Origin of the sequence: Actinokineospora auranticolor (assembly GCF_002934265.1) — a bacterium.
GTDB classification, from domain to species: domain Bacteria; phylum Actinomycetota; class Actinomycetes; order Mycobacteriales; family Pseudonocardiaceae; genus Actinokineospora; species Actinokineospora auranticolor.
The window spans coordinates 1-57,671 of record NZ_PTIX01000025.1 but is presented as its reverse complement, the minus strand read 5'-3'; the positions used below and the strand labels follow the sequence as shown (position 1 = coordinate 57,671).

The following is a 57,671-nucleotide window of genomic DNA, read 5'->3' as shown; positions in this document are numbered from 1 at the left end:
TTCCGAGCGCACGTCGAGGGCCGCTCGCGGCACGTCATGGTCGAGTACAAGCATGTGACCGGTAAGCTCAGCGACGACGTCAGGGACAAGCGAGTGGCGGGCTTGAGAGAGCAACTGTTCGGGCAAATCGATGGCAGTCAAGGGAAGTACGTCGAGCACATCATCGACTGGCCCGAGTTCGATAGCCTTGACCCGCGTTCGAAGGCGGCGTTCCAGGAGGTCATCGAAGATGCCATCGAACACGGCGGGAAAAAACACATCACCGTGATCTGGAGGAGGTGAGGGACGTGGGCGACTCGTACATGGCGGGAAGCGTGCTGGTACTGGCGGCGGGCGCGGTCAACATGCCGGAGAGCGCTGTTCTGCGCGGAGCCGTCGCCGCGCTGGGCACCTTCGGTGGCGCGGGGTTCCAGCCGAGCGGTGCCCGCAGCGCCCGCTTCCTCGGTGGCGAAGGGGAGGCGGTGACGGTTGCCCTCAAGCACCCCGCCTACCCGGCCGCCAATTCCTGGGTCCAGCTGATGCTCGGCGACGCCGACCCGGGGGCGTCCGTTGAGCTGTTCCTGACGGTCCACCTGGACGAGCCGGACCCGCTCGGGCCGGAGTGGGAGATGGCGCTCTCCCTCGCGACACAGCTCGTGACCGGTCTCGGGCCGAGCCTGGCGCACCTGACCGCGTGGCACGTCGACAGCCACGAGCCGAGCTACGCGTCCAGGCGGCTCCTCCCCGGCTCCGTCCTGCCGGAGGAGTTCGGACCCTGGACCTACGTCTCCGGTGCCGGGCTCACCGACCAGCTGCGCGAGCGACTCGCGGCCCTGCCCGCGCACGCTTCCCGGCCGCTCGGGGACGGGTGGCTGGTGCGGGCCGTCGAGCACCCCGGCGACGAGCCCGCGGACTCCCTCCACGACGCGCTGGACACCCTGGGGCCTGATCCGATCGCCTACCGCCCCGCTCGACTCACCGCGGGCTGATTCCGACGGAGCGCGGCCATCCCGGTACCGCCCGACACGATTGTCCATCCCACGTGGACTATTTCGGCGACGCCCGTTTTCGTCCACAGGAGATAGTCGCGGCCGTCGTGGAGTCGGTTTCCCGCGCCTGACGCGAAAGATATTCGGTTGCGTCCGCAACGAGGTGTCCGGTCGTGGCGGGTATGCGGCTCGATGAGCCAAACGCGTGGTCATGGAACCTTTGGTCTGGTATAGCGAAGTTAATGTGTAACCGGCAAAAATGTGGATGAGAGTGCGGGCGCAGCTGTCGCGTAACCGGACTGTGAATGGCTAACTTAGGGGAGGCTTGGCTATTTCACCGTGAAGGGAGACGCCAGTGGTCGGGGTGACCGGGTTGTCCGGCCGTACCGCGTTGGTCACCGGTGCCGCGCGGGGGATCGGTGCCGCCGTCGCCGATGCGCTGGCCCGTGAGGGTGTTTCCGTTGCGGGGGTGGACATCGACGTCGACGGGCTCAAGGAGACGGCGGACCGCACCGGCGGGTCGGTGGTGCCGTTCCCGGTGGACGTGACCGACCAGGACGCGTTCGCCCGGGTCGTGGCCGAGGTCGAGCGCGACCTCGGCCCGCTCGACATCGGAGTGTCCGCGGCGGGGGTGCTGCACCCGGCTTCCGTCGGCGCGACCAGCACTGAGGACTGGGCGCGCACGTTCGCGGTCAACTCGACCGGTGTGTTCTTCGTGCTGCGGGAAATTTCCCACCGCATGGTTTCACGCGGGCGCGGGGCGCTGGTCACCGTCGGCTCGAACGCGGCGGGCGTGCCGCGCACGGGCATGGCCGCCTACGCGGCGTCCAAGGCGGCGGCCACCATGCTCACCCGGTGCCTCGGCCTCGAACTCGCCGGGTCGGGGGTGCGCTGCAACATCGTCTCGCCGGGCTCGACCGACACCGCGATGCAGCGCGCGCTCTGGACCGACGGCAACGGGCCGGAGCGGGTCATCGCGGGCGACCCCGCGCAGTTCCGCGTCGGTATCCCGCTCAAGCGCATCGCCGACCCCGCCGACGTGGCCGACGCCGTGGTCTTCCTGGTCTCCGACCGCGCGCGGCACATCACCATGCAGAACCTCTACGTGGACGGTGGCGCCACGTTGTGCGCCTAGTCGCCCGCCCGCGCGGCCACCGCTGAGAAGCACGAGCGGAATCGGCGGGACGACGTCCAGCCCGTGTCCCGAACCGCTGTCACGAAAGGGAATCCTGGCGTGTCTCCTGCTGTCCTGGTGCGTCCCCGCCCTGTCCACCGGGCGGCAGACCTGTTATCCGCCTACCTGCCCGGCTCGTTCTACTACTCCTCCGCGCACGGCTCGATCCTCGCCGACGGCGTGCACGCCACGGTCGAGACCCGCGACGGCGACCGCGCCCGCGCCGTGTCCGCGGCGCTGGCCGCCGCGGCCCGGGCGGGTGTCGACCACCCCATGGTGGTGGGCGCCATCGGTTTCCGCCCGGACGGCCCGGCGAGCCTGGTCGTGCCCGCGCTCGTCCGCCGGGCCTGCGCGCCCACCGGCGACGGTCCCACCGGGGCGGCGGTCGCACCCGCGTGGACGATCGCCCCTCGACCGCAACCGTCCCACTACGCCGACGCCGTGCGCCGCGCGCTGGAGCGGATCGCCGGTGGCGAACTGGCCAAGGTCGTGCTGGGACGGTGCCTCGATCTGCTGGCCGACGCCCCGGTCGCGGTGCCCGCGCTGCTCGCCCGGCTGGTGCGCGCCGATCCCACCGCGCACGCCTTCGCCGTCGACGTCAGCGCGCCCGGCGACCCCGCCCCGCGCACGCTGGTCGGCGCCAGCCCGGAACTGCTGGTGTCGCGGCGCGGCACCGAGGTGGTGGCCAACCCGCTCGCCGGGTCGGCGCCGCGGGTGGCCGACGAGGCGGAGAACCGCAGGCGCCGGGCCGCGCTGCTGGCCTCGGCCAAGGACCGCGCCGAGCACGCGCACGTGGCGGCCGAGGTCGCGCGGGTGCTCGGTCGGTTCTGCCGCGACCTCGTCGTGCCCGCCGAGCCCACCGTGGTCGGCACGCCGACCATGTGGCACCTCTCCACCAGGATCACCGGCCGGATCGCCGACCCCACCGACCCCGGTGCCTCGTCGCTGGCCATCGCCGAGGCGCTGCACCCCACGCCCGCAGTGTGCGGGGTGCCCGTCGACGGCGCGCGCGACGCGATCGCCGCCCTGGAACCCTTCGACCGCGGCTACTTCACCGGCTTGGTCGGCTGGACCGACGCGCGCGGCGACGGCGAGTGGGTGGTCACCATCCGCTGCGCCGAGGTGTGCGACGCGGCGGTGCGCCTGTTCGCGGGCGCGGGCGTCGTCGCCGGGTCGGACCCGGACGCGGAGCTGGCCGAGACCGGCGCGAAGTTCCGCACCCTGCTGCGGGCGCTCGGCGCGTGGGAGCGGTGATGGACCACACCCCGTGGCCGCCGGAGGTCGCCGCCCGGTACCGCGCGGCGGGCCACTGGCGCGGGCAGACCTTCGGCGCGCTGCTCACCGCGCTGGCCGACGCGCACGCCACCCGCACCGCCGTGGTGGGGGAGCGGGACGGCGCCACCAGCCGCTGGGACTACGCCGAACTCGACCGCCGCGCCCACTCGATCGCGGCGGGCCTCGCCGACGCCGGGATCCGCGCGGGCGACCGGGTGGTCGTCCAGCTGCCCAACGTGCCCGAGTTCGTGCCGGTGCTGTTCGGGTTGTGGCGGGTCGGCGCCTGGCCGGTGTTCGCGCTGCCCGCCCACCGGCACACCGAGCTGCGCCACTTCGCCGAGCAGAGCGAGGCCGCCGCGATCCTCACCGTCGGCACGCACGAAAGGCACGATCACGAAGCCCTCGCGCACGCCGTGGCGGCTGAAGTGCCTTCGGTGCGCCAAGTCCACGTGGTGGGGTCGGCCGCGTTCGACGACCTGTCCGCGACCGCCGCGCGCGAGCTGCCCGACCCGGACCCCGCGAGCGTGGCGTTCCTCCAGCTTTCCGGTGGCAGCACGGGATTGCCGAAGCTGATCCCACGCACCCACGACGACTACCTCTACAGCGTCAGGGAAAGCGCCCGCATCTGCGCGCTGCGACCGGACAGCGTGTACCTCGCCACCCTGCCCGCCGCGCACAACTACCCGCTCAGCTCACCGGGAATCCTGGGCGCGCTGCACGTCGGGGCGAAGGTCGTGCTGTCGCCGCGCCCGGACCCCGACACCGCGTTCCGGCTCATCGACCGCGAGGGCGTGACGATCACCGGCGTGGTACCGCCGCTGGCCGCCACCTGGGCCCAGGCCGCCGCGCGCACCGAGCACGACCTGTCCACTTTGGAGGTTCTGCTCGTCGGCGGTGCCAAGTGCGGACGCGAGTTGGCCGAGCGCGTCGGACCCGCGCTGGGTGCGCGGTTGCAGCAGGTGTTCGGCATGGCCGAGGGACTGGTCTGCTACACCCGCCTCGACGACCCCGACGACCTCGTGCTGAATACCCAGGGACGACCCATCTCGCTAGACGACGAGGTCCGCCTGGTCGACCCGGAGAACCCGTCGGCGAGCTCCGACGACCTGGTGCCGGAGGGGGAGACCGGGGCGCTGCTGACCCGCGGCCCGTACACGATCCGCGGCTACTACCGCGCGCCCGAGCACAACACCCAGGCGTTCACCCCGGACGGCTTCTACCGCACCGGCGACCTGGTGCGGCGCGGCCCCACCGGGCACCTGGAGGTCGTCGGCCGCGCCAAGGAGCAGATCAACCGGGGCGGGGAGAAGGTCGCCGCCGAGGAGGTCGAGGACCACCTGATGGCCCACCCCGACGTGCTCGACGCCGCCGTGGTCGCGGTGCCCGACGAGTACCTCGGCGAGCGCACCTGCGCCTACGTCGTGCCCGTTCCCGGCGCCGCGCCCACCGGGCCCGTGCTGCGCCGGTTCATCCGCGAGCGCGGGGTCGCCGCGTTCAAGGTGCCGGACCTGGTGCAGGTCGTCGCGGCGTTCCCGGTGACCGGTGTCGGCAAGACCAGCAAACGTGAACTGAGGGCGGCGCTGGCCGCACTCGTGAGGGAGGCGTGACCGGTGTCCTTACCCAAGATCGCGGGCTACCCGCTGCCCACGGCGTCCGAGCTGCCCGTGGGCCGGGTCGACTGGCGGCCCGACCCGGCCCGGGCGGCGCTGCTCGTGCACGACGCGCAGCGCTACTTCCTCGCCCCCTTCGCGGGCGCGCCGATCCCGCAGGTGCTCGCCAACACCGCCGCCCTGCTCGACGCGGCGCGCGCCGCGGGCGTCCCGGTGTTCTACACCGCCCAGCCGGGTCGCCAGAGCGCCGCGGACCGGGGCCTGCTCACCGAGTTCTGGGGCCCGGGCATCGGCGGGGTCATCGACCGCGACCCGCGCGCGGCGGACGTCGTCGCCGAACTCGCCCCGAGGCCGGGTGACACGGTGCTCACCAAGTGGCGCTACAGCGCGTTCCAGCGCACCCCGCTGCGCGCGCGGCTCGCCGCGGCGGGCCGCGACCAGCTGCTGATCACCGGGGTCTACGCGCACATCGGCCTCCAGGCCACCGCCGTGGAGGCGTTCATGTCCGACATCCGGCCGATCCTGGTCGCCGACGCCGTGGCCGACTTCTCCCGCGCGCACCACGACCGGGCCTGCGAGTACGTCGCGCAGTGCTGCGGCACCGTGATCACCACCGCCGACGCGCTGACCGAGCTGTCGGCGCCGGTCTCGGCGGGAGCCGGGCGATGAGCGCCCCCGAGGCGGGCGCGCTGACCGGCGACCGCGTGCGGGCGGACATCGCCGAGGTGCTCGGCTGCGCACCGGCGGAGGTGACCCCGGAGGCCGACCTGCTCGACCTGGGCCTGGACTCCATGCGCACCATGGCCCTGCTGGAGCGCTGGCGGGCGGCGGGCGCGCCCGAGGTGGAGTTCGCCGACCTGGCCGAGGAACCCCGGTTGGACCGCTGGACCCGACTGGTGACCGGGGCGGGCGCGTGAACCGGGTCGACCACCGGCACCGCCACCGGGAGCGGATCGCCGAGGTCCGCGCGGGCACCGCGGCGGAGAAGGTGGGCTACCCGATCCGCGTGCGCGCCGCGGTGGTGGTGCGCACGGCCATGGTCGGGTCCGGTCTGCTGCGGGTCACCCTCGGCGGCCCGGGGACCGCCGGGTTCGAGGCGCACGCGCCCGACGAGCACGTCAAGGTGCTGTTCCCGGACCCGGACGGCACCCTGCGCCTGCCGGAGCCCAACGGCGACATGCTGCGCTGGCCCAAGCCGTCGCCCACCTCCCGCGAGTACACGGTGCGCCGCTACGACCCGGTCACCGGCGAACTCGACCTCGACATCGCCCTGCACCCGGACGGACTGGGCAGCGACTGGGCGCGCGCCGTCGAACCCGGCGCGGTCGCGCACATCGCGGGCCCTCCCGGCGGCCTGATCGTCCCGCACAACTACGACCGCTACCTCCTCGCGGGCGACCTCACCGCGCTACCCGCCATCGCCCGCTGGCTCGAGGAACTGCCCCGCACCGCGCGCGGTTGGGCGTTCATCGAGGTGGCGGACGCGAGCGAGCACATCGAGCTGAGCGCCCCCGAGGGCGTCGAAGTCCAGTGGCTGCACGGTGCCGAGCCCGGTCTGCTCGACCGTGCCGTGCGGGCAGTGCGCGTCCCCGAAGGTGAGCGGGTCTACGTGTGGATCGCGGGCGAGGCGGGCTCGATCAAGCCGCTGCGCCGCTGGGTCCGCGACGAACTGGGCCTGGACAAGACCGACCACGACATCACCGGCTACTGGAAGCGCGGTGTCGTCGACTTCGACGACGAGCACGACGACTGAGCCCCCCGGTCGCGATCAACCAACCTGCTGAAGGAATCTCCCATGCGCGTCCCCAGATCCGCCCGCATCGCCGGTGCGCTCGTGCTCGCCGCTTTGGCCGCCGGGTGCGGCTCCGGCCCCGGCGAGCCCGCCGCACCCGCGGGCGCCACCCGGGTCTTCACCGCGGACAACGGCGACATCACCATCCCGGTCTCGCCGAAGCGCGTCGTGGCCACCGGCTACGCCGTCCCGGCCCTGATGGAGGCCAACGCGCCGCTCGTCGGGATCTCCACCTGGCGGCGCGGGCTGCCGATGATGACCCCGGAGATCCGCGCCACCTACGACCGGCTGGCCAAGGTGGCAGGCGAGTCCGCCGCCGAGACCAACTACGAGGCGATCGCCCAGCTCGAGCCCGATCTGATCGTGATCGGCGTGCCCAAGCCGGTGCTCGCCGACATCGACATCGCGCGGCTGCGGGCCATCGCGCCGGTCGTGGCGATCGGTCCCTCGCTGCCCTCCGCGTGGCGGGACCTCTCGCGCAGGCAGGCCGACGCGGCGGGCGCGCTGGCCACCTTCGACACCATCCGCGACGCCTACCAGACCAAGACGAAGGCGCTGGCCGCGAAGTACGCGGGTGTCCTACCCGGACTGAAGTTCGCGCACCTGGGTGCCTACGGCGAGATCGCCAACGGCAACTTCCAGCGCGAGTTCAACGGTTCCTGGGGCACCAACGTCGCCCAAGACCTCGGTGCGAACTACTACGGCCAGGTCAAGGTGCGGGGTGGCGGTTCCAAGGACGTCAGCGAGTACCCGTCGATCGAGGAGTTGCCCACCGCCTTCGCCGAGGCCGAGGTGATCACCTACACGGTCAACGCGGACGGCTCCAACCCCAAGGGCGTGCAGTACGTGCTGGACTCGCCGCTCTGGAAGGGGCTGCCCGCGGTCAAGGCGGGCAAGGCGTTCCCGTTGCGCTACACGGAGGCCACGACGTACGGCTCGGCGATGGCCACCGCCGACGCGGTCGACAAAGCGCTCGCACCGCTGCTGACGTCGTGACCACCGTCCAGGTCCCACCCGCGCGACTACGGTCGGGAGCGCGCGTCGCGTGGCTCGTCGTGGCGCTCGTCGCGTTGCTGGCGGTCGCGGTGGTCAGCCTCGGCATCGGCGCGCACCCCATCGCGCCGGAGGACGTGCTGCGGGCGCTGTTCGCCCCGTCGGACACCGCGAACGACTCAGTGGTGCGGCACATCCGCGCGCCCCGCGCGCTGCTGGCCATCGGCGTGGGCGCGGCCTTGGGCGTCGCGGGCGTGCTGGTGCAGGTGATCTCACGGAACCCGTTGGCCGAGCCGGGGGTGCTCGGGGTCACCACCGGCGCCGGGTTCGCCATCACCGTCGGGTCCGCGATGGGTGCCGCCGCCTCTGCCGTGGGGGAGTTGGCGCTGGCGGTGGTCGGCGGTGTGTTGGCGACGGTCGTGGTCTTCGCGGTGGGCTGGGGTTCGCCGCTGCGGCTGGTGCTCACCGGGGTGGCGCTGAGTTCGGTGCTGTCCGGGCTGTCGCTGGGACTGCGGCTGTTGCTGCCGGATGTCTTCGACGCGTACCGGTTCTGGGCGGTGGGGTCGCTGGCCGGTCGGGAGCAGGCGCCGATGCTGGTGCCGCTGCTGGCCATCGCGGCGGCGCTGGTGGGGTCCGCGCTGCTGAGCAGGCAGCTCAACGCGTTGGCGCTCGGCGAGACCGTCGCGCGCAGCCTCGGCGCGAACGTGTCGCGGGTCCGGGCGGGCGCGCTGGTGCTGATCACGGTGCTGGCGGGCGCGGCGACCGCGGTCGCCGGGCCGATCCTGTTCGTGGGGCTGATCGTGCCGCACCTGGCCCGGCGCGCGGCGGGCGGCTCGGTGCCGTGGCTGGTCGCCTACGCCGCGGTGATCGGACCGGTCCTGCTGCTGGTGTCCGACGTGGGGTCGCGGGTGCTGCTGCCGACCGGTGAGGTGCCGGTGGCGTTCGTGACCGCGTTCCTCGGCGGGCCGGTGCTCATCTGGGCCGTCCGCCGCTACGGGGCGGCGCCGCTGTGACCGCCGTCGTCCTGCGCCGCGGGCGCTTCTCGATCCGCGTCGAACGCCGAACCCTGGTCGTCAGCGTCGTCGCGCTGGTCGTCATCGCCGGTCTGGCGCTGCTCGGTCTGTGCCACGGCGCGGTCTGGGCGAGTCCGGCCAAGGTGTTCGCCGCGCTGACGGGGGCAGGCGGCGACTCCGGTGTGGTGATCCGCCAGTGGCGCCTGCCGCGGGTGCTGGCGGCCGTGGTCTTCGGCGCCGCGCTCGGCGTGGCGGGGGCGATCTTCCAGGGCGTCACCCGCAACCCGTTGGGCAGCCCGGAGGTCATCGGCCTCGACGCGGGCGCCTACACCGGGGCACTCGTGGTGCTCACCGTGCTCTCCGGGTCCTCGGCGCAGCTCATCACGGGGTCCGTGCTGGGCGGGTTGGTGGCCGCGACCCTGGTCTACCTGCTCTCCCGGTCCGGTGGGCTCTCCGGGCTGCGGCTGGTGGTGATCGGCATCGCGGTCAACGCCATGTTGACCGCGGTCAACTCGTGGATCGTGCTGCGCGCGGAGCTGGAGGTGGCGATCGCCGCCGTCGGCTGGAGCGCGGGCTCGCTCAACGGGCTCGGTTGGGACGACGTCGGCGTCCCGTTCGTCGTCCTCGGTGTCCTGCTGGTGTTCCTGGCGGCGCGCTCGCGGGACGCGCAGCAGGCGGGGCTGGGTCGGGAGGTCGCGGTCGCCACGGGGGTCGGGCTGGAGCGGCTGCGGCTGGAGCTGGTGCTCATCGGCGTGGGTTGCACGGCGACGGTGACCGCCGTGGCCGGGCCGATCGCGTTCATCGCGCTGGCCGCCCCGCAGATCGGCAGGCGGGTGGCCGCCGCGCCCGGTGTCCCGATGCTCCCGGCCGCGCTGACCGGCGCGGTGCTGCTGCTGGGCACGGACCTGCTGGCCCAGGTGCTGCTCGCGCCGGTGCCCCTGCCCGCCGGGGTGGTCAGCACCGCGGTCGGCGGCTCGTACCTGATCTGGCTGCTCGCCAGGAAGGTCGGGCGCGCATGACCCGCCTGACCGCACGGGACCTGACCCTGCGCTACGACGACCGGGTGGTCTCCACCCGGCTGTCCCTGGACGTGCCCGACGGCGCCTTCACCGCCATCGTCGGCCCGAACGCCTGCGGCAAGTCGACGCTGCTGCGCGCGTTCGTACGGCTGCTGCGCCCTTCGGCGGGCGCCGTCCAGCTCGACGGGCGGGCGGTGAGCACGTACCCGAACAAGGAACTCGCGCGCGCCTTGGGTTTCCTGCCGCAGGAACCGGTCGCGCCCGAGGACGTACGAGTACGCGCACTCGTCGCGCGCGGCCGTTTCCCCCATCAGTCGTTGCTGTCGACCTGGTCCGAAGAGGACGAGCGCAGCGTCGCTGAGGCGATGGAAGCAGCGGGTGTGGCCGACCTCGCCGACCGTCCGGTGCACGAACTCTCCGGCGGTCAACGGCAACGGGTGTGGGTCGCGCTGGTCTTGGCGCAACGCACGACGCACCTGCTGCTCGACGAGCCGACGTCGTTCCTCGACATCGCCCACCAGTACCAGCTGCTGGAACTGCTGGCCCGGCTGCGCGACCAGGGCCGCACCGTGATCGCGGTGCTGCACGACATCAACCAGGCCTGCCGCTACGCCGACCACGTCGTCGCCATGCGCGACGGCCAGATCGTGGCCGAGGGCGCGCCCGCGCGGGTCGTCGACGCCGCGCTGATCACCAAGGTCTTCGAGCTGCCCTGCGTGGTGGTGCCCGACCCGGTGACCGGCACGCCGATGGTCGTCCCCGCCCTCTGACCACCCCCGACACCAGGAGATCGCGTTGAGCACAGCCCACGCCCACCCCGGCACCCGGTCCGAGTCGGCCTGCTCACCCGAGACGTCCTGGGAACTGACCCGCGCCCAGCGCGGCATCTGGGACGCGCAGCGCCTGGAGCCGGACTCGCCGTACTACGTCGTCGGTGACGTGCTGGAGATCGGCGGCGGTGGCCCGGTGGACGTCGAGGCGCTGCGCGCGGCGATCCGCGCGACCACCGAGGAGGCGGACAGCCTGCGGTTGCGGGTGTTCACCACCCCGGACGGACCGCGCCAGGAGATCTCCGCCGAGCCGGTGCCGCTGCCGGAGGTGGTCGACCTGCGCGGCGCGCCGGACCCGGTGGCCGCCGCGCACGCGCTGGTCGACTCGGAGCGCCGCCGGGTGGCCGAGGCGTGCCGGGAGATGGTGGAACGCCCGCTGTTCTCGCACACGGTGCTGCGCCTGACCGACCGGGAGGTGTGGTTCACGCAGCTGGGCCACCACTTGGTGTTCGACGGCTACACCGCGGCCATGCTGGCCCGTCGCACCGCGGCCCACTACACAGCTCTGGTGAGCGGGAGCCTGCCTGCGCCGTCTCCGTTCGGCCGGTTCGCCGACGTAGTGGCCGCCGACCGCGCCTACCTCGCGAGCGAGCGGGCCGCACAGGACCGGGCGTACTGGCGCGCGCGGTTCACCCCGTTGCCCGACCTCGACGACATCGCGGGGGGAACCGGGCTTCCCGAGCGCACGGTCACCGCTCGGACCGTGTTGCCCACCGCCGACCTCAACCGGCTGCGCGAGGTCGCGGAGAGCGTTGGCGCGACGTGGGGTGAGGCGCTCATCGCCTGCTACGCCGCGTTCCTGCACCGGGTGCTGGGCCGTGACGACGTGGTGTTCGCGCTGCCGTTGATGTGCCGGTTCGGGTCCGCGCTGCGCACACCGGCCATGGCGGTCAACGTGCTTCCCCTGCGGGTCAAGGTGTTCGGCGGCGACGGGCTGGCTGAGCTGACCGCGCGGGTGGCCACGGCGATGCGGGAAATGCGCGCGCACCAGCGCTACCGCGGCGAGGACCTGCCCCGCGACCTGGCCGTGCCCGGCGCGGGAGCGTTGCTGCACGGGCGCGGGGTGAACCTCAAGGCGTTCGACCTCGCGATCGATTTCGCCGGGTCCACCGGGACCATGCGCAACGTCGCGGGCGGACCGCCGGAGGACATGGGGCTGAGCGTGCTGCCCACTGGTGATGGTGGGGTGCTGCTGGGCTTCGAGGTCGACGCCCGCACCCACGACCAGGCGGGTGTCGACCGCAGGCTGGACGCGTTGTGCGCGCTGATCCGGGGCCTGACGGACTCGGACGCGCCCGTGGTCGGGCGGGTCGAGCTGGTCGGGCCCGAGGACTTGGTGGCGCTGCTCGACGCGTGGCGAGTCGAGGCCGTGCCGGGGGTGCCGCGCGATGTGCCCGGTCTGTTGGCCGATCTGCTCGTCGACCACTGTGGACAGACGGTATTGGTGTGCGGGGCGCGGCGGCTGAGCGTCGAGGAGTTGGTCGTCGAGGTGCGCAGGCTGGCGCGGGCGCTGCGGGCGCGCGGTGTCGGTGCCGACGACGTGGTCGCGCTGCCGCTGGACCGGTCTGCTGACCTCGTCGTCGCCTTGCTGGCGGTGCTGGAGGCGGGCGCCGCGTTCCTCCCGCTCGACATCGAGCACCCGGCGCCGCGGCTGCGCGCGACGGTCACCGAGGCGGGTGCGGTGCTCGCGCTCGCCTCGGCGGCCACCGTCGACGTGGTGCCGCCGGAGGTGCCGCGCCTGGTGCTCGACGCGCCGGAGGTTCGCGCCGAACTGGCCGCGTTGTCGGGCGCTCCGTTGTCCACTGAGGAGCTGTCGGCGCCTCGGCATCCCGACCACCTCGCCTATGTCATCTTCACCTCCGGTTCCACCGGCACCCCCAAGGGCGTGCTGGGGCGGGTCGGCGGTCTGGCCTCGCTCGTGCACCACCACCGGTCCACCACGGTGACCCGCGCCACGCGGGCGGCGGGACGGCGGCTGCGGGCAGCGCACACGTACTCGTTCGCCTTCGACTCCGCGCTCGACCAGCTGCTGTGGTTGCTGTGCGGGCACGAACTGCACGTCTACGACGCCGACACGGCACGCGACGCGACCGCGTTGGTCTCCGCGCTGACGCGTGATGGCATCGACGTCGTCGACACCACGCCGTCGATGGCCGCTCCCTTGGTGGACGCGGGACTGCTCGACGGCCCCCATCGACCGGTGTTGCTCATCCTCGGTGGGGAGGCCGCGCCGCCCGCGCTGTGGCGTCGGGTGGCCGCGTCCGGCATAGCCGCACGCAACCTCTACGGGCCGACAGAGGCCACTGTGGACAGTGTGGGCGCCTGGCTCGACGGCGGCGACCCGGTGATCGGGTTCCCGGTCCCCGGAACCCGCGTCTACCTGCTGGACAACGCGCTGCGCGTGGTGCCGCCGGGCAGTGCGGGGGAGTTGTACCTGGCGGGCCCGCACCTGGCGCGCGGCTACCTCGACCGGCCCGGCGCCACCGCCGAGCGGTTCCTCGCCGACCCGTTCGGCGCCCCCGGCGACCGGATGTACCGCACCGGCGACCTGGCCCGCTGGGTACCGGGCCGGGGTCTGGCGTACCTGGGCCGCCGCGACGGGCAGGTCAAGGTTCGGGGCCACCGGGTCGAACTCGGCGAGGTCGAGGCCGCGTTGGGCGCACTCCCCGGGGTGGGGGCCGCAGCGGCGGCCGTGCGCACCGACACCGGTGCGCCCCGGCTCGTGGGCTACGTCGTCCCCGCCGCGCTGACCACGCTCGACCCGGACCGGGTCCGCGCGGAATTGGCGGAGCGGGTGCCCGATCACCTGGTGCCCACGGCCGTGGTCGTGCTGGACGCGCTTCCCGTGACCACCAACGGAAAGCTCGATCGCACGGCGCTGCCCGCTCCCCGCTCGGCGAGCGGTGGACGTGCTCCGCGCACGGAGCGGGAACGGCTGCTGTGCGCCGCCGTCGCTGAAGTCGTCGGGGCGGAACAGGTCAGCCCGGACGACGACTTCTTCGCTGTCGGCGGCGACAGCATCACCGCGATCGGCGTCAGCAGCAGGCTGCGCGCACACGGCGTCGACCTGCGTCCCCGCGACCTCCTCGGCCGCGGCAGCTTCGCCGCGCTGGCCGCCGCCGGGCGCGACCTCGACGAGGCGCGAGTGGTCGAGGTCGACGAGCCGACCGGGCCGGTGCCCGCGCCACCCATCGTGCGCGCGCTGCTCGACCCGCACCCCGACCACACGTCGATCGCGGGGTATGCGCAGTGGACGGCGTTGCGCGTCAACGAGTTCCTGACCCTCGCGGACCTCGCCCGGGGCGTCCGCGCGCTGGTCGACCACCACGACGCCTTGCGCTTGCGGGTCTCGTCATCCGGTGAACTGCTCGTGCCTCCGCCGGGGCTCTCGGGGCCCGAGGTCGTCGAGTCCGAAGGGGACGACGCGGCAGCTTCGGCGGCCGCGTTGGCCGCCGAACTCGACCCGGCCGCGGGCGAGGTCGTGCGGGTGGCGCTGCTGCGCACGCCGCCGGGCGCGCCGGACGAGGTCGTGGTCGTGATCCACCACCTCTCCGTCGACGGCGTGTCGTGGCGGGTGCTGCTCGCGGACTTGCGCGCCGCTTGCGCGGGTGAACAACTCTCGCCCGTAGGCACCTCGTGGCGCGGACACGCGCTCCGGCTCGCCGCGCAGGGCGCCACCGGTGCCCGCCGGGCGGAGATCGACCACTGGCGTGCCGCCCGCGACGACTTCCGCGTCGGCACCCGTCCGCTGGACCAGGCTCTCGACACCACGGCCACCGCGTACCGCACCACCACCGTCGCCTCGCCGGAAGCGAGCGCGGCCGTCCTCAGTGGACTGCCCAACGCCTACCGCGCGGGCTCCGACGAGGTGCTGCTCGCCGCGCTCGTCCTCGCCCTGCGGCTGTGGCGCGGCGACGAACGCGACGCGGTGACCGTCACCGTCGAGGGGCACGGTCGGGACCACTCCGGGCTCGACCTCGCCCGCACGGTCGGCTGGTTCACCGCCGAACACCCCTTGCGCCTCCCCGCCGACGCCGTGCGCTCGTCCGAGGACTTGGCCGACGCGCTCGCCGGCGGTCAGGCCGCCGGGCGGTTGGTGCGCGCGGTCAAGGAGGCCAAGCGCGCGGTTCCCGACCACGGCATCGGCCACGGCGTGCTGCGCCACCTCGATCCCGAGACCCGCGCGGAGTTCGCCGCGGTCCCGCCGCCGGACGTGCTGCTCAACTACCTCGGCCGCTTCGCCCCGGTGCCCGACGGCGGGTGGCGGCTGCCCGACGACGACCCGTTCGCCGTCATCGAACCCGCGACCAAGTCGCTGGAACAGGTACTCGCCCTCAACTGCTTCGTCCGCGAGGGCACCCGGCCGCGCATCGCCGTCGAGTGGACCGCCGCCGGGCTCGTCGTCACCCCGGAGGCGCTCGCCGACCTGCGGCACGCGTGGGAGCGGGCGCTCGGCGCCCTCGCCGCGCACGCCGAGCACGGCGGCGGGCTCACCCCGTCCGACCTGCCGCTGGTCGCTCTCGACCAGGACGCCATCGACGAACTCGAGCGGCACGGCCGGGTGCTCGACGTCCTGCCCGCCACGCCCCTCCAGGTCGGATTGGCCTTCCACACCCAGGTCCGCGGCGACCAGGACACCGACGTCTACGTCGTGCAGGCACTGACCCTGCTGCGCGGCGCCCTCGACCCCGACCGGATGCGCGCGGCCACCCACGAGCTGCTGCGCAGGCACCCCGCGCTGCGCGTCCACCTGCACACCACCACCGGAGGGGAGGTCGTCCAGGTCATCCCCGCCGAGGTCACCCTCGACTGGCGGCGCGTCGACCTGACCGGGCACACCCCGGACGAGCGCGCCCGACTCCTCGCCGAGCACTGCCGCGCCGACCTGGAACGCCCCTTCGACCCCGCCGCCCCGCCGCTGGTGCGCTTCCTGCTGTGCACCCTCGGCCCCGACGAGCACCGCCTGGTCATCACCAACCACCACGCCCTGCTCGACGGCTGGTCCATGCCACTGGTCGGCCGGACCCTCCTGGCGACCTACGCCGAACTCGGCGGCGGCCCCGCCGCCCCGACCGGGCCTTCCCTGACCGACTACCACCGCCTGCTGGCCGGTCGCGACCACACCGCGGGCTTGGCGGCGTGGCGTACCGCTTTGACCGGCCTCGAGGCAGGCACCCGACTGGCGCCTCCCGCCGCGGTGTCCGAAGTGGCCCGTCCGGAGCGCGTGATCGTCAACCTGGGCGCGGAGTTCAGCGGACAGCTGCGCGCGTTCGCCCGGGAGCAAGGCGTGACCACCACGACCGTGTTCCAGACCGCGTGGGGCGTGCTGCTCGGCAGGCTCACCGGGCGCGACGACGTGGTGTTCGGTTGCCCGGTCTCCGGCAGGCCCGCCGAACTCGACGGCGTCGAACGCGTCATCGGCCAACTCGGCAACACCATCGCGGTGCGCGTGCGCGCCGCGGCGGCCGAGACCGCCACCTCCGTGCTCGCGCGGGTGCAGGCCGAGAGCGCCGCCCTGGTCGAGCACCACCACGTCGGGCTGCCCGACGTACAGCGCGCGGCGGGGCTGGGTGAGCTGTTCGACACCATGCTGGTGATGGAGAACTTCCCGCTCTCCAGCAGGAACCGCACCACCCTCGCCCCCGGCCTGGACCTGGTGGGCGTGGACATCACCGACGCGACGCACTACCCGCTGACCGTGATCGTGATTCCGGGGGACGAGATCGTCGTCGGCCTCGGCTACCAGCCGGGCGTCTTCGACGAGGACACCGTGCGCGGCTACGGCCGTTGGCTGCGCACTCTCCTCGCGGAGATCGTCACCGACCCGAACCGACCCGTCGCCAGGCTGCGCGCCCTCGACGCCGCCGAACACCGGGCGATGCTCGCCATGGGGGAGGGGCCCGAGCCGAGCAGGCCGGTGGCGGGCTGCCTGGCGGAGTTCGACCGGTGGGTGCGCCGCAGCCCCGACGCGGAGGCCGTCGTGTGCCGCGACCGCACCCTCACCTACGCCGAACTCGACCGCCGCGCCAACCGCCTCGCCCACGCCCTGATCGCGGGGGGCGTGCGCCCGCAGGACCCCGTCGCGGTGCTGCTCACCCGCGACATCGAGATGGTCGTCGCCCTGTTCGGCGTGTTCAAGGCCGGTGCCGTGCACGTCCCGATGGACCCGACCTACCCCGTCGACCGACTGCGGTACATGGTCGAGGACATCGCTCCCGCCGCCGTGATCGCCACCCCCGACTCGCGGGCAATCCCGGTCGACGCGCCGGTCATCGACCCCACCACCATCGCCGGTACGTCCACTTGGGACTCGGACCCGGTCGCCGCCCGGCGCCGCATCACCGACGACTCCATCGCCTACGTCATCTACACCTCCGGTACCACCGGCAAGCCCAAGGGCGTCGCCATCCCGCACCGCGGCCTGCCCAGCCTGGTCACCCTGCAAGAGGACGTCGTCGGCATCCGCGCCCGCGAACGCTACCTGCACTTCGCCTCGACCAGCTTCGACGTGGCCTTCTGGCAGTTCATGCTGCCCCTGCTCTCCGGCGGCACCTCCGTCATCGCCCCCGAGGAAGCCCGCGTCCCCGGCGACGAACTGCTCGACTACATCGTCGAGCACCGGGTCACCGGGGTGAACCTGCTGCCGTCCTTCGTCGCCGCGATCCCCGACGACACCCCGGTCGACCGCGACGTCCTCGTCATGATCGGCGCCGAGCGCTTGGACCCCGAACTGGCCCACCGCTGGGGAAACCGCCGCGCGCTGTTCAACGCCTACGGCCCCACCGAGGTCACCATCAACTCCGTCACGTGGCGCTACCGCCCCGACGACCCGGGCCCCCTCCCGATCGGCCGCCCCGACCCCCAGGTCCGCGCCTACGTCCTCGACGCGGGCCTGCAACCGGTTGGCGTCGGCGTCGCGGGCGAGCTGTACCTGGGCGGCCCCAAACTGGCCCGAGGCTACGTCAACCGCCCCACCCTCACCGCCGAACGCTTCGTCGCCGACCCCTTCGGCCCGCCCGGTTCCCGCTGCTACCGCACCGGCGACCTCGTCCGCTGGCGCCCCGACGGCCAACTGGTGTTCCTGGGCCGCACCGACCACCAGGTCAAGGTACGCGGCTTCCGCATCGAGCTGTCCGAGATCGAGACCGTCCTCAGCAGACACCCCAATGTCCGCGCGTGCGCCGTAATCGTCCGCGAGGGCAGGTTGGTCGGCTACATCCTGCCCACCGACGACACCGCCCCCGACTCGGCATCACTACGCGAACACCTGAGCACCGACCTCCCCGACCACATGGTCCCCACAGCCTTCGTCCTGGTCGACCACCTACCCCTGGGCCCCACCGGCAAACTCAACCGCGACGCCCTCCCCGACCCGGCCCCACGCACCTCCACCGAGTCCAGGGAACCAGCCACTCCCGCCGAAACCGCGCTGCTGGCCGTCTTCCGCGAAGTACTGGGCAACGTCCACCTGGACGACTCCTTCCTGGACATCGGCGGCGACAGCATCGTCTCCCTACGAGTAGTCTCCAGAGCCCGCCGAGCAGGCCTGACCCTCACCGCCCGCGACGTATTCGAAGGCGGCACAATCGCCGGAATAGCCGCCCGCTGCCACACCGCAGAGTCCACACAAGACAGCCCAGCAGTAGGCGACGCCCCCCTGACCCCACTAATGCGATCCCTACTCCAACGCGGCCCCGCGGACACCTTCTGCCAATGGGTCCAAATCTGCGTACCCCCCAGCACCACCACCGAATGGCACCAAACTCTAAACGCCCTCCTAACCCGCCACGACGCCCTACGCGCCCACTTGGCCGACACCAAGGCGGGCCTAGTACTACGCATCCCCGCGGCGGGAGCCGTTACCAGCACAGACATCCTCACCGTGGTATCCGCCCCGGACGCACAGACCACCCCCGCCGCCACCACCGTGTTCGCCACGGCGTCCCCCGCTGATGCCTCCAGTGCTGCGGCTCAGGAGCACATCGCCCACGGAGCGGTCGACCCGTCCACGGGACCGGTAGTGGACGCTCCTGAGGCGAGTGTGGCGACTGGCGCGGATGCGTCCACCTCGGCGCCCCCTGTCGATGCCTCTGCTGCTCCGGCTTGGGAGCACATCGCCGGCGCCGCAGCGAATCAGCCACCGCACTCTCCCGAGTCCGGGCAGGCGAGCACTGCCGACCTGTTCTCCGCCGCCGTCGACCTCGGCGCACTCGCCCGTGCGCACATCACCCGCGCCCGCGCCGAGATGAACCCCCGCACCGGCCCACTCCTGCGCGCGATCTGGATCGACGCCGGACCAAACCGCCTCGGCAGGCTCATCCTCGTCGCCCACCACCTCGTCGTCGACGCCGTGTCCTGGCGAATCCTGATCGACGACCTAGCCCAAGCCCACGCAGGCGCCCCCCTACCCCGCCACGGCCTATCCCTGCTCGGCTGGGCCACAGCCCTGCGCGAAGCCGCCCCCGCCCGCCAAAGCGAACGCGCCCACTGGCACCGCGTCGCCGCCACCCCCGTGTGCCCGCTCCCCGCACTCGACTCGACCCGCGACACCGCGGCAACCGCCCGCCACCACCACGTCCGGATCGACCCGGCCACCACCCGCGCCGCGGTCACCACCCTCCCCGCCGCCTACCGCACCACCCCCGACACCGTCCTGCTCACCGCCCTCGCCCGCGCGATCGCCGCCTGGCGCGGCACCGCCCCCGACCTGCTCGTCGCCCTCGAGGGCCACGGCCGCCCAGCTCACCGGCCCGACTTCTCCGGTCCGGCCGACCTGTCGCAGACCGTCGGCTGGTTCACCGCCGTGCACCCGGCCCGCATCCACCCGCCCGCGGGCACCGCCCCCGCCCTGCGCGCCGTTCGCGAACACCTGCGCGCCGCGGGCGACGGCCTCGGCCACGGCATCCTGGGCGACGACCTCGTGCGCCACCCCGACGTCAGCTGGAACTACCTCGGCCGCTTCCCCGCCGCGCCCACCGAGGAAACCGCCTGGCAGCCCCCGCCGGACGCCGACCCCCTCGGCTCCGGCGGCGTTGACCTACCGCTACCGCACGCGCTCATGGTGAACGCCATCCTCCGCGACAACGAGCTGGGCGTCCGCTTCACCTGGCCCGCGGCCCTGTTCACCCCCGCCCGGATCGGCGAACTGGGGGAGCGCTTCGCCCACGAACTCCACGCGCTCACCACCGACACCCCCGACGGCGAAATCCTCCCCCTGACCCCGCTGCAAGAACTCATGCTCGACCAAGCACGCACAGGCACCGACCCCTACACCGTCCAAGGCGTCTTCACCCTCAACGGCCCCCTCAACCTGCCTGCCCTCCGCGCGGCGGGCACACACCTCCTTACCCGCCACCCCAACCTGGGCGCGGTGTTCCCACCCGGCCACGCCGTCCAAGTCATCCCCACCCAGCCCGAGCCCGACTTCACCACCCGCGACGTCGACGACATCGAACGAGACCGGGTCCTGGCCGAACTCCTGGCTGAACCGTTCAACCTCGCCACCGGCCCCCTCTTCCGAATCACCGTCCTCCACCGAGGCCCCAACCACCACGACCTGGTACTGACCACCCACCACCTCCTCTCCGACGGCTGGTCAGCCCCGCGCATCCTCACCGAACTGTTCGCCCACTACACCGAAACCGACCTACCCGTCCCCACCCCCTTCTCCCACTACACCCGATGGCTGGCCGCCCACGACCACACCACCGACCTGCGCGCCTGGCGCACCGAACTCCTGGACCTCCCCGAAGGCGACCACCTCCTGCACGGCAGGCGCTCCACCGTCGCCGCCGCCGACCCGGTCCTGTTCACCGTCCCCACCCACACCGTCGCCGCCCTCACCACCGCGGCCACGGCCCGGGGACTGACCCCCAACACCATGCTCCAGGGAGCGTGGGCAGCGATCCTCGCCACCCGCTCAGGCCGTCGCGACGTCACCTTCGGCACCATGGTCGCCTGCCGCACACCCGAGGTGGCGGGCGTGGAGGACATCCTCGGCTTGCTGGCCAACACCGTCCCGGTCCGCGTCCACCTCCAAGGAACCGTCGCGGAAGCACTGGCCGACGCCCAGTCACGCCAACAGGCGATGGTCGAACACCAGCACATCGGGATACCCGAACTCACCACACTCACCGCCCGAGAGCGCCTCTTCGACACCCTCCTCGTCTTCGAGAACTACCCGGTAGACCCAACCCGCCTACGTGAACCAGCCCCCGGTCTAACCGTCACCGACACCCGCTTCCGCGAACGCACCCACCACCCACTCACCCTCACCGTCGTCCCCACCGACGCGGGCTGGACGGCCGTGCTCTCCCCCCAAGCCGGACTCTTCGACCCAGGCGAGCTCAACGCCATCGCCACCGACCTCCAACACACCCTGCGCGCCCTACCCACCCTCCTCGACGAGCCCACCGACCGACTGCTGGGGGAGACCACATGAGCCCCGACACGGGGCGGGTGCTCTTGCCCCAGGAAGACCCCATCGCCACCGGTCTCCCGCGCGCCCAGCCTGACCCGGCCCGCGACAACGCGAGCACCGGTGCGGGCCACACCGCTCCGGCCGTAGGCCTGTATCCCCGCCCCGTCGTCATAGCCGGCCTCCAGCGCACAGCTCCACACCCGTCGCCCACCCAGCTCAACAAAGACATCGAGCAGCCGCAGGGTGAAGACCACACGAGCACCCGCCGCGAATCGGACCAGCGTGTTCCAACTCCAGGTCAGACCCCGCACCCCGCCGACGCCAACGCAATCAACCCCCAGCACGCCGCCCCTCGCGCGTCCCAGGCCGGGCCTTCCACCTCCGCCAACAACCTCCGGCACACCGCCCCACGAGCCCAATCCACCCAGCCCAACAAGCACTTCGACCGCCTGCCGCGCGGAGACCACGCGAGCCGCACCGGTAGGCCTGGTCTCCAGACCAGGGGTCCCGCCCCGGCCATCAACCTCCGGCACACCGCCCCTCTCACCCAGTCCAACAAGCACATCGCCCGCTCGCCGGGCAGGGACCACACGAGCGCCACCGCGAGTTGCGCTGGCGCGCCCCGTCCCAGGCCCCTCACCACCAACCCGCACCGCCCCGCTCCACCAGCGCGACCCGCCCCGCTCACCAACCGCCTGCCACGGGAGTCCACATGAGCACCGACGCGGCGCGCCCCACCGTCGACCGGGCGTTGTGGCGGACCGCGTTCGTCCTGGTGCTCGGCACCTTCATGGCGACACTCGACACCACCATCGTCTCCGTGGCCATGGACGTCCTGGTCGACCGGTTCGCCGTCTCCGTCACCGACATCCAATGGGTCAGCACCGCCTACCTGCTCGCCGTAGTCGCCGCCGTCCCAGCCTCCGGCTGGCTAGCCGACCGCACAGGCGGCAGGCGCGCCTGGACCGCCGCCATCGCGGTCTTCCTGCTCGCCTCCCTGCTCTGCGCACTGGCCTGGTCCCTCCCCAGCCTCATCGCCTTCCGCGTCCTGCAGGGTGCCGCGGGCGGACTGCTACCACCCCTCGGCCAAGCCCTCCTCGCCCGAACCGCGGGCCCGGACCGCATCGGCCGTGTGATCAGCGTCGTCGCCGTGATCCCCCTCCTGTCCCCGGTCCTCGGCCCACTCGCGGGCGGCGCCATCCTCGCCGTCGCCCCCTGGCCCTGGCTGTTCTGCGTCAACCTCCCCATCGGCGCGGTCGCCCTCCTCCTCGTCCGCCGGTGCGTCCCCACCGGCCCGCCCGCCGACCACCGCACCCCCTTCGACCTACGCGGCGCCGCCCTCCTCTCACCCGGACTCGCCGTCCTCGTCTACGGTCTGACCGGCCTGGGCCACGGCCCGGTCCCGCCCATCGCGATCGCCGTGGGCGCGGGCATGCTCGCGGCCTTCGTCGTGCACGGCCTCCGCACCAAGGGCGTCCCCCTGATCGACCCGCGCCTGTTCACCCGCCCACCGCTCGGCGTCGCGGCGATGGCGCTGCTGGTCCTGGGCGCCTCCGTGTTCGGCACCATGTTCCTGCTCCCCCTGTACCTGCAACGCGCCGACGGCCAAACCGCGTGGCAGACCGGGCTCCTGCTCGCCCCCCAGGGCATCGGCGCCGCCGTCGGTTCGCTGTGGGTCAGCCGGGTCGTGCACCGCATCGCGCCCCGCACGCTCGTGCTGAGCGGCATCGTCCTGGTCGCCCTCGGCACGGCCGTGTTCACCCAACTGGCCAACGACATCCCCGACGCCGCCATCGCCGCCTCCCTGCTGCTCCGCGGCCTGGGCGCGGCGATGATCGGCGCCCCGGTCATGACCATGGCCTACCGCGCCGTCGCCCCCGCCCAGATCCCGCGTGCCGCGGGGGCACTGAGCCTGCTCAACACCCTCGGCGGCTCCGTCGGCACCGCCGCCCTGGCCTTGGTCCTGCAGACCCGCTTCACCGCCCGCGGCCCCGACACCGCCGCCGCGTTCGCCGACACCTTCTGGTGGGTGCTCGCCGCGACCGTCCTCGCGGCCCTGGCCGCCACCCGCCTACCCCGGCCACGACAAAACCCGCCTGCTGCCCAAGCCACGGAAGGAGCACAACGATGATCCACCACGACAGCCCCGCGCGTGGCGGCGCGGCCGTCCGCGAAAGTCTCTGCTGCTGCGAACCGCCGGACGCCGCCTTCCCAGTACGCCGGGACACCGCGGTCACGGCCTTGCTGACCGCAGTCTCCGCCCGCCCAGCCGCGCAGCAACCGCCGTGGCCGCACCAGTTCGAAGTCGACGACGTGGAAGCCGAACTGGCCGAACTACCCGGCCTGACCACCGAAGCGGAAGTCGACGACCTGGCCGGCGCCATGACCCTGGTCGCCCGCGGCGACGCGCTGGTGCTGCAAGGCGGCGACTGCGCCGAGCGGTTGCACGAAGCCGTACCCGACCTCGTCCGCCGCAAGGTGGACTACCTGCAGGGCTTGGCCGCCATGATGCGCGCCGCCAGCGGCCTGCCCAGCGTGGCCGTCGGCCGACTCGCGGGCCAATACGGCAAACCGCGTTCCTCCCCCTACGAACCGTCCCCGACCGACCCCGGCCTGCGCATGGTCGCCTACTGCGGCGACGCGGTCAACGCCCCCGAACCCGAACCACCCCAACGCGTACCGAACCCGCGCCGCCTCCGCGCCGCCTACGACAGCGCCCAAGCCGTCCTGCGCGAGGTCCGCCGGGCGTCAAGGGGCAAACCCCCGGCGGAGCGCGTCCACGTAGCCCACGAACTCCTCCTCCTGCCCTACGAACGGCCACTGGTACGCGCGGGCGCCCAAGGCCCCTTCACCACCTCAACCCACTTCGGCTGGATCGGCGAGCGAACCCGCGCCCTGCCCGGCGCGCACGTGGCGCTGGCGGCCGGACTGCGCAACCCGATCGGAGTCAAGATCGGCCCCACCGCCACCCCCGACGACGTCGTGGCGCTGACCCGGGCGCTCAACCCCGAAGGCCTACCCGGCAAGCTCTGCCTCATCACCCGCTACGGCGCGGGCGAAGTCGACCGACTGCTTCCCGGAGTGGCCAAAGCCGTTGCCAGGCACGGCACCCCCGTCGTATGGCTATGCGACCCCATGCACGGCAACGGCCTCAAGATCGCGGGTACCAAAACGCGCCTCGTCGAGGACATCCTGACCGAGGTCGCCACGTTCGTGAAAGTCCTCAGTGGACTGCGACTGCGCCCCTCGGGCCTGCACCTGGAACTCACCCCGGACCCCGTCACCGAGTGCGTCTCACCCCAAGACGCCGAACCATCCTTCCCGGACTACCGCTCCACTTGCGACCCAAGACTCAACCCGGAACAATCCGTGGCGGTGATCGCCCATTTCCTCGACCGCCTGTCCTGAGCGCCTATGAAGAAAACCGAAACGAGGGTGCCCGACGCCGACGGGCACCCTCGAGCACCTGCGCGGACTCGACCTAGTCTGGACCAACGACGCTCGCACCACAGTCCAACACGGTGGTGTCGGCCCGCACACGCACACCGTCGCGGATATCCAGCAAGCATTCGCCCCCTGGCAAACGGCATGCGCCAACTACGACAACGACCCGTCGGAGTATCTCCGCCAGGCAAAGGCAGCAGCGCTGGTCGTCTGCACTGACCAGGCCGACTCGTAGGCACCCGCCACACCAACTTGACCCGCTTCTCGCCCGGCGTCACACAGCCTGCCCGGGGAGCGCGCCGCGTGGCCGGGTCAGCGTGTCCGTCGGCTGACGCGTGAGCACGTCATCAACACCCGCGGCCACCAGGGCTTCCCGAAGCCTCGGCACCACAGTGCGGTCATCCACCGCCAGACGAACCAATTCGGTGATCTCGTCGGCGTCAACCAGAGCACGAGTGCCGTTCCACGGCACACTCCACCTAGCCGTGCCCGCCGCGACCAGCGCTTGACCGACAGCGGCATACACCGCGTCGAACGACACGCGCGAACCGCCTGCCACCAGCTCGAGCACCGAAGCCAGGGTGACCGGCTCGACCGGCGCCATCGCCGCGGCGGCGCGCGCGTGGTGCTCCGCGATGTCGTCAAGCCACTCCCGCCACTCCAGCCGCCTCGCCGGTCGAGTGGCCCTGGGCGTCACCGACGGCAGAAGGGCGGCCGGATCGGCCAGCAGCTCCCCAGGATCCTCCGGCGGTCGGACCGGCGAGCCGGGCAGGCGGGCAAGCCGGTCCAGCCTGCGGCGCAGCGGCGGGTGGGAGTCGCGCCACCCGCCGCCCTCCGGCGGGTTCGCGCGGCGGCGGGCGACCCGCTCGCGGTACCCGGGGTCGGCGAGCATCGCGCCGAACGGGCTGAACTCCTCGACCGGGAGCACGGCCCGCCGGGCGGCGGGGGCGACGAACCGGGCCCGGAAGTCCGCCCAGGCGACCGCGGTGGCGTCGGCCGACCGCAGCGCGTCGGCGAGCACGGTCGCGCCGGTGACCGCGGCCGCGGCCCGGTCCGCGTCGACTTCCTGCCGCCTGCGCACGGCGAGCGAGACCAGGTCGTAGCCGAGGGCGTAGAGCGCGAGCAGGCCGCGCACCAGGAGGAAGGCGAACCCGTAGAGCCACGGCGCGACCTTGGTCCGGTCGATCAAGTCCCGCCGGACGGCGCCGATCGCCGCGTGGCCCCGGTAGGTGACGGCGCTGAGCCGGGTGTGCCCTCGAGCGCAGTGGCCGAACTCGTGGCACAGCACCGCGCGCAACTCGTCGGTGGTCAGCCCGACCAGCAACGGCACGCCCAGGTACAGCGTCCGCGGCCCGCGCAGGAGGCCCAGCAGCCGGGCCCGCTCGCTCACCGCCGCGTTGGGCTCCCCGGTGAGCCGGATCTCGGCCGGTGCCGCGATGCCGAACCGCGCGGTCACCCCACGAACCAGTACCCACAGCCCCGGCGCCTGCTCCTCCGACACCGCGACGGAGTCCGGCCGGGCCGCGGGTGGGCCGCTGGCAGTGATCACGCTGCGCACCATGACGGCCAAGGCGAATCCGAGGATGCCCAGTTGCAGGTAGCCGCTCCAGTCCAGGGTTTCCATGACGCGCGGTGAGGACACGAGAATGTGCAGCATCCTGAGGTAGAACCACACGATCCCGGCGACCAGCAGGTAGAAGCCGGTCAGCAGCGCCAAGGCCAGGACGGCGGCGACGAGGATCACCGCACCCCCACGTTGCGCCGGATCCGCGCCACGCCCGTGCCGTGCGCGGCGACGCAGCGGGCGAGCCACTCGGCGGTGGCCTCCAGCACGGCCTCGACGGGCTCCCGGTCGACGGCGTGCGCGAGCACCTGCGCCGGCGCCAGGCGGTCGAGCAGCTCCTGCTCCCGCACGGTTCCGAGTGACTCGCGCAGCGACTTGCGCGCGTTGAACACCGCCGCCGCGACGGTGCCGGGCCGGATCCCCAACTCCTCGGCGATCTCGCGCTGGGACATGCCGTGCAGGCACTGCATCACCACCAGCTGCCGCTGCCGCGCGGGCAACGCGGCGACCGCCGCCAACACGGCCTCGACCAGCACGGCCTGCTCGGGGTCGCCGCTGGTCGCCCGCCACGCCCGCAGTTCGACCGTGTCGAGCGAGAGCCGCCGCCACCGGGCCGAGGTCTTCCACAACCGCTGGCGCACCACGCGGTGCAGCCAGGCCTCCGGCTCGTCGTAGCCGCTGAGCCGGCCCCACCGGAGCAGCGCCTGGGCGTAGGCGTCCTGCACGGCGTCCTCGGCGTCGTGCCGGTTCACCGAGATCACCAGCGCCCGGGCCAGCACCCGGGGCAGCGACTCGACGAAGAACTCCTCGAACGACCGCTCCCGCGGTGAGGTCACCGGTCACCACCCGCCCGCACGACCAACACGCTGCCGCGCCGCCGGTCCAGCACCACCACCGGCCGCGCGGCGCGGGCCGCGGCGACCACGACGGCGGCCCGCGTCCGCTCCCGCTCCCGAGCGGCCCGCGACCACGCCGCCACCACCTGGGCCACAACCGCCAGCACCACCGTCACCGCGTATGGATCTAGCACGGGGCACCCCCTGTCCGATAGCGTCGGCGCGGTTCGCCGATACTCGCACAGGGAACAGCTGCCACACGGCGGAATCTTTAGTCCAGGAACCGACTTCCCCGGGGAGGCGCCGGATGCTCTCCCGCACCGACCTGGGCACCCTGGTGACCACCCACTACAACGACAACCCGGGCCGACGCCGCCTCGGGGTGACGCTCACCGTCCTGAGCAGCCTCGGTTTCGGAATCGGCTTCACGTTGTCGATCAACGGGGTGTACGGCTCCGTCACCGAACTGGTGATGCTGTTCGGCTGCGCCGGACTGGCCACCGGCGTCCGCTCACTGGTGCGCGCGGTGCGCGGCGGGAACGACGAGCGGTTCGCGGTGCACGCCAGGGGAATCGCCTACACCGGCCGGCGCGGAACATGCCATTGGCGGTGGGAGGACATCGCGTTCGTCCGCGTCCGCCGCAACCGGGTACCGGACCCGTTCGCCAGGTACACCGGCTCCCCGCTGGAGGCGGAAATCCACCTCCGCACCGGCCGCAGGGTCATCTTCGACGCGACGACCGACGCCGCCGAGTCGTTGGTGGCGGTGATCCAAGCCCACTGCGACCCGGCCCCGCGCCGATCGTGGCGAGAACGCGCGAGGTGGCTGTACCTCATCTTGGGCGCACTGGCGGTTATGGCCGCGCTCGTCGCGTTCGTCGTACCGGTGGTCGACGGCAGAGCGGGAGTGGTCACCATGGTGTGGGCCATCGGTGCGTGCGCGGGCGTGGTCGTGTACGGCTTGCTGATGTCCCTGCGCCGCGGCTGAGGTTGTCCATTGAGGACCCCGATGCTCAGCGTTTCCGGCGCAGCCTCCGCAAGGGCCGCAAACGAAGCCTCTCCGGGCGGCGGGGAGGCAACAGCTTCGACAGCAGGCTCCCCAACACGATGCCGAGCGCCAAGCCGCCGCCGCAGATGCCCGTCATCACGACGAAGTACAGCGCCCCGTCCTGGTGGTGCGGGTAGTCCGCCGCCACGACCGTGCGGCCGCTCCTGCCGCCGTTCCGACTGTGCCCCTCGTTGCGCAACTGGACCTCGACCGTCCCGCTCAACGGATGAGTCGAGTGGACCCGCCTGGCCACGGTGGTGCTCTCGCCCGCCCAGCGCACCTGCGCGTCACAGACCGAAGTCAGCCAGAGGCGGAGCGGATCGGCCGAGCACGACCGCACCTCGGCGGAACCGGTTCGGGCAACGGACAAGGCGTTGGTGGTGAGGCCGGTTCGACTTTCGACCGCCGTGAACACCCAGATCCCGGCGAAGAAGAAGAGGACACCGACGGCGCTGGCCACTCCCCAACGGATGTCGCGCAACCGAATCGGGGTTGAGGGTGTCATTGACGGGCTTCGTTCCCTCCTTGACCACCTTGGTGCCCATGTGGTCCAGTGCGCGACCGAGCCCGGAGTCGCCTCATTGTACGCCTTGAGCCCGCCCCACTGCGAAGCCAGTGAGTCGGCGGCTCTGGTGAATGTCCTGTTTGTCCGGTTCTCCCGCTTCCGAAACGCCGTGCTCGTCCCCTTCGGCGCGGTCATCAACGTTGCCCTGTCGGGTCGCTGGCGCGGCGAACATCTTCATCGACTCGATGCGGGACAGAACTCCTGGCGAGACCCGAATCGCCCACGAGAGGGCGAATGGGAAACCGTCGTCGTTCTCGGCGCGGCCGAGCGGCCCCGCCCCCCACGTGGAGGGCGGGGCCTGTGCCAACCACCAGCCTTTCGGCTCATTCCCCCTTGACGCGACGCCTCCGGCTCGCGAAGGCGAGTGCCGAGCCCGCGCCGAGTGCGAGGACACCGAGTCCGACCAGCCACGGCAGGCCCGAGACGCCCGTGGTGGCCAGGGATCCGGACTGCTTGTCGCCAGGCACCGGGCTGCTCGACGTCGGCAGCGACACGCTCGTCGTCGTCGGCGAGGGCGTGGTCGATGACGTCGTCGGCGAAGGCTGCGGTACGTAGACCCCGGCGTCAATGGTGTGGTCGACCTCGCCGGGTTCGCCCGGCGCCGTGACGGGCCCGGACCCGCTGCACAGCTGTCCGGTGGTGGGCGGGGTCACGTTGGAGTCGTGCACGCGGTCGTCCCCGACCAGTGGAAGGGTGAACCGCAGGTCGGCAGCGGCCGGTCGCCCGGCGACCTTGTCCGTGTTCGCCGTGCAGACAGTGAACTGCACCGTGTACTTCGCCCCCCGCGTCAGCTCGTAGGCCGCGCCCACGCCACCGAAGTAGTACTCGCCCGCCGCGTCGGTCTTGGTCGTGGCGACCTGTTTGCCGTCGGCGTCCAGCAGGTTGATCGTCGCGCCCGGCAGCCGCACGTCCCCGGGGTCCTGGACACCGTTGTGGTCGCCGTCGAACCACACCAGGTTGCCGATCTGGATGGGGGCGTTCGCGGTCTGGTAGGCGATGGCGCCGAGCCCGCCCGACTTGCCGAAGCCGCTCTGGTTCAAGGTGACGAACTCGTAGGCGTTGGCGGGGCCGTTGTTGCCGGGCCCCTGCCCGGTCTTGACGTCGTAATAGCCGGTTCCGCCGGTGCTGACGTGGATCGTCGGGTCCATCTGCGTGCTGACGACCCACTGCTGCCGCGGGATGTACGCGACCGAACCCTGCGCGGTCTCCTGGTGCGGCCCGCGGGTCGTGGGACCCTGCGGGGCGAAGTAGTCGCCCGCGAAGTACTCGACGACGCCGGGGCCTTCTTGTCCGTTGTCGGTGTTGCTCGCGTGGTTCGGGCAATCCCCGGTGCCCTCCCAGGCGTACCCGCCAGCGGGCTTGGCGCAGGCCATGGTGATGTCACCACCGGAGAACCCGTTCTCCACGCTGTTGTTGCCCGGCCGCGGGTCCAGCGCGCCCCAGGCCACCACGTCCATGAACCGGTCGCGGAAGCCGAGGATCATCGACCCGTCCCGCGCGAACGCCAGGCTCGCCAGTTGCGGCTGCGGATCGATCATCGCGCCGCCGCCGTTCGCGTCGTGCTTGTCCCAGGTGGACAGATCGGTGTTCCACGGGTTCCAGTGCCTGCCCTGCGCGCCCGGGGGAGTCCCGACGAGGACCTCGCCGCGCTCGAAGTCGAGCGGCTGGGTCAGCACCGTGGTGAACTGCGAGCCGTTGTAGGCGTAGACCACGGCTTTCAGGTCCGCGCGGTCCTGCGTGCTTTCCGCGCTGCACACCCCGCCGACGTACAGGGTGCGGTCGTGCGCGGTGACGGAGAACGGCCGCCAGTCGGTGAGCGCCGCGCAGCCCGGGTCCGGGATCGGCGCCACGGCCCGCGGCGCCGCGACCGCATTGCTCCTTGCGTCGAAGGTGACCAGCGTCCGCGTCAGCAGGTTCACGGCGTACAGCGCGGAACCGTCCTCGGACAAGGCCAGGCCGCCGATGCTCTCCTTGCCGGGCGCGCCGGTGAACCCACCGTCCTTGTTCAGGTCGGCGGTGTCGTGCGGCGTCACCGCGGCCCCCGGCACCTTGGCGAAGAGGCTCGGCGCGCCGCCGTCGAGCGGCACGGAGTGGATCGCGTCGCCGCCGTCGGGCCCGTAGAGGGTGTGCCGCCGGGCGAACGCGCTCTGGAACAGCCGGTGCCGGTCCTTGTCGTAGGCCACCCCGAACGTCGTCCCGACCTGGGCCTGGGTGGCGAGGTTGGTCGGGCACGCGACGTCGGCGGGACACGTGCCCCGCGTGTCCACCCCGAACGCCACCAGCGCCCGGGTGTTCGTCCCGCTCGGCCCGTTCTGGACCGGGATGAAGTACCGGGAGTCCGGCAGGGTGTAGTCGGCGGCGTTCCAGACCCCGGTGATCACCGAGTCGTCCTTGCCGTCGGACACGTCCACGAAGGTGGTGAAGCTGTCGAAGTGGTTGGTCGCCGTCGAAGCGGGCGCGGCGCGCAGGTAGTCGCGGTACGGCGCCGGAATGGTGACGTCGACGCGGTAGTGGCCGCCGACGAGAACGGTGGACGGCGGCACCACGACCTTTCCGGTCGCGTCGGTGCTGCCGTTGACGCGATGGCCCGCTGGGTCGGTGACATCGACCTTTATGCCCCGCTGCGGCACATCCATGGTCGCGTTGATGACACCGGTCCCGAAAAAGTCTCGTAATACCTGGACGGTCAAGGTGCCGTCCGCCGCCGCGGCTGCTGTTCCGGTGGTGATACCGACCATCGCACTACAGGCGAGTAACAGAACCGCTGATCCTGCCCGCGCCGGTCTGCCCACAAACGCCGAGGTTGCCCGGGTCATCGCTCTCCCCCTTGTGGAAGTCGTCGCGAACCGACACAGACAACCAGAATGGCGTCTCTTCGTGTGCTGGCGATCGGGTGAATCGTGCGGGTGAATTCCACAGCCTGTTAACGTCATGCGGTGTGCGGAGCATCCGAGTTCGGCAGCGGCTCTCGCGACACCGGTGGTCGACGCTGGTCACCATCGGTGTCGCGGTCATTGCGATGGTTGGTACGGTCGTATTCTTGACCGTTGGTTCACGTTCTACGCCGAGTGGTTCACGACCGTTGACGGCCGGTGAGGCAAATCGGCTTGCGATCACTCGGTTTCTCAACTACCAAATGGGAGGTCGCGCGGTGACAATCGCCGTGCCGACCACGGCAGGCGGATTGGTCATCACCGGATCCGTCGACTACCGCGCCGGACTCGGCTACGGGGTCGTGCGCGGCACCGGACGCGACACCTCGAGCGACGGATTGATCCAGTGGAGCACCACCGCCGTCTTCATCCACCCGATGGCGGACGCCCCGGCGGAGGCGCCCGCCGCACCGCCGGGATCGGGCTGGCACAACCGCCCACTGAGTACTTCCGGCAGTGCGCTGGACAGCGCGCTGCGCATCGCGCTCAGCCTCGGCAGCGACCGGCCGGACAACGCGGAACTGCTGCCGCAGAACGGTGCCAGCTGGATCGGCCACGACCAGGTGGGTGACCGACAGGTGGACGTCATGGCCGGACCGGGCGCGCGCGGCAAACCCGGCACCGCGGGCAACGTGCGCTACTGGGTGGACTCGGACGGCACCACGCACCGGGTGCGGGCGGACGTGGAGTCCGAGACGCAGCCGGTGGTCATCGACTTCGACAACCGGGCGTACGTCCCGGTTCGGCCTGCCCCCGGAGTCACCCCGACGCCGTAGTTCAGGACATCCGCACCAACGCGCGATCGGAGAGCAGGGACGCCGACGGCAGCGGGACACTCGCGACGTCCGGCAGCGCGGGGGTCGGCGGGACGACGGTCGGACCGGTGGTGGTGGCGTTCGGGAACTGCGGCTGCGAGGCGGGCGCGGCGACGTCGGTGAAGGGGATGCCCGGAGGCGGCTTCGGCGTCACCCAGGTGGCGGAAGGTGATTGCTCGGCGGCCGGACAGGCCGCGGTCTCGACCAGCCGAGCGGGCGCCGTCGTCGCGAGGTCGTTGCCGCGCAGGCAGTTGCCCCGTCCACGAGTGGCGGTGGGGAAGGTCCAGCCGACGTCGACGCCGTTGTCCGTGAACGCGTTGTCCGTGACCTGGTTGTCGTTGGGCGGTATGTCGGCCGTCGCGGTGATCACCAGCCCGGCGTTGGTGTTGCCCGCGACCCGGTTGCGGACGAACGTGTTCTCGCTGCCGCCATCCACCCCGATGCCGACACCCCAACCGCCGTCGGCCTGTTCCGGCGTCGCGGCCTGCTGGTTCGCCGAGACCAGGTTGCCCGCGATGAGCGCGCCCCGCTGCGGGAGCAGCTTCTCCTGGTGGTCGGAGTTCGTGGTGAGCCCCACCCGGTTGCCGACGAAGCGGTTGCCGACGACGTACATGTCGCCGCTGGCGTTGGTGCCCTCGTACCCGACCGCGTTCAGCTCGGCGACGTTGTCCCGAACCACGATGCGGCAGGGCTTGCACTGCCCCACGTAGATCCCCGAGTCGGGGGAGCCCGACGCGTACGAGTGCTCGATGACTCCATCCTGGGCGGAGAACGCGTATATGCCGTACAACCCGTTGCGCGTCGCGGTCACGTGGGAGACCAGGAACGACTTCAAGAGAGCGACCGGTTCGTCTCCGGTGTCGTAGCCGCCGTCCCCGGGCGACTCGGCCGCGGCCTTCGCCGATCCGGTGACCAGGACCCCGTTCTGCGTGTTGTTCCGCACGGTCAGGTTCTCCACGGCCACCCCGGGCGCGGTCACGACAATCCCGTTCGCCTGCCGCAACTGCCCGTCGACGACAACCCCGTCCCGGGACTCCCCGCGAACGGTGACGCGTTCCGTACCGACCTTGACCGACTCGCGATACACACCCGGCGCGACCAACACGAGATCCCCGGGCCGGGCCAGCGCCACCGCCGCGGAAACCGTCGGCGCGTCGGCGGGAACCCGGATGGTCGCGTTCGCCCCGTCCGGCCGCTTGTCAATGCCTGATCCTTGGTCCCCACCGCAACCCGTCAATGCGAGAACCGGAACCGCCAACACCACGGCAAGACCGAAACGAGGCATACCCCCAGTGTGGCACGACCAACGGATTCGCCCGCGACGGGTCGAATGTGGCACTCTCCACCGGTGGGCCGCGCCGCACAACCATCACGTCGCGCCTTTCTCGGCGCCACCGCGTTGTCCGCCGGGTTTGTCGCCGCATGCGATCCGAATAGCGACCGGTCGGACTCTCCTATCACGATCGCGCCGACGGGCCCTTTCCAAGCGGGCATCACAATCCCTCGCGAAGCTCAGCCCAACCTGCTGGCCGTGGTGCTCGATGTCGGCGACGACGTACCCGTCGGCCCGCTCCTGGCCGAATGGGGAGAGGCCATCCGCGCGCTGACTGCGGGAACCGACACGCGATTGCTCGGCCTGTCACCGGGCGACCTCACCGTGACCGTCGGCATCGGCCCCCGCCTCGTGCGCCTGACCGACCCTGCCCTGCCCGGCGCGGACGACCTCCCGGAGTTCCCCCGCGAACGGATCACTCCCCAGGCCCGCGGCGGCGACCTGCTGGTGCAGGTCTGCGCCAGTGACGCGGTTGTCCCCGCGATCGCCGCCACCGCGCTGCTGGCCCAGGCAGGCGACCGCGTACAGGAACGCTGGCGCCAGTCCGCCCACCGCGGCTCGACCGTCCCGGTGGACCAAGACCGCACGGCCCCTCGAAACCCGTTCGGCTTCATCGACGGCATAGTCGGCCCGCACGCACCCGCCCAACAACAGCGGGACCTCTGGCTGGCAGGCCCACCTCAAGTGGCACGCGCCACCATCGCCGTACTCCGCCGCATGGAACTGGACCTCCCGCGGTTCGCGGCATTGCCGGTCGCCGCCCAGGAAGCGATCTTCGGCCGCCGCCGCGCCACCGGCGAACCACTCTCCGGCGGCACCACGGCCACCGACCCGAACCTCAACGCCAAGACCCCGGACGGCCGCTACCTGATCCCCGCGGACGCCCACGCCCGCAGAGCCCACTCGACCGCCGTGGGTGTCGGCCTGATGCTGCGCCGCTCCTACAGCATCGACGACCCCGCTCCAGGTCTACTTTTCATCAGCTTCCAAAACACGCTCCGAACCTTCACCAACACCCTCGTCCACATGAACAACAACGATGCGCTACTGCCCTTCACCACCACGACCGCCAGCGCGACATTCCTCATACTCCCTGGATACGACCAGACCCACCCCCTCGGCACTACGCTCTACCCTCGATAGCGCCCGCACGACCAAGCCCCTCACGGCACGCGCCTGGCCACCGCTGGATTGCGGTCTCGTTGCCTGCGTCGGAGCTTGTCGGTGTCACCGGACTCGATTCGTATGCGGCTCTCGACCTTCAGCCCCGCTCTTTCGCGCAGGTTCGAGCCTTGAGCCAATGGCGGCCAGGTCAGCCGGGGCCAGTCAGTTGCCGTTGCTGGCGTGATACACGCTGAGCTCACCATAGCTCGACAGAGCGCCTGTCAGGTCGCCAGATCCCCTGCCCAGAACCGAATCCAGGAACGCGAGGCTCGCAGCGGCCACGACGCGCGGGCTTTCGGCGCGGCCCAGCGAGCCGACGATCGAGGGCATCGGCGGCAGGTACAGGGGACCGTCCATGAAGGTGAGGTGCGCGGCGCCGGGAATCGTGACTCGGTAGTTCGTCGCCGTGCCGCGCGTGAGCACCTCGGTGAGCTGGGGCAGGTACCGCGGATCGCTCTCCGAGGTGATGGCCTGGGTGAGCGCGAGCGTCGGCTGGGCGAGGTCAGGCGACAGGGGCCCGCGCGGGTAGCCGTCCAGATCGATGACGGCGTCGAACCGGTGGTCCTTCCTGGCCACCTGGAGCGCGGCGGCACCACCCATCGAATGACCGGTCGCGGCGACCCGGCCGGTGTCCAGGCGCCCGGCCAGCGGGTCGGCGCCGAGGCTTTCCAGCTTGGTCAGCGCGAAGCCGAGGTCGGCGGCCCGGATCGCCGTCCAGTCCTCGGCCAGCCGGTCGTCCTCGTCCCGGTCGCCGCTGGAGACGGTCGCGGTGCTGATCGTCCGGCCGTCGGCGAGCACGACGGCGGCGGAGTCGTAGGGGTGGTCGAGCGCGGCGACCACGTACCCGTGGCTGGCGAGTTCCTCCGCCCACGCGGTGTTCTGGGTGCGCACCCCGCTGGACCCCGGCGAGAACAGCACGATCGGGAACCGCCCGCCCTCGCCCGCCACCGGGGCGTCGGGAACGGCGTGGGTGCGGGCGCGCGGAACACCGTCGAACAGGAACCCCGGCAGGCCGACGCCGCCCGCGAGCGCCTCGGCGACGATGCGCGCCTCGTCCTCGGTGCGCCCGAGGTACTGGGCACGCGGTACGTCCGCCGGGCTGGCCTGCGCGGGGTACCAGAGCTGCACGACGACCGTGCGCCGGTCCTGCGGGTCGGGGGTGAAGGTCTCGGGCCGGTCCGGGTCCGTCCACTGCAGCACCCGGGTGCCGACCGCGTAGCCGCCGGTGAGCTCCGGGAAGACGGGCACGGGGAACGCCCACGCCGCCACGGGCCCCGTGGTGATCAGGCCGACGCAGACCACCGACCCCGGCAACGCCAGCCACCACCTGGCCCGCCGAGCGCGGTCGCGCACCAGCGGGAAGACGGCGAACGGCGCCGCGACGAGCGCACCCACCAGCACCGGCAGCAGCTGCCAGCGGATCCCCGTCACGCAGAGCAGGACCGCGGACAGCAGGAACACCACCCCCGCCGCGATGGTGACGCGTGGGCGCGCGGCGGCGGGCAGCCAGCGCGCCACCACCAGCACGACGGCGCTGAGCAAGGTCAGGATTTCCAGCGCGGACAGGTTCAGTCCAGTGATTGTCTCGGTCACCCGGCAATGTTCAGCGCCGGACGCGTGCGGCCACATCGCTCTCCGGACGCGCTCCCCGTGCCGCCTCCGGTGGCAATCGAGCCTCCCGGATCGGCGGTCGCACTACGACCGCGGGAGGTATCGGGCCTCCTCCCGTGGTCGCAATCCGGCCCGCCGCCGTCAGACGGTGGGCTCATGTGCGCGGGGGAGCCGTCGGCCTACCATCGTCGTGTGATGACCGAGCGGCGCTGGGCGTCCCGGCTGCCGCGGGCGGCGTGGGAGTCGGTGCTGCTCGCCCTTTTCCCGCTGCACGTCCTGACCACGTGGACACCCGCCGAGCTGCCGGTGGCCGTCGCACTCACCGTCGCGCTCACGCTGCCGCTGCTGTGGCGGCGCCGGGCTCCGCTCGCGGTGTTCGGCGCGGTGGCGACCGCGGCCTTCGTCCAGTTGCTTGTGGACGTTCAACTGCCCGCGGACGCCGCGCTGCTGGTGGCTCTCCACACCGTGGCCGCGACCTCGAGCAGGCGCGTCACACTCGCCGCCGTCACCGTCGTGGAAGTCGGGGCCGCCTTCGCCTGCCTGCGCTGGGCGACGGACGGCGCGTTCCTGACCCCGTTCGCCGCGCTCACCGCGATGGTCGTCGCCGCGGCCGTCCTCGGCGTGAACGCCCGGACCGCGCGCGCCTACCTGGAAGCCGTACGGGAACGGGCCGCCGCCGAGGAACGGGCCAGGATCACCAGGGAGATGCACGACATCGTCACCCACAACCTGTCCGTCATGGTCGCGCTCACCGACGCCGCCGTCCACGCGCAGCACCGGTCGCCGGACAAGGCCACTGCCGCGATGCGCCAAGTCGCCGAAACAGGTAGGCAGGCGCTGACCGACATGCGGCGCTCACTCGGTGTCCTGCGCGCCGAGGAAGCGGACGCGGCGCGCCACCCGCTGCCCGGCATCGCGCAGCTGGAGATCCTCACGGGCCAGATGTGCGCCGCTGGGCTCCCGACCGGCCTCGACATCGACGGCGGCCACGCGCACATACCCGCGACCGCGCAGTTGACCGTCTACCGCCTGGTGCAGGAAGCCTTGACCAACACCCTCAAGCACACCCCCACCGGCACCCGCGCGGAGGTCCGGATCGAGTGCGCGGCCGACACCGTCACGGTCGACGTCACGGACACCGGCCCACAGACCTCCCCCGTCACCCCCGCGGGCCACGGCATCACCGGCATGCGCGAGCGTTCGGCCGCCTACGGGGGAACCGTGCTGGCAGGCCCCCTTCCCGGCGGCGGCTGGGGAGTGCGCACCCGCCTCGCCTTCGGCAGCGCCCCGGTGGTGTCCACATGATCCGCGTCCTGATCGCCGACGACGAAGCACTGCTGCGCATGGCGTTCGGCATGATCCTGGAGGCGCAGCCGGACCTGGTACCGGTCGGCGAGGCCGAGGACGGCGCCGCCGCCATCCGCCTCGCCGCCGACCTGCGCCCCGATGTCGTCCTCATGGACGTCCGCATGCCGGGCACCGACGGGATCGAGGCGACCCGGCAGATCACCCGGACCTGCCCGCAGACCAAGGTCCTGATCCTCACGACCTTCGACCTCGACGAGTATGCCTTCGCCGGGCTCAAAGCGGGCGCCTCGGGCTTCCTGCTGAAGAACACCGGACCGCAGGAGCTGCTCACCGCGATCCGCACCGTGGCCGAGGGCAACGCGGTGGTCTCCCCGCGCGTCACCCACCGCCTGCTGGAGAAGTTCCGCCCCCACATCCCGGACGCCACCACCGCCGCCCGCGACGAGCGCCTGAACGGCCTCAGCGCCCGCGAGCGCGAGGTGCTCGTGCAGGTGGCCTCCGGCCTGTCCAACGCCGAGGTCGCCGCCGCGCTGAACCTCGCGGAGGCGACAGTGAAGTCCCACCTCGGGCGCATCCTGCACAAGCTCGAACTCCGCGACCGAATCCAGGCCGTGGTCTTCGCCCACGAAAGCCGCCTCATCCACCCGGCGTGATGCCCGTGATCGCCGTCGCGCGGCCAGGAAAGCGTCAGCCGGGCCCAAGAAGGTCTTGCGGATGAGGGGACGCCTTTACCGATTGCCATAGGTGGAGTCGTTCGGTATCGACGACTTCGCGCCGGTGGGCGAGTGGCCGCGGACGCTCGGGCGAAAAACCTCGCTCGGCGTTAAGGCTAATCGAGCCGGACAGACGTCGAAAGCCCCGGTGGTTGGCAACCACCGGGGCTTTCGAATCGCCGAAGTCCTTAGACAGCGAGGGTGGAGGCGGGGTCGCCCACCCGGGCCCAGCTGCCGTCACCGGAGGAGCTCAGGCGGTAGACGCCGGTGCTGTTCAGGCGGTACAGCGTGCCGTCGTTGGCAGCGGCGAACTGGTCGCCCGCGCCGCCCACGCTCTCCCAGCGGAACTGGTCCTCGAGGAAGCGGAACGCGTTGCCGTTGGACGGGGCCGTGGCGACGAGGTACGGGCCGCCGTACATCTTCCCGGCGGGGCCACCCACCTGGATCCAGTCCCAGCTGGTGCCGGTCCAGGTGAAGATGCCGCCGGTGCTCTGCCCGAAGATGTAGCCGGGCGCGGTGATGACGAAGTCCTGGCCCGCGCCACCGATCTTCTGCCAGGGGTTGGCGGGCTCGGCCGTGTAGATGTAGACGTCACCGTTGGTGGTGTTCGTCGCGGCGAGCAGGCCCTCGCCGCCCGCGATGAGCGAACGCGCCGGGCCGCCGATCTTGCGCCACTCGGTGCCCCACCACTCGAAGACGCCGCCCGCGCTGCGCCCGGTCAGGATTCCGGCGTCGTCGACGACGAACTGGTCGCCGGGGCCCCCGATCAGGTGCCAGGTGGTCGTCTCGTGCTCGTAGTAGAAGATGCTGCCGGTGGTCGGGTTCGTCGCGAAGACCTGCCCACCGCCCGCGTAGATCTGAGCGGCGGCGCCGCCGATCTGCGTCCAGCTCGTGCCGTCGTACATCAAGACCGCGTCACGGTTCGGCGACAACGCGTAGAGGGTGTTCTCGGTCACGGCCGCCGCCGCCGCGCGGGCGCGGGTGTTGGTGCGGGCGTGCTTCGGGAGGGTGTTGGGGGAGCGCGGCGAGACGATCTCGCTCAGCGAGCGCGGCGCCTTCTGCTCCGGTGCGGCAGTGGCGACTCCCTGGGTCGGCAGAACCAGCGCGGCCGCGAGCGCTACGGCCGCGCTGACGAACAAACGTCTTGACATGAAAGTTTCCCTCCAGATTTTTCGCCCACGTACGGGCAAGAAATAGATAGCACAGATCACGGGGTGGTCGACATGGTCCAGACCGGTCGCCGACCGTTCTCGAACCGTTCCTTGTGAAGGCCATGCGGATGCGGTACCAATGGAGCGGAAGCGTTGGGGGAGCGTCTCTGGGGGTACGTGCGTGTATAGGGACCTGTCCGCTTTCGGAGCGGAACTGCGTCGTCGCCGTGTGTCGCGTGGCCTGTCGTTGCGGACGCTGGCCCGCAAGCTGGGGCTGCCCGGCCACAGTGGACTGGTCGACTACGAGCAGGGCAGGCGCCTGGTGCCCGCGCACCTGCTGGAGGCCTTCTCGCGCGTGCTCGACGACGGCAACGGCGAGCTGAGGCGACTCCACGACCTCGTGCTCGCCTCGCGCGCCGATCCGGCACCGGGCGTGTTCACGCCGGAGCGCACCGTACCGGCCTCCCCGTTCCCCGCGGACCTGGCCGACTTCGTCGGCCGGGAACGGGAGTTGGCCGACGTCGAGGCGTGGCTGGACCGGCCCGCGGCGGGCGCGGCGTCCCGGGTGCTGGCGGTGTCCGGGCCGCCCGGCATCGGCAAGACCAGCGTCGCGGTGCGCCTCGCGCACCGGCTGGCCGAACGGCGGCCCGACGTGTCGCTGTACCTCGACCTCGGCGGCTCCGGTCCCGCGCCGTTGGACGTCGGGCAGGCGCTGCACCGGATGCTCGTCGGCCTGGGGTTGCCCGAGACGGGCATCCCGGCCGACCTCGACGACCGGGCGGCGCTGTTGCGCTCTGTCCTCTGCGGACGGCGCGCGCTGATCCTGCTCGACGACGTCGCCGACGAACGCCAGGTCCGGCCGCTGATCGCGGGCGGTCCCACGATCACGGTGCTCACCAGCAGGAACCCGCTCGAGGGCCTCGACGGCGCGCATCACGTGCCGCTCGCGGGGCTGGCCCCGGGCGCGGCCGTAGACCTGCTGGCCGCGGTGATCGGCCCGGCCAGGGTCGCGGTGGAACCCGATGCCGCGCACGAACTCGTCGAGCTCTGCGCCCTGCTGCCGCTGGCCATCCGGCTCCTGGCCACCAGGCTGGCGACCTGGCCGCGCTGCCCGCTGGCCGACCGCGTGCACGACCTGGCCGTCGCCGAACAGCGGCTGGACCTGCTGCGGGCAGGCGACCGCACCGTCCGCGGCGTGCTCACCGCGGCCCACGACGCGCTGCCCGACCCCGCGCGCCGCCTGTTCCGCCGCCTGTCCCTGGTGCCGGGGCGGCACTTCGGCGTGGACGCCGCGGCGGTGGCCCTGGGGGTGACGCCCGCCACCGCGGGCGAGCTGCTGCGTGCCGTCGTCGACGCCGGGTTGGCCCAGGCCGCGCCGACGCCGGACAGGTACCGGTTCCACGACATCGTGGCGCTGTTCGCCGCGGACCGCTGCGCCGCCGAGGAGACGTCCGCCGACCAGGAGAAGATCCAGGCGGACCTGGTTTCCTGGGCGCTGACCACCGCGGCGCGGGCGGCCGGGCTGCTCGACCCCAGTGGCCGCGCGACCCCCGATCCCGACTCCCCACTTCGGACCGCCCGGGCGGCGACCCGGTGGCTGGACGAGGAGATCGACACGGTCACCGACGCGATCCGCCGCGCCACCGCCGCGGGCAGAGCGGATCTGGTGCACCCGTTGACGGCGAGCCTCCCCTGCTACCTGGACCTCCGCACGCGCTGGGATGTGATGGAGGAACTGGGGACGCACGCCCGCGCACTGGCCGTCGAGACCGGGGACCGGCGGCAGGAGGCGGTCGCGCTCAACTGCCTCGGCCTGGCCAGCCGCGAGTCGGGGCGCCCGGCCGCCGCGATCCGGTACTGCAAGCAGGCGGGCCTGGTCGCGGGCACGACCGGCGACGTGCTGGCGGAGGGCATCGCGCTGGAGGGGTGGGGACACGCCCTGGTCACGGCGCACCGGCAGGCCGAGGCGGTGCCGATCCTGCGGCAGGCCGTCGCGCTGCTCGCCACGCAGCCCCACCGGTGGTACGAGGCGGGCGCGCTGAACCAGCTCGGCCGCGCCCTGCGTGAGGTGCGCCACCACGACGAGGCGGTGACCCGGCACGAAGAGGCCATCGCCGTCTTCCAGGAGATCGGCGCCGTGCGCGGCGAAGGACTGGCCCGCACCCACCTCGGCGACACACTGGCCGCCGCGGGCCGCCTGACCGACGCCGCGGCCGCGCACGCCCTGGCGTACGAGCACTTCGCGCGGGACAGCGACGAATGGGGACAGGCGCTGGCCCTGCGCGGCCTGACGACGGCGAGGCTCGCCCAGGGCCGACAGGTCGAGGAAACCGCGTCCCCGCCCGAGGTCGAGCGTCGCTTCGACAGCACGCACGACGGGCCCGGCGCCCCGCGTCAGCTGCTCACCCGAATCGAGCAGGTCGGGCACCGGCAACCCGCGCCTGCACCGGGCTGAGGCGCGGCGGCGTTCCCGCGGTCACTCGGACGCGGACGGGATGCCCAGCCACGACAGCACCAGCGGGTTCTCACCGAGGTCCCACTCGGTGGGCGGAACGGCGTCGGATGGCCATTCCGGGTCGCGCCATGCCTTGTACACCAGGTCATCGGGATCGGGGAGACCGTGGACATCGCGCAACGCCACCACGCAGCGGGTCGTCATCGCGGTGTATTCCGCCGTCAGCGCGGGTAGTGGCGAGGAGCAGGCCCAGTTCGGCGGGGCGTTGTCGATCGGCGGTGTCCACCCGGCCGCGGCCAGGCGGCCGGTATCCGCGGGCGGCGCCCCAGCCTCGGCGTGCAGTTCGTGCTCACCGCCTGCGAACTGCACGAACTTCAGCGGATCGGCCCGCGAGAAGACGACCAGGAAGACCCGGTCCGATACCTCGCGCAACGCCTCGGTGAGACCTCCGGCGAACATGTCCCAAGTGGACACCTCGGTCACCTGCCTTCCGGGGTGCGGAACCGGACCATCACGGACCTAGACGACAGCGTGACGGTGATCTGAGCGGGCCCCGTCTCCCAGGTCGCGTCGGTGTGCCCGCGGTCGCGCCTGATGGACGGACGACCCAGCCGGTCCGCCCCTTGGCGCACCACCAGCGTGAAGAGGTCGCCGAGGAAGGCCCTCGACGCCGGTGTCTCCTTCGTGACCGCGTCCGTGATCCGGAAGCGCACGGACGACACGGTGTCGATGCCGGGCATCGACACCGCCGGTGGGGTGAGGGCCGGGTTGACCAGGTACCCCAGCCCGTCCTCGACCTCGATCGCCCAGCCGGGGCGGTCGACCGCTCGCCGTTGGGCGTCGGCGCGGGACAGCGGCCAGGGGAGACCGGCCCAGAAGTCGAGGGTTTCCCAGACCTGGGCCGGGGACATCACGGACTGGTCCACGTCAGCACCTCCGCAATCGCGTGGTGGGGCCGATCCCGCGTTCGGTCCCGGTCTGCGGCGGGCCGCCGGAGCACAGGCCACGCGCGGGCGTCTTGTCGCGGACCGCCCTGCCCACCCTCGTAGCCCGGTCGTACTGAACTGTCACGGGGACCTCCCGCGGGCCACTTTAGTTCGTGCTCCCTGCCGCGGCTGCGGGGCGTTCCTCCGGCGGAGGCGCAAGATGACGCCGGTCACGACGAGAGCGACGGTGACTCGCGTCCGCACTGTCCGCCGCCGGGTGCGACCACCTGCGGTGGCCGCACCCGATAGCGGTTTCCCCCTGAGCCCGCGTTGGCGCCGGGTTCGGTCAGGGGCTGACCAGCGGCGTGAACGCGGCCTGCACGTCGGCGTCCGTCGGCGTGACCTTCTCCTTCACATCGCCGGTCGACCGCAGGTTGTCGAGGAACTCGGGGCAGGTCGCGCCGCCGATCTCCAGCGTGGTGTCGGACAGCACCCGGCCGCTGGTCACCTCGATGGCGCGCACCGGGACCGCGATGCGGTGGAACGACACGGTGCTGCGCCTGCGGAGCCCGCCGACCTCGACGTAGCGGCAGGTCTCCGCGACCGAGCCCTCGCCGGACGGGCCCACGCACAGCACGACGGTCGCGTTCGCGACGTCGTCCACGACCCAGCCGCCGGGCAGGCGCTTGGTGAACTCGGTCGAGCCCGCGACGTACGCGCGGCCCGGCCGGGCGTGCGGCGGCGCGGCGGTGTACGCGGTGGACGCTTCGCAGTACCGCGGCCGGACGCCCGCCGAGGTGCCGAGCGCGGACCGCACCGCGTCCAACTCGATCGCCCACTGGGCCTTCTGCACGCCTTCCTTGGCGCGCGGCGCGAGTTCGTGGGTCGGGTACGTGTCGACCAGCATCTTGTACCGGGCGCGGGCGAGCGGGAACGACCGCTGCCCCATGTTGCGGTCACCGCACGACATCAGCGCCCGCGGTTCCAGACCGGGGACGACATCGGCCGCGCGGCCCAGCGCGTCGCCGTCGGGTCGGTGCTCGCGCAGCCACTGGGTGACGTCGGCGACCTCGCAGTCCTGGCGCTTGGGCAGGTCGGCGAGGAAACCGTCCAGCACGACCCGGACGACGTTGCCGTACGCCGGTTCGTCCCGCAACACGCCCGCCAACCCCCTGAACCCCTCGGAAAGCCCGACAGTGCGTCCGCTGAGCCCGGTCCTGAGCGTCGCGGCGGACGCGGCGATCCGCACGCACGTGCTCGTGGCGTGCTCACCGCGCGCCACGAGCGGCGGGTCGGCGAGCCGGTGCGCGAAGGACAACCGCTGCACCGCGGCGACGGTCCGGTCGCAGTCGCCGCTGTCGCGGGCCGCGTAGCCGTCGGACTCGATACCCGCCGCGTCGAGGCGCAGCAGTGTGACGACCAAGAGCACCGGGAGCAGCGCGGCACCGCCGAGCACCCGCTGCCGCCGCGGACTCGACACGGTGCCGCTCTTGGCCGCGAGCCACCACCCGTGCCAGGCCAAGACACCTGCCCACAGCACGAGCACCAGGTGGGAAAGCATGGTCCGGACCACGAGCGCGGAGACCAGCAGGTAGCCGATCGTCACCAGGACCGCGAGGACGGCGAGCCAACGCTTGCGCAGCAAGAAGTAGCCGATGCCGAGCAGGGAAGCGTTGCCGAGCGCGGCAGCGAGCGGGTCGACGGACGGCGGTGGGACGGGCTCCGGCTGTGGTTGGTCGAGTCGGACGTACCCGCCGGTCTCCGGCCCGGCGCCGACGGGGTGCGTCATCGTGGGGGACAGCACCGGGATGGGGCCGGTGTCGGGCTCGAACGGCACCGCGGGGGCCGGCGCGGGCTCGGGTTCGGTGCCCTCGTCCGGCTTTACCTCCGGCTCTACGCTCCGCTCCACGTCCGGCTCTACGCCCGGTTCCGCCTCCGGTTCCGCTGCCGGCTCCGGACGGCGCTCGGGGCCGAGGATCGGTGCCTGCGTCGACGCCGGTAAGGCAACCGTCTCACCGCCCACGTCCGGCGAGGTCTCGTCGTGCGGCTCCGGCGGCCTGGTCTCGTCCAAAGTGCTCCCCTTCACGGCTGGTCCCGGTCAGGACACAGGACCCACATAGTGGAGGTTCCCGCCACTCGCACGGACCGCGTTTGCCTGGTCGTGACCGAGAATCCGCCTAATGCCGCATCGCGCGGCCCGAAAGCCGCAGGGCGTAAGGGGATCGCACCACGCCATACAGCCAGGTGGACTACGTCCTGGCAGAACCGAGCCCCACTTCCCCAGCGCGTTCATGGCCACTCCGTGCGCCACGGTCCACCCGAGCAGTCCAATCCGCCAACCGGGCTACGACCAGTTCGCAGCTGTACCGCGTTGTACGCGCGATTTGTAGGCCGCGCGCCCACCACCAGCGGATCTCCCAACCGCCGGTGCCGCGGTCTGCCCCGACAGGTTCCACCTCGGTGCGCTCACCAAGCCCCATGGCAACCCGACCGGTACACCCCGCCTCCACGGGTTGACCTCCGGTAAACTCGAGGTTCGACAATATAGCCATGACGATGCGACAGACCACGGTGTCCGGCCACGCAGTCACCGCGGGCGTGCGAATCGACAGCTGGTGGCGGCTCCCCACCCCGGAAGAGGCCGACGCCGCAGCGGAGGCAGCGTTGGCGGCGATGCCCGCGGTCGCCGGTCTGCTGCGCTTCTCGGTCCTGCGCTCGCCGACCGAACCCACCCTGTTCCTCCAGTCGCTGTGGGTGGACGCACCCCATCGGGACGCCTACGTGCAGAACGTCGCGGCAGCGCCCCGCGCCGCGGTCGACGAAAAGGTGCCAACCATCATCCGCGACTGCGCGTTGACCGAGATCACCCACGTCATCGTCCACGCCGAAACCCCAGCGGCCTCATGGCGCACCCGACGGATCCCCACCACCGACCCCCACGCACTCGCCGCGGAGGAGGAAAGCCGCCTCCGCCGCACCCCGCCCGCGCCCCTGCTCCGCGCCTCGATCGGCATCACCCCCACCGAGGTCGTCGTCATCGAAGAGTGGACGGGCGTCGCACCCGCCCCTGCGTACCTACCGCTGGGCGCGGTCACCCCCGCGAACAACCTGCCGTAGCCGCCGACATCCGACCCACCGCCGATGGTTGTCTTGGCGGTGTGCGACACGGTGTGCGGAAGCTCCGAACGGGGGCCATCTCTGGTTGACGTCCCCCGTCCGGAGAGCCTTTCCGTTCGATCAGCCGATCGGCACGATCGTCCAGCGCTGCCATGCCAGAGAGCTGTCAGCGACCTGCGTCACCGGGACGGCGTTGTCCGTCCCGCCGTTCTGGGCCTCGATCACCTTGGCTGAGAACACGTTGCGCACGGCGAGCGTGCTATCGGCGGTGGTGGTGAACTCCCATTGTTGCGCAGTCCTGCCGTCGCAGGTGTTCTGGATGATGGCGACGCTGTTCGCGACGCTGCCCGCGTACAGGTCCATGCACTTGTGGGAGTGGTGGTTCTTCAACGCGTACCTGTTGTTGCCGAGGCTCACCACGTCCCAGACCTGCTTGGGGCCCGCCACGCATTGCCACAGCTCGGTGCCCGCGCCGTCGCGGAGCGGGTCTTCGCCAACACCCGCGACTTGGACGCACCGATCGGACTGGACGCCCTTGATCTCGATCGCGCTCTGCGTGACAGTGGTGGTCCGGTACGCCGTCGTAGAAGCACCGCCGTCGTTGCTCGAGTCGATCCGACCGTTCTGGAACTCCACGCGCGTGCCCTTGGGCAGTGCGCTGTGGTCGGTCGTCGGGTAACCGAGCCAGGACCGCTCAGCGCCGAGATCCCGCCACTTCTGCGCGACCGGCGCGCCCACCGTGTGAGCTCCGGTGTTGGGATGCCAGTAGATCACGCCGTTGTTGGCGGCGAAGTTGGCATACCGCCCGACGCCATCCGAGGTGGTCAGTACGTCGCTGACCGGGTAGCCGAAGGGGCCTGACTCGTAGTTGAGCGTGGCGAACTTCTGGTGGATCTCGCCGTTGAGGGCCACTGTTCCGTTGCGCTGGGTGAGGTATACGGAGCCAGAGGAGAAGCGCTGTGTCCGGGCGCCGTCGGTGCCGAACCCCACTTCATCACCGGTTGGGGTGCCCATACCGGCCTCGAAGCCCATGGTGGCGAACTTCCTGTGGACCTCGCCCTTGACCTGGCGGATGGCGCTCTGGGCGGGAACCCAGTAGATGGAGCCCGCGGTGAAGCGGCTGTAGCGCACGCCTGCGTCGCCGTACCCGGTCTCGTCGGTGCGCGGGTAACCGTACGGGCCGATCTCCCCGCCGGACCGCATCCAGGTCAGACCGACCAAACCATAGACTTCCCGCGCACCTGTCTGCGGGCTCCAGACGATGTAGTTGTGCTGACCGCTCGTCCGCTCGAATCGTAGGATCTGGCCCAAGCCGTCCGCGGCGGGCGCCTGGTCGACCATGGCACCGCCCACGGCCTTCGGTCCGCCGCGGGAGAGCAGCTTGTCGAGGAGCGGTCCGCTGTAGACCACGTGTACCGCGGTACGTCGGTAGCTCCCGAGGTCGTCGGAGTTGAGGTAGAGACGGCCCTTCGCGTAGGGCTTGTAGCCGAGGTTGCCCGCGTCGAGAACCGCATCGCCGATTGGCGCGCCCAGGTTGGCGCGCAGGACGGGTTCGGCAGCGTAGCGGCGGTCCATCGGAAGTAGCGGCTTGGGGGGCTCTGCGTGCACTCTCGGCGCGGTGTTGTTCGCCTCGCTGTCGTAGGCGCCGGTGACGAACAGGTACTTCCCGCTGACGTCCCTGGCCGGGCGCAGTGCGATGGTATTCGCGTCGCCGCGCACGCACCAGGTCGCGTCGGTCTTGAACGCGGTGGTGCCGTCCGACGGGTCGACTCGCGCGAGTACCCGCCTTGCCGGTGGACTGCCTGCCGCAGCGGATGCGCCCGAACGCCACCGCAGATAGTTGTTCGGCCTGAGGACGGATTGGAACGAATAGCACTCCGGGTTGCTCAACCCCGGCTCGACCTTCCAGGCCAGCTCGGGGTGCTCGCCCGGCGTCCACGGCGCGGCGGTGACATCGCCGTTGGTATCGGCCAGGTAGTACTCGTCACCGTTCTGCACTTCGATGCGCAACGACTGTGCCTGCCGCTCGTACTGGCCGACGCGGAGGAACTTCTCCCGGTCTGCCGGTCCAGCGGCCAACGCGGTGTCTGCGGCGGTGACGAGGTCGGGGTGTACCAGGCTGCCTGCCGCACGGGTGCGCAACTCGGTGATCTGCCGAATGACCTCTCGATCGCGCTTGTCGAGCATGATCTCGATGTCGCGCAGGTGAGCGTCCTTGGCTCCCGTGTCGATGAACTTCTTCCACTCCGCGGGGTTGCGGCTGCGCACAGCGGCCTCGGCCGAGCCGTAGACCTCGGTGTCACGCGGTGCGCGGTTCCACACCTCGATGACGAAGTCCTGGTCAGTGAGGTTGATCAGGTTCTGCGACTGGTCGCTGCCCAACCCCAGCGCGTGCCACGCGGCGTTGGCTTTCGCCTGGCGGGCCAGTTCCGCGGCTTTCTCGGCTTCCGTCCACGCGGTGTCCTCCTGGATCAGCCGGTCGAGGTCCTTGCGGTGCTCGTCGTGGATGCCGACGACGAGGAAGTTCCACTGCGCCTCGGCGGTACCCGGCAGCGCGGCGCGAGCAGCCTCCTTGACCGCGGTGTCCTTGTGCGAATCCGCCTTCAGGTCGAGGTAGACGATGAAGTCGTAGGTGGACTTGGCCAGGACCGTGTTGTCGATCGGCACGCTGATCGCCGCGGCGGCCTTCGACTTGACCGTGCGCTCCTCTTCCTGGCGCTGGCGGCGTTCGGTGACGGTCTTCCGGTCCTCCGTGCTGGCCGCGAAGATCCCAACTTTGATGAATTGTGTGCTGGTGTCCTCGCCGTCGGCGGCGAGCGCGCCGATGGCCGCCTCCTTGAGCGTCTGGTGTTCCGGCTCGAGCGGGTGCGGTTTGTCCAGGTCGTCGGCCGCGTAGTACAAAGCGCCCACGAAGTTGCGGTCTGTCAGCACAAGCAGGTCTGGGCCCGCCACCACCCCCAACTCCGCGGCGGCCTTGCCCTTTTCGATCTCCGTTGACTGCGCGGCCGCGACAGCTCGGACAATTTGGCGTGGAATGATGACATGCAGGACTTTGTCTACAAGGGTTTGCCCGCCAAGAAGGCGACCGGCGGCACTGCGTGTATTGTCAAGATTGTCTTTCGCAAAGGTACTCCTGCGACGCCGGTTGGTTACGACCCGAAAATAATGCATAAAGGACACCTTGTCGCGGCGGCCTTCGGAGGCTCCAACGGCGTGGAGAACGTTGTCCCGCTGTATGTCAAAGCAAACACTCCTACCATGAACCTTGATGTCGAAGCCGAGGTCAGGCGAGCGGTGCGGGCTGGGGATCGTGTGCTCTACCGGGCGACGGCGTACTACTCGGATATCAACGACGAATTGCCTAGCTTGGTATTTATCAAGGCGTGGGGCATGAAGACCTCGTTCCGCTGCTTCGCTGTGATCAGGAATGCCAAAAACTCGCCACGTACGGGCTGTGTGTAGATTTGTGGCGTCCGTACCACGTTGGGCGGGTAACGATGTCTGCCCAACGTGGTACTCTTCTTGGTCCTGTGCAGAGGAGTCTCGGTGGCTGGTTCGCGCAAGGTTGTCGAACAAATTGCAACACTGGCAGATTGGTCGGGGAGTTATTCTCCAAAGCTCGACTGGGATACAGTCGAGCGCCGATTGGGAACACCGTTTCCTGGTGACTTCAAGGAATTCGCGAGCCGATTCCCTTCGGGATTGTTTCGAGGTGTCATCAGGTTTTTGAACCCGATCCAGGATCGAGATTTTCTGGATCGGTTCAAGCTCGAGTTCGACAATAGTCTGACCCTTGCGCGATTTCTGTGGGAAGAGGAGGGTGCTTTCCCGCCGTTTCCGGAGCCTGGGGGCGTTATCCCGTGCGGGGGTGACGTCGCAGGCGGGGCGTTGATGTGGCTTCCCAGGTCCCCTGATCCCGATGAGTGGCACGTCGTGCACTTGGACAGGGATCTGGCGAGCGGCTACACAATTACGGAACACACTATTACTACTGCGCTCCTGGAGGTGATGAGTAGCAAAGACAAGCGCAACATCCTCGGCTGGGACCTGGCTGGAGAAGAGAGGTTCTTCGAACCCTTCTGAGCGGTCTCGCGCTGGAGTCGGGAGATCGCCGGTCGCAGCAGCGGTGTCGACGGCTCAGGGTGACCAACCGCAACAGGGGGTTCGGCTTCCTGCGAGTGATGTCGGCGAACGCTGAGACGGTTGCCGACATCCGACATCGCCTTGGCCTTGCCACCGGCAGGCGAGACCGCCCAACCGGCGCGGACGCCCTCATCCTGCCCTGGGTTGGGGCAAGCAACTGGCCACGTTGGCCGCCATGCTTCGTGCCGACGGCATGAAAGCCGATGCCGGGCGCATCGCCATCACCGTGGTGGGCACCCGGGTGGGGACCGTGCACGACCTGCTGAACCGGGTTGCCACCGACCCCGACACCGTGCGCTCGGCCTCGCGGGCGCGGTGCTCGAGCACAAGCTGGGCAAGCACGACGACTGGCTTGGACCGGAGCTTTGGTCGCGCAGTACGCCGCCCGCATGCTCGACATCCCGGGTGCGCGCTGCGGCCTTGGCCGTGCTGAACGGTCTGGATCACCAGCAGTTCGGTGGCCGAGTCGAAGACCGAGCCTGATGGAGAAATCTCGGAGCTTGGTCGCGATCCGGAGACGAGCTTGTTCACCGGGATCACGTGGTTGGCCGATGCCGGTGTGCCGGTTCACGTCTTGTGGGTGATCGCGAGGCCCGGAGCGCTGACACAACCCAGCGCTACATCCACCCGGACACACAGTCGATCATGAACGCGGGCGAACACCCGTCCGCGCATCTGCACGCACCTCGCGTGCTTCGGTTGAGGGTGGTCTAGGCAGTGTCCTGTAAGCCGGTGATCAGGGGAGCTGGTAGTTCTGGTGCGTGGTGAGTTGACCGATCGCGCGTGGGCGGCGATCGAGCCGTTGTTGCCGGTGTCCGGGCGTGGCCGTAGGTGGCGCGATCACCGGCAGGTGCTCAACGCGATCCTGTGGAGGCTGCGCACCGGCGCCCCGTGGCGTGACCTGCCCGACCGGTACGGACCGTGGAAGACCGCGCATGGGCGGCTGCGCCTGTGGACCGCGGACGGCACCTGGCAGCGCATCCTAGACTGGGTGATCGCCAAGGACGACTCCGTCTGCCGATGCGCATCCTGATCACACCCGGCCAGACGGGTGACAACCCGTAGCTGCTTGTGCCGCTGGACGGCATCCGCGTCGCCCGCATCGAGCCGGGACACCCGCGCGTCCGGCCCGATGCGGTGATCGTGTCGCACAAGTCGACCCGCGACGCGACGCGGACCTGCCGGATCACGTTCACCTGCCCCGAACGCAAGGACCAGATCGCCCACCGCGCGGCCCTAGGCTCACGAGGGAGACGACCACCGGCCTTCGACGCCGAACGCTACATGCAGCGCAACGTGGTCGAACGCTGCGTCAACCGACTCAAGCAGTTCCGCGGACTGGCCACCCGCTACACCAAACGCGCCGCCTACTACCAGGCCGAAATCGCCATCGCCGCCATCACCCTCTGACTGCGATCACGAATTACAGGACACGCCTAGCGAGACCCGGTGAGATGTGGTCCCTAGATAGTCCCCAAGGCCGTCCAGAGTGGATCTATTCATGATCGACACCAGCAACTAGAACAACATCCCTCACCTGCGAAAGCTCGCTGGTGAGAGGCGTTGTTTCGACCGTCGGGCTGACAGGCTTCGAACCTGCGACCCCTCGACCCCCAGTGGCGGCCGAGCATGGAGCTGACCAGCGAAAATAGAGAACCCGCTGCCTACGGTGGTGTGGTTGACGCAGATTGAGCGCACTTGACCCCAGTGGCGGCCGAACGTGGCCCTGACCAGTGAAAACAGAGAGCCCGCTGCGTGTGGTGGAACCGTTGACCTCCGTTGAGCGCATCTGACACTCGGTCAGGTCGGCATGGCTCTCCAGTCTCGCTCCTGCTCCTGCCCGGGGCTCGCCGTACAAAGATGGCTACCGACGACACGGCATGGGGCTTGCTAGGCGCAATGCGGGTGGAGCGCGGTTACGGGGTGAGGTCGCGCCAGAGCAGCCAGTAGGCCCATTCCTCGGTGGTGACGCCGCAGACGTGGCCGCCTGTAAGGGACATGGTGACGAACTCGGGTTCGCCGGGGTGCGCGACCAGGGTTTCGGCGAGTCGCAGCGGGCCGGGCCCTGGGCGGACGTGTGCCCAGGGGAGTGGGTTCTCATCACCTGTGGTGCTCAGCAGGAACGACCCGTCGGGCGCGAAGAGACCCTTGGCCCTGGCCAGGGTGAGCCAGGCAGCGGTGACTGCGGAGAGGTCTTCCTCTTCGTCAACAGCCACTGTCGGTTCGTCGCCTCGCGCGACGCTGTCCCAGGCGGCGCGCGGTGTGAACTCGGCTGGTTCGACGACGCCGAGCAGGATCAAGCCCGCGGCTGCCAAGCGTTCGCCGCGGGTCTGTTCCGGCGTTGTCATCAGGTGCCTTCGGGGTAGAAGTAGTGGTGTTTCCCGCCGATTTGACCGTACCGGGGGAGGTCGCGGTTCGGTGTGTCGCCCCAGCCGAAGTCGACACCGCTCGCCGAGGGATCGCCCTTGGGCTGGCCCGCGTGGAAGTGGGGGCCCTTGGCGCGTGGGTCGGCGGTGTGTTCGGCGATGACACGGGAGCCGTTCTCGGTTTCGAACTGCAGGTAGTTGCCGTGTGAGCCTTGGTCTTCCGAGTGCCGGTATCCCGGTTCGCCGCGCCTGGTGGGGTCGTTGCCGACGGTCCAGGTGGCGTCCGGTTCGGTGCCGCGTGGAATGCCGGCGCGGTCGTACGCGGCGTCGAGTGCGTCCTGCCTTGAGGTGAAGTCCCGGTTGTCGACGCATCCGGACAGCCCGAACGGGTCGATCAGGTAGGTCGATGCTGATGGAAGCGCCCGCCCGGTGGTGGAGCTGTGTGAGCGGTAGCCTGGATCCCGCTTCCCATTCCGCTCCGACTCTGACGAACACCGAGGTCCGCGCCGTGTGCAGGTCGACTGCGCGGTATCCCGAGTCGGTGCGGATCAAGCGGATGCGTGGTCCGTGTTCCGGTAGCTCCGCGACCTCGTCGGCGACACGCGGGTAGCGCAGACGCCTCCCGTCCTCGGTGAACAACCACACCGCGTCAGCCGTCACCTCGACCCGCTGGTCCAAAGTGGATGACCAGGACGGACCGAACAACTCGCCAGAGCGGTAGTTCGACTGGTGGTGACGCTCCAGCACCAGCGGCAGCACCCCGGGCAGCGACAGGTCGGTGTGGGTGAGCACCACCTCGCCGGTGGCCACGTCGATCGGGTCGTCCTTGCAGAATGGCCGGTCCGACGACCGGGACGCCACGCGTGGATCGTCCAAGTGCGGGTTCGCCCCACGGGCCGAGGGAACATCGCCCTTGGTTGCGGCGGTACGGTGTGCGGTGGGGGAGTGGTTGCGACCGGTGCGGCGGAGGTTCTTGAGCTTGTCGGCGATCTTGCCGAACAGCGTTCGGAGTTTCTCCAGCAGCGGGGTGACCTTGCGGATCGTGCCGGTCACCTTGGCGATGAGCTTGCTGACCTTGGTCATCGCGTTCGACACGGCGACGGTGATCTGGCCGACGACGATCGGGGTGGCCAAGCCGAGGGTGAATGCCTCCTCCAGCAGCCACTGGACGGCGTTGCCCACCAAGCGGGCGATCAGATCACGCACAGCGGAGCGGACCGCGGCGACGAGCGCGCCCATGATCGTGGTACCGGTGGACAGGCCGCCCGCGACCGAGGACGCCGAGGCCAAGGCGTCGGAGACCTCGGCGGCGTGCGCACGGTAGGCATCAGCGGCGGCACCTTGCCAGCCAGTGAGGTCACGGGAGACCAGATCGGCGTGGTCCTGCTGGATGGAAGCCAGTTCCCGGGAGACATTGTCCCAGGTCTGGCCATAGGAGGCGATCACGTCCGGTTTGCCCGCGAGCCAGTCCAGCGCCTGGCGCAGTGGCTCGAAGTGCTCCATCAACCACCCCGCACCCGCGGCGAACAACGCCCCGAATGGATTCGCCACGGTGTCCGCGACATCCATGCCGAACGCCACCGCACCCATACCGCCCTCGACCCAGTCACCCGAGGAGATCCCCTGATAAGCCGAGACGGCGTCCTCCGCGATCGGGATACCGGAGTACCCGGTCGTGGAGTCCTTGACGGCGGCGACCAGGGGGTTGCTCACGCTCCACCGCCGTACATCGCGGTATTGGTGTCCTCGGTGGTGCCATAGCCGGTGGCGGCGCCCTTGAGGTTGTCGATGTCGTTGCCGAGCGTGTCGATCCCGGCGGAGATCATGTCGGCACCCAGTGACTCGAACGGGTCCAGCAACCAGGCGAACGGCCTGCCCAGCACTCCGTAGGCGTCGTTGTCCATGCTCACCTGCCGGGCTGCGGACAACGCGGTACCCAGCCGCTCTTCAATCCCGCCAAGGTTGCCCGCGTGCCCAGTCAACTCGCCCGCAGCCACGTCCATGTTCTCGGCCATCGCCCTGTCCCCTGTCAGTCCCCGTGGCGGAACACTGTCCTGCCCTCGAAGTCGTCTTCCTCCAGACGCCGCGAGCCTGGCTCCGGTTCCGCGGTGTCCGGCTCCGGGAAACTTGCCCGCGCCGTGTCCAGTAGGTGACTGACCACTCCGTCTCCGGCCAGCCCCTCCTCCGCCGCGACCCGTTCCATCAACTCGGGCAACCGCGCCTGCGCCTGCCGCAACGTCGCCATGATCAACCTCGACACCTCGACCATCGACCGCCCCTTGGCCGACTCGTCCAGCGTGATGTCAGAGGGCAAACCACGCGAATCCACGGTGACCCGCACCGGACCGGACTCCTCGGTCACACTCAACCCGGCCACCCGCTCCGTGACCTGCCGAACACGAGCCAACCGCTCCTGGCCCGCATGCTCCCAGTCGACCACCATCGCCTCGACCGCCGACAACTCCGAGGCCGGATCACCCGACACCGCATCCTCCTCAGGAAAGCAACCACCCAAGTACGCCGACCCATCTTGACACCAAACGTCGGACATCCTCCGCCACGACGCAGGATCGGCGTTGCGATGTCCCGGTCCCGCAGGTGTTGTGAACGCACCCGGTAGCGCGCTGACCCCGCACCCCTGGCGCGAGGTGACGTCATCGACCGAGCGCCACTCGTGGTCGACGGCCGAAAGTCGTGATAGCGGTACATGGAAGCATGGCCAGTAAACGCAGTGTCTCAGTATGACGCTGCTGGTCAAATAGATGACCACTTGTCTTCGCGGGAAGACGCGTCTCCTTGGCCCTCAGTGGCGGCCGAACGTGGCCCTGACCAGCGGAGACAGAGAATCCGCTGCGTGTGGGGGAGTGGTTCACGCAGGTTGAACGCACTTGACGGTCGGTCAAGTAGGCACAACTCTCCAGCTTCGCTCCTCATGGGACGCGTTGGACCACCCAAACCCGTTTGCGCGAGATGTCACTATCGACACCTGCGGAGGTGGCAATGGTCAACTTCGCCACCTCCGCGGGCGCGCGAGCAGCATGAACTTCTGCGTGCCGACCCCTGGGTTGCCCCGTTTAATCATGTCGACCAGAAGTTGTTGCAACGTTCTACTCTTTTGGGGAGACGTCAACCTCGTTGTCGGCGATTACGGCCGAGTTCCTTGTTTGGATAGAAACTCGTAGAAGTCCGTTGAGGTTGACTGAACACTACCGTCGTCGTGGTTCCAAAAAGCAATATGACACTGACAGGTACCAGCAACTACTGGGAATCCCCACCAGTCCCCAGTTCCTACGGGGGCGACGGCGATGAAGTCCGGAATCTGGAACTCGCCGGTATTTACCGACAATAGGTTGTCGTCATGAACGTGCTCGGATTTGACGGGCACTAGTTCTAGATATCCGAATCTGCCGCCGCCGTGTCGAATCATGAACTCCCGATACTTTGCGGGAAGCTCAACCCCGAGAGTTTCTTCGATCTCTTTGATTTCACTCTCGGTAGTTGGTGTTAGTTCGAACAAGCTGTAGTCGGAGGAGGGGTCGTTTCGCCTGTGCGCCTCAATCGCTTGATCGATCTGTGCTTCAAGTTCTGCCAGTTCCACGCCCTGCTCCACACGCTAGCGATATATCCGACTACTTGGGAAGATTATCGTACCATGTTTGTGTGGGGAGGCTGCCCCATCCTTGTTCTTGCGACCTGTACCACCAGTGCAACTGGCGATCCTCTACTCGCATTTCTGCGGTCACGCCTTGGTTGCTCTTGTTACGGTGAAGGTTGGTTCCCTTTCCACGGTGTACTTGGCGATCGAGTTCGTGGATCGCCGACCCTGGCATTTGATCGGCATGGTGCAGTTCGATATTGTTTCCCAGTCGCTTCGGAGCAAATCCATGAGCCGCGCCCTGGATATCCCTCTTCGTCCACGGGCCGATAGCGCGGATGGCATCATCCGCGGGTCCTGTGCCAGTGCCCCCGGTGGGGCAGTTGTGCACAAGCGCCGAAATGCCTCCCGCGACGACATAGTAGGTGTGGAAGGTGTCGACGGTGAGGTTGTGTGCGCGCTGTGCGGCGTACCGATGGTCGACCTTGATGACAGTGGCGGTGCGGCCATCGGTTTCGAGGACCTGAGAACCGGCCCGAAGTTCCGCAGCGATGCTCCATCGCGCCGAGTCGGCTAGCCAGAACGGATGTCCATCGGTGGCGGAGATGGTGGCGCCGTTGGACATTGTGATGTCGACGAGGCGCTTATCCCCTTGTCCGGCGATCGTCCCGACGACTGCCTGAGGCGTCGTTTCTCCGGTCTCGGGGTTCGTGGCCAGGACTTGATCGCCGAGTTTCAGTTGTTCGATCGGTCTGGCGCTGCCGTCGGCCAACAGTACCAAGGTGCCGGGTGTGAAACTGTTACAGCCGCTCAGGGAAGCGAGTCTGCGTTCGGCTTCCTCGACACGGCGGAGGTCACCCATGGCTTTGTCTCGGCGGCGGAGCCAGTCTTTGGCGTTGCGGATGGCGTCGATGATCTTGTCGACGATCTTGCCCGCTTTGAAGATTTTGGTCCAGGGGAGGGCGGAGACGATCTCGTAGCCGCATTCGAGGATGTTGAAGTCCTTGACGCAGCTGTCGACGATGCCCTTGATGCCGATCATTTCCTGGAGGGTGTCGCCTGCGATCTGGATGGCGACGTCGACCCAGCCGCGTTTGTCGGCGGCGAGTTTTTTGGCGTCCTCGTATTCCTGGACGCTCATGCCGGATTCCTTGACGGCGTCGGCCTTGTTCACGCCGCCGCCGCCGTCCCAGGGCGGTTCGATCCAGATGCGGTAGACGTAGACCTGGACGGTCCAGTAGACGACCGCGACGAGTTGCATCATCGGCACGAAGAGGCCGATGAAGAACATCGTCCACACGAACGTGGTGTGGGCGACCTTCTCGGTGACCGTGACGGTTTTCCAGTAGAGGCCGGAGGGGCAATGCCACTAACTTAAGCAAGAAGCTGCTATTATTTTCGGGTGGCTCGCGTGGTGCAGGTTCGTGGTGGTGTCGTTGATTCGTCGGCTGTTCGGTTGACCGATCGGATCTCGTTGGGTGTGTTGGCGG

The 57,671-nt window shown here is 70.6% G+C and carries 41 protein-coding genes and 2 pseudogenes (1 of these 43 running past the window's edge); 25 read left to right on the top strand and 18 right to left on the bottom strand.

Annotated features, from left to right (window positions below):
* The 15 genes from CLV40_RS30745 to CLV40_RS30670 form a co-directional block, all read left to right on the top strand.
* Positions 1-282, top strand: the final stretch of a protein-coding gene (locus CLV40_RS30745) for a hypothetical protein (protein ID WP_245931671.1). 3,591 nt of this gene lie to the left of the window's left edge; 282 of the gene's 3,873 nt are visible here — the last part of the coding sequence; the start codon falls outside the window, past its left edge; the stop codon is at positions 280-282.
* A 5-nt stretch (positions 283-287) separates the two neighbouring features.
* Positions 288-968, top strand: coding sequence for a hypothetical protein (locus CLV40_RS30740; protein ID WP_104482512.1), 681 nt, complete (start codon positions 288-290; stop codon positions 966-968).
* A 364-nt stretch (positions 969-1,332) separates the two neighbouring features.
* Positions 1,333-2,103, top strand: coding sequence for a 2,3-dihydro-2,3-dihydroxybenzoate dehydrogenase (locus CLV40_RS30735; protein WP_104482542.1), 771 nt, complete (start codon positions 1,333-1,335; stop codon positions 2,101-2,103).
* A 99-nt stretch (positions 2,104-2,202) separates the two neighbouring features.
* Positions 2,203-3,396 (top strand): isochorismate synthase, encoded by a 1,194-nt coding sequence (locus CLV40_RS30730; protein ID WP_104482511.1) that lies wholly within the window; start codon positions 2,203-2,205, stop codon positions 3,394-3,396.
* On the top strand, positions 3,396-5,024 hold the full coding sequence (locus CLV40_RS30725) for a (2,3-dihydroxybenzoyl)adenylate synthase (RefSeq protein WP_104482510.1): 1,629 nt from the start codon (positions 3,396-3,398) through the stop codon (positions 5,022-5,024). Before CLV40_RS30730 ends, CLV40_RS30725 begins: the two co-directional genes overlap by 1 nt.
* A gap of 3 nt (positions 5,025-5,027) precedes the next feature.
* Positions 5,028-5,696, top strand: a complete 669-nt coding sequence (locus tag CLV40_RS30720; RefSeq protein ID WP_104482509.1) for an isochorismatase family protein — start codon at positions 5,028-5,030, stop codon at positions 5,694-5,696.
* Positions 5,693-5,944, top strand: coding sequence for a phosphopantetheine-binding protein (locus CLV40_RS30715; protein WP_104482508.1), 252 nt, complete (start codon positions 5,693-5,695; stop codon positions 5,942-5,944). The genes CLV40_RS30720 and CLV40_RS30715 overlap by 4 nt, the downstream gene beginning before the upstream one ends.
* Positions 5,941-6,780, top strand: coding sequence for a siderophore-interacting protein (locus CLV40_RS30710; protein WP_104482507.1), 840 nt, complete (start codon positions 5,941-5,943; stop codon positions 6,778-6,780). The genes CLV40_RS30715 and CLV40_RS30710 overlap by 4 nt, the downstream gene beginning before the upstream one ends.
* Positions 6,781-6,822: 42 nt before the next feature.
* A complete protein-coding gene (locus CLV40_RS30705) occupies positions 6,823-7,815 on the top strand; it encodes an ABC transporter substrate-binding protein (protein WP_104482506.1) in 993 nt (330 codons plus the stop codon).
* On the top strand, positions 7,812-8,825 hold the full coding sequence (locus tag CLV40_RS30700) for a FecCD family ABC transporter permease (RefSeq protein WP_104482505.1): 1,014 nt from the start codon (positions 7,812-7,814) through the stop codon (positions 8,823-8,825). Before CLV40_RS30705 ends, CLV40_RS30700 begins: the two co-directional genes overlap by 4 nt.
* Positions 8,822-9,844, top strand: coding sequence for a FecCD family ABC transporter permease (locus CLV40_RS30695; RefSeq protein ID WP_104482504.1), 1,023 nt, complete (start codon positions 8,822-8,824; stop codon positions 9,842-9,844). The genes CLV40_RS30700 and CLV40_RS30695 overlap by 4 nt, the downstream gene beginning before the upstream one ends.
* Positions 9,841-10,614: an ABC transporter ATP-binding protein gene (locus tag CLV40_RS30690; protein WP_104482503.1), complete on the top strand. Its 774-nt coding sequence runs from the start codon at positions 9,841-9,843 to the stop codon at positions 10,612-10,614. Before CLV40_RS30695 ends, CLV40_RS30690 begins: the two co-directional genes overlap by 4 nt.
* Before the next feature lie 25 nt (positions 10,615-10,639).
* A complete protein-coding gene (locus CLV40_RS30685; RefSeq protein ID WP_245931670.1) occupies positions 10,640-21,115 on the top strand; it encodes a non-ribosomal peptide synthetase in 10,476 nt (3,491 codons plus the stop codon).
* A 691-nt stretch (positions 21,116-21,806) separates the two neighbouring features.
* On the top strand, positions 21,807-23,225 hold the full coding sequence (locus tag CLV40_RS30675) for a DHA2 family efflux MFS transporter permease subunit (RefSeq protein ID WP_104482502.1): 1,419 nt from the start codon (positions 21,807-21,809) through the stop codon (positions 23,223-23,225).
* The gene (locus CLV40_RS30670) at positions 23,222-24,502 is read left to right on the top strand and encodes a 3-deoxy-7-phosphoheptulonate synthase (RefSeq protein WP_104482501.1); all 1,281 of its coding nucleotides are present in this window, start codon (positions 23,222-23,224) and stop codon (positions 24,500-24,502) included. Before CLV40_RS30675 ends, CLV40_RS30670 begins: the two co-directional genes overlap by 4 nt.
* 310 nt (positions 24,503-24,812) lie before the next feature.
* Here the strand turns inward: CLV40_RS30670 and CLV40_RS30665 are convergent, their stop codons facing one another.
* From CLV40_RS30665 to CLV40_RS38470, 3 genes are read right to left on the bottom strand one after another with little or no spacing between them, the layout of a single operon-like run.
* The gene (locus tag CLV40_RS30665) at positions 24,813-26,282 is read right to left on the bottom strand and encodes a M48 family metallopeptidase (protein ID WP_104482500.1); all 1,470 of its coding nucleotides are present in this window, start codon (positions 26,280-26,282) and stop codon (positions 24,813-24,815) included.
* Positions 26,279-26,938 (bottom strand): RNA polymerase sigma factor, encoded by a 660-nt coding sequence (locus CLV40_RS30660; protein ID WP_104482499.1) that lies wholly within the window; start codon positions 26,936-26,938, stop codon positions 26,279-26,281. The genes CLV40_RS30665 and CLV40_RS30660 overlap by 4 nt, the downstream gene beginning before the upstream one ends.
* Positions 26,935-27,114, bottom strand: a complete 180-nt coding sequence (locus tag CLV40_RS38470; RefSeq protein ID WP_181043840.1) for a hypothetical protein — start codon at positions 27,112-27,114, stop codon at positions 26,935-26,937. Before CLV40_RS38470 ends, CLV40_RS30660 begins: the two co-directional genes overlap by 4 nt.
* 131 nt (positions 27,115-27,245) lie before the next feature.
* Between CLV40_RS38470 and CLV40_RS30650 the strand changes: the two genes are divergently transcribed.
* Positions 27,246-27,926, top strand: coding sequence for a PH domain-containing protein (locus CLV40_RS30650; protein WP_104482497.1), 681 nt, complete (start codon positions 27,246-27,248; stop codon positions 27,924-27,926).
* Between the two features lie 25 nt (positions 27,927-27,951).
* Here the strand turns inward: CLV40_RS30650 and CLV40_RS30645 are convergent, their stop codons facing one another.
* Positions 27,952-28,446 carry a hypothetical protein gene (locus CLV40_RS30645; protein ID WP_104482496.1) on the bottom strand — a complete coding sequence of 165 codons (495 nt, stop codon included), beginning with the start codon at positions 28,444-28,446 and terminating at the stop codon, positions 27,952-27,954.
* Between the two features lie 428 nt (positions 28,447-28,874).
* The gene (locus tag CLV40_RS30640) at positions 28,875-31,187 is read right to left on the bottom strand and encodes an SdrD B-like domain-containing protein (protein WP_245931669.1); all 2,313 of its coding nucleotides are present in this window, start codon (positions 31,185-31,187) and stop codon (positions 28,875-28,877) included.
* Positions 31,188-31,702: 515 nt separating this feature from the next.
* Between CLV40_RS30640 and CLV40_RS30635 the strand changes: the two genes are divergently transcribed.
* Positions 31,703-32,260: a hypothetical protein gene (locus CLV40_RS30635; protein ID WP_245931668.1), complete on the top strand. Its 558-nt coding sequence runs from the start codon at positions 31,703-31,705 to the stop codon at positions 32,258-32,260.
* Position 32,261: 1 nt separating this feature from the next.
* Here CLV40_RS30635 and CLV40_RS30630 read toward each other — a convergent pair whose 3' ends face one another.
* Complete coding sequence (locus tag CLV40_RS30630; RefSeq protein WP_104482494.1) at positions 32,262-33,584, bottom strand: right-handed parallel beta-helix repeat-containing protein; 1,323 nt, start codon at positions 33,582-33,584, stop codon at positions 32,262-32,264.
* A gap of 63 nt (positions 33,585-33,647) precedes the next feature.
* Here CLV40_RS30630 and CLV40_RS30625 point away from each other — a divergent pair, with 63 nt between their 5' ends.
* Positions 33,648-34,775, top strand: coding sequence for a Dyp-type peroxidase (locus CLV40_RS30625; protein ID WP_245931666.1), 1,128 nt, complete (start codon positions 33,648-33,650; stop codon positions 34,773-34,775).
* Between the two features lie 183 nt (positions 34,776-34,958).
* Here CLV40_RS30625 and CLV40_RS30620 read toward each other — a convergent pair whose 3' ends face one another.
* Positions 34,959-36,389 (bottom strand): alpha/beta hydrolase family protein, encoded by a 1,431-nt coding sequence (locus CLV40_RS30620; RefSeq protein WP_245931665.1) that lies wholly within the window; start codon positions 36,387-36,389, stop codon positions 34,959-34,961.
* 213 nt (positions 36,390-36,602) lie between these two features.
* Here CLV40_RS30620 and CLV40_RS30615 point away from each other — a divergent pair, with 213 nt between their 5' ends.
* Together CLV40_RS30615 and CLV40_RS30610 are read left to right on the top strand one after the other, a co-directional pair.
* On the top strand, positions 36,603-37,712 hold the full coding sequence (locus CLV40_RS30615) for a sensor histidine kinase (protein ID WP_104482491.1): 1,110 nt from the start codon (positions 36,603-36,605) through the stop codon (positions 37,710-37,712).
* A complete protein-coding gene (locus CLV40_RS30610; RefSeq protein ID WP_104482490.1) occupies positions 37,709-38,368 on the top strand; it encodes a response regulator in 660 nt (219 codons plus the stop codon). Before CLV40_RS30615 ends, CLV40_RS30610 begins: the two co-directional genes overlap by 4 nt.
* Positions 38,369-38,616: 248 nt before the next feature.
* Here CLV40_RS30610 and CLV40_RS30605 read toward each other — a convergent pair whose 3' ends face one another.
* On the bottom strand, positions 38,617-39,579 hold the full coding sequence (locus CLV40_RS30605; RefSeq protein ID WP_146108309.1) for a tectonin domain-containing protein: 963 nt from the start codon (positions 39,577-39,579) through the stop codon (positions 38,617-38,619).
* Between the two features lie 139 nt (positions 39,580-39,718).
* Here CLV40_RS30605 and CLV40_RS30600 point away from each other — a divergent pair, with 139 nt between their 5' ends.
* On the top strand, positions 39,719-42,034 hold the full coding sequence (locus tag CLV40_RS30600; protein ID WP_104482488.1) for an ATP-binding protein: 2,316 nt from the start codon (positions 39,719-39,721) through the stop codon (positions 42,032-42,034).
* 21 nt (positions 42,035-42,055) lie between these two features.
* Here CLV40_RS30600 and CLV40_RS30595 read toward each other — a convergent pair whose 3' ends face one another.
* The 3 genes from CLV40_RS30595 to CLV40_RS30585 form a co-directional block, all read right to left on the bottom strand.
* Entirely contained in the window at positions 42,056-42,508 is a 453-nt protein-coding gene (locus CLV40_RS30595; RefSeq protein WP_146108308.1) for a TY-Chap domain-containing protein, read from the bottom strand.
* A 5-nt stretch (positions 42,509-42,513) separates the two neighbouring features.
* A complete protein-coding gene (locus CLV40_RS30590) occupies positions 42,514-42,960 on the bottom strand; it encodes a DUF6301 family protein (RefSeq protein WP_104482486.1) in 447 nt (148 codons plus the stop codon).
* 346 nt (positions 42,961-43,306) lie between these two features.
* Positions 43,307-45,031 (bottom strand): hypothetical protein, encoded by a 1,725-nt coding sequence (locus CLV40_RS30585; RefSeq protein ID WP_104482485.1) that lies wholly within the window; start codon positions 45,029-45,031, stop codon positions 43,307-43,309.
* A 479-nt stretch (positions 45,032-45,510) separates the two neighbouring features.
* Here CLV40_RS30585 and CLV40_RS30580 point away from each other — a divergent pair, with 479 nt between their 5' ends.
* A complete protein-coding gene (locus tag CLV40_RS30580) occupies positions 45,511-46,077 on the top strand; it encodes a hypothetical protein (RefSeq protein WP_104482484.1) in 567 nt (188 codons plus the stop codon).
* 120 nt (positions 46,078-46,197) lie between these two features.
* On the opposite strand, the gene CLV40_RS30575 is transcribed toward CLV40_RS30580, so the two are convergent.
* Positions 46,198-49,248: an RICIN domain-containing protein gene (locus CLV40_RS30575; protein ID WP_104482483.1), complete on the bottom strand. Its 3,051-nt coding sequence runs from the start codon at positions 49,246-49,248 to the stop codon at positions 46,198-46,200.
* Positions 49,249-49,290: 42 nt separating this feature from the next.
* Here CLV40_RS30575 and CLV40_RS30570 point away from each other — a divergent pair, with 42 nt between their 5' ends.
* From CLV40_RS30570 to CLV40_RS40910, 3 genes and pseudogenes are all read left to right on the top strand, one after another.
* A complete protein-coding gene (locus CLV40_RS30570) occupies positions 49,291-49,539 on the top strand; it encodes a hypothetical protein (RefSeq protein ID WP_245931664.1) in 249 nt (82 codons plus the stop codon).
* 84 nt (positions 49,540-49,623) lie between these two features.
* Positions 49,624-50,160 carry an SMI1/KNR4 family protein gene (locus CLV40_RS30565; protein WP_146108307.1) on the top strand — a complete coding sequence of 179 codons (537 nt, stop codon included), beginning with the start codon at positions 49,624-49,626 and terminating at the stop codon, positions 50,158-50,160.
* An 805-nt stretch (positions 50,161-50,965) separates the two neighbouring features.
* Positions 50,966-51,630: pseudogene (locus CLV40_RS40910) on the top strand (transposase).
* A 937-nt stretch (positions 51,631-52,567) separates the two neighbouring features.
* Here CLV40_RS40910 and CLV40_RS39940 read toward each other — a convergent pair.
* From CLV40_RS39940 to CLV40_RS30520, 6 genes and pseudogenes are all read right to left on the bottom strand, one after another.
* Positions 52,568-52,780: an HNH/endonuclease VII fold putative polymorphic toxin gene (locus CLV40_RS39940; RefSeq protein ID WP_245931676.1), complete on the bottom strand. Its 213-nt coding sequence runs from the start codon at positions 52,778-52,780 to the stop codon at positions 52,568-52,570.
* 424 nt (positions 52,781-53,204) lie between these two features.
* A pseudogene (locus CLV40_RS39935) lies at positions 53,205-53,669 on the bottom strand (DUF6531 domain-containing protein); the annotation flags it as partial.
* 626 nt (positions 53,670-54,295) lie between these two features.
* A complete protein-coding gene (locus CLV40_RS30535; protein WP_104482479.1) occupies positions 54,296-54,601 on the bottom strand; it encodes a type VII secretion target in 306 nt (101 codons plus the stop codon).
* A 14-nt stretch (positions 54,602-54,615) separates the two neighbouring features.
* Positions 54,616-55,071 carry a YbaB/EbfC family nucleoid-associated protein gene (locus CLV40_RS38465; RefSeq protein WP_104482478.1) on the bottom strand — a complete coding sequence of 152 codons (456 nt, stop codon included), beginning with the start codon at positions 55,069-55,071 and terminating at the stop codon, positions 54,616-54,618.
* 660 nt (positions 55,072-55,731) lie between these two features.
* The gene (locus tag CLV40_RS30525; RefSeq protein WP_181043837.1) at positions 55,732-56,184 is read right to left on the bottom strand and encodes an SMI1/KNR4 family protein; all 453 of its coding nucleotides are present in this window, start codon (positions 56,182-56,184) and stop codon (positions 55,732-55,734) included.
* A 31-nt stretch (positions 56,185-56,215) separates the two neighbouring features.
* Positions 56,216-57,472 carry a polymorphic toxin-type HINT domain-containing protein gene (locus CLV40_RS30520; RefSeq protein ID WP_245931675.1) on the bottom strand — a complete coding sequence of 419 codons (1,257 nt, stop codon included), beginning with the start codon at positions 57,470-57,472 and terminating at the stop codon, positions 56,216-56,218.
* Positions 57,473-57,671 lie beyond the last annotated feature (199 nt).

Bases quoted from the DNA above. Each gene is read 5' to 3' on its own strand.
- CLV40_RS30670 (WP_104482501.1), top strand. From the start codon at position 23,222: ATGATCCACCACGACAGCCCCGCGCGTGGCGGCGCGGCCGTCCGCGAA.
- CLV40_RS30600 (WP_104482488.1), top strand. From the start codon at position 39,719: ATGGAGCGGAAGCGTTGGGGGAGCGTCTCTGGGGGTACGTGCGTGTAT.
- CLV40_RS30580 (WP_104482484.1), top strand. From the start codon at position 45,511: ATGACGATGCGACAGACCACGGTGTCCGGCCACGCAGTCACCGCGGGC.
- CLV40_RS30605 (WP_146108309.1), bottom strand. From the start codon at position 39,579: ATGTCAAGACGTTTGTTCGTCAGCGCGGCCGTAGCGCTCGCGGCCGCG.
- CLV40_RS30650 (WP_104482497.1), top strand. From the start codon at position 27,246: ATGCTCTCCCGCACCGACCTGGGCACCCTGGTGACCACCCACTACAAC.
- CLV40_RS30690 (WP_104482503.1), top strand. From the start codon at position 9,841: ATGACCCGCCTGACCGCACGGGACCTGACCCTGCGCTACGACGACCGG.
- CLV40_RS30575 (WP_104482483.1), bottom strand. From the start codon at position 49,248: ATGCATTATTTTCGGGTCGTAACCAACCGGCGTCGCAGGAGTACCTTT.
- CLV40_RS30520 (WP_245931675.1), bottom strand. From the start codon at position 57,472: ATGTTCTTCATCGGCCTCTTCGTGCCGATGATGCAACTCGTCGCGGTC.
- CLV40_RS30675 (WP_104482502.1), top strand. From the start codon at position 21,807: ATGAGCACCGACGCGGCGCGCCCCACCGTCGACCGGGCGTTGTGGCGG.
- CLV40_RS30715 (WP_104482508.1), top strand. From the start codon at position 5,693: ATGAGCGCCCCCGAGGCGGGCGCGCTGACCGGCGACCGCGTGCGGGCG.
- CLV40_RS30705 (WP_104482506.1), top strand. From the start codon at position 6,823: ATGCGCGTCCCCAGATCCGCCCGCATCGCCGGTGCGCTCGTGCTCGCC.
- CLV40_RS30630 (WP_104482494.1), bottom strand. From the start codon at position 33,584: ATGCCTCGTTTCGGTCTTGCCGTGGTGTTGGCGGTTCCGGTTCTCGCA.
- CLV40_RS30615 (WP_104482491.1), top strand. From the start codon at position 36,603: ATGACCGAGCGGCGCTGGGCGTCCCGGCTGCCGCGGGCGGCGTGGGAG.
- CLV40_RS30535 (WP_104482479.1), bottom strand. From the start codon at position 54,601: ATGGCCGAGAACATGGACGTGGCTGCGGGCGAGTTGACTGGGCACGCG.
- CLV40_RS30640 (WP_245931669.1), bottom strand. From the start codon at position 31,187: ATGGATGTGCCGCAGCGGGGCATAAAGGTCGATGTCACCGACCCAGCG.
- CLV40_RS30610 (WP_104482490.1), top strand. From the start codon at position 37,709: ATGATCCGCGTCCTGATCGCCGACGACGAAGCACTGCTGCGCATGGCG.
- CLV40_RS30725 (WP_104482510.1), top strand. From the start codon at position 3,396: ATGGACCACACCCCGTGGCCGCCGGAGGTCGCCGCCCGGTACCGCGCG.